Below are 54,737 nucleotides of genomic sequence, written 5' to 3' on the forward strand. Positions count from 1 at the left end.
ATTCACCCGGACACCCGTCTCTGCCTAGGCTGTGCCCGCTCGATCGAGGAAATCGGCCGCTGGTCCTCGATGTCTGTGGAAGAGCGCCGCGCCATCATGGCCGATCTGCCGAACCGTCAGCCCGCCCCCACCAAACGCCGTGGTGGACGAGCCGCGCGACTGAAATCCGGCCTGAAACGTCAGGAGTGAGTATTTTTACAGCACAGGAGACGGGTTTCCTTTGTGCTCAAAATACTCCAAACCTTAGCCCATCAGCGCCTTGCGCAGCATGTTGAGCGCCACGAGGATCAGGAAGCCGCCGAACACGCGTTTCAGCGGTTTCGGGTCCATGGCATGCGCGATCTTCGCCCCCAGAGGCGCGGTGATCAGGGTCATGCAGATCACCAGAAGGAAAGCCGCGATATTGACCGCGCCCACGGTGAAGGGCGGTGTCACCTCGGGCGGCAGATCGACAAAGAGAAAGCCGATGACCGACGGAATGGCGATGATTGCGCCAAAGCCTGCGGCGGTGGCGACTGCGCGGTGGATCGGCACGCCGTAGAGCGTCATGGTCGGCACCCCGAAAGAGCCGCCGCCGATGCCCATAAGCACCGACAGGAACCCGATCAGCGGAGAGACCACGGCGCGCATGATCCCCTTGGGCATTTCGGAGCCAAGACGCCATGCGGAATTTCCGAAGGCCATGTAAAGCCCGATGAAAATCGCGATGACGCCGAAGATCATCTGCAACGTGCCCGAACGTAGGGAGGAGGCGACCAGTACTCCGACAATGGCGCCGATCACGATGCCCGGCGCGAAGCTTTTGAGGATCGGCCATTCCACGGCGCCCTTCTTGTGATGCGACATCACCGAGCGGATCGAGGTGACGATGATCGTCGCGAGCGAGGTGGCGAGACAGATCTGCATGAGCTGCGGGCTGTCATAGCCCAATCCTGCGAAGGCATAGTAGAAGGCAGGGACGAGGACGATGCCGCCCCCCACGCCCAGAAGACCGGCAAGAATGCCCGCGAAAGCGCCGATGACGGCGATCAGGGCGGCGAAGGGGAGAAGCGTTGCGATATCCATGACGCAAAGCGTTAACGACAAAACGCGCCCCTGAGAAGAGCGCGTTTTTCAAAGTTGCCGTGTGCTCTTATGCGCAGAGATCGACCAGCACCCGACCCTTCACCCCGCCTTTGAGGATCGCCGCCCCGAGCGCAGGCAGGTCTTCGAGCGCGGCAGGCTGCACCATCTCTTCGAGTTTTTTCATCGGCAAATCGGTTGCGATGCGGTTCCAGCAGCGGATGCGGTTCTCCTTCGGCTGCATCACGGAATCGATGCCCAGAAGGTTTACCCCCCTCAGCAGGAAGGGAATGACCGAGGCCGGCAGATCCGCTCCGCCCGCCAGCCCAACGGCGGCGACCGAACCACCGTGTTTCATCTGGCCAAGGATGCGCGCCAGCATCGCGCCGCCGACCGCATCGACGCATCCCGCCCAGGTCTCGGCTTCGAGCGGGCGTTTGACCGTCTCGTTGATCTCCTCCCGCGCCACAATACGTGTCGCCCCCAGCGACTTGAGATATCCCGCCCCCTCGGGGCGCCCGGTGACGGCGGCGACCTCATAGCCAAGATGGGCAAGAATGGCGGTGGCGACCGATCCGACGCCGCCTGAGGCGCCAGTGACCAGAACCGGCCCCTTTTCGGGCGTCAGCCCGTGGTCCTCCAGCGCCATCACCGCCAGCATGGCCGTGAACCCCGCCGTGCCGACCGCCATGGCCTGACGCATCGAAAGCCCCTCGGGCAGCGGCACGAGCCAATCGGATTTTACCCGCGCCTTCTCGGCATAACCGCCCCAATGCACCTCACCCACGCGCCAGCCGGTGAGCACCACCTTGTCTCCGGGCCTGAATTCCGGGCTCTCGGAGATCTCCACCGTCCCCGCAAAGTCAATCCCCGGTACATGCGGATAGGTCCGCACCAGTCCGCCGCCCTTCGGCGAGAGGCACAGCCCGTCCTTGTAATTGAGCGTGGAATACTCAACTTTCACAGTGACATCGCCTTCGGGCAGGCTGTCCTCCGGAATGTCCTTGATATGCGGCTGCGCCAGCCCTTCGGCGTCCTGTTCCATGACCAGAGCTTTCATGCGGTCCTCCTTGCCAAGCTGTATGGGATTTGCCATAAATGTCTGACAAATGAAACCGAGATGCAAGCAAATGTCTGACAAATGGGTCGGGCCATGATTTAAATGTCAGACAATAAAGAAAAACAACGCATACCCAAGGATTTGTCAACAGTGATCGCGGATGCGATCCGAGCGGACATTGTCTCGGGCAGGTTGGCGGCAGAGCAACGCCTGCCCTCGGAAGCGGAACTGGCCGAGACCCACGGCGTGTCGCGGGCGACCGTACGGGAGGCGCTCAAACGGCTGGCCGCACAGAGCCTGATCCGCACGAGGCGCGGCGCAACCGGTGGGGCTTTTGTGCATCGGCAAAGCTTCGAAGAGGCCTATGCCGATATGGCCTCCAAAGCCACGCTTCTGATCGGGCTGAACGAGATCGACCTCGCCACCGCCTGCGAAGCGCGCTTTGCTTTGGAACGCGGGTGTATGAGGCTGGCTGCAAAACACCGCGAGTCAGAGCACCTTGAGATCATGCGCCGCGAGATTACCCGGCAGAAAGACCCGGAACTGAGCGACGAGGCGTTCTGTGCCTCCGATGTGGCCTTTCACCGCGCATTGGTGGATGCGGCGGGTAATCCGGTGTTGTCCTGGCAATTGGCGGCGGCGGTCGAGGGGATCGAGCCGCTGATGAACATGATCACCTATCGCCAACGGGACCGCGATGCGGTGATCAGCCTGCATGAGGCCATCGTCGATGCGCTTGAGGCACGGGTTGGATCGAAGCTTGAAATCCTGATCGACTATCTGCGCGATCAGACCCTGCGCACCGCCCATGCGGCGCGCGACAGCCGTGACGCCGCGCGTCGGGATATTCCGGCCCGGACACTTTGAAACAATAAATTTGATCAAATTTACGGCAAACTCCCTAAAAATCATCCCCCGCCATAACGCGCCCCTTGCGCGGGGCAAAACCCGTGTTAGCGTCGTCTTCCAGAACTGGTCCACTTTCAGGGAGACGACCTTCATGAACACTTTTAAAACCCTTCTGGGCAGCGCAGCACTCACCGTCGTCGCGGGCGCCGCTTTCGCGGAAGATCCCGAGCTTCTGGTATTCGATTACTCCGGCTTCGAAGACCCCGCGTTCCACACCAAATATGCTGAGAAAAACGGGGATCAGCCGTCTTTCGCCTTCTTCGGCGAGGAAGATGAAGCGCTGCAGAAACTGGTCTCCGGGTTCAAGGCCGATGTCAGCCACGTCTGCGCCGGCTCTGTGATGAAATGGGAGGAAAGCGGCATTCTGGAGCCGTGGGACACTTCGAAAATCACCGACTTTGCCAAGCTCGACAGCAATCTCGTCGGCAAGGATGTCGCGGCGGCCAGCGCCTATTTCATCCCGACCGATTTCGGCTCCACCGCCATTGCCTATAACACCGAGGAAGTGCCCGCCGAGGACGTTGCCTCTCTCGAAGTATTCAAGAACCCGAAATACGAAGGCCGCATGACCCTGCCGGACAATGTCGACGATGCCTATGCGCTGGCCTATCTCGCCACCGGCACCACAGACTGGACCACCGCCACGGACGAGCAGTTCGAAGCGGCCTCCGCTTGGTTGCGTGAGGTGCACCCCTACCTGCGTACCTACTGGACCGACCCGGCGGAACTGGCGCAGCTGATGGCGACCGGCGAGGTTCTGATCGCCTGGGCCTGGAACGAAACCTACCCGACCCTCGTGGATGAAGGCTTCCCGGTGGGCTTCCAGCGCGAAGCGAAAGAGGGCTCCTCGCTCTGGCTTTGCGGCTATGTCAACCTGAAGGACGGCCCTGGCTCCGAGGACAAGGCCTATGACTTCATCAACGGCTTCCTCGACGCCTCCAACGCCGAGGTGTTGATGGATGCGGGCTATGGTATCTCGAACACCGAGGGCCTCGCGACACTTGGCGAAGAGGCACTCGAAGCCGGTGGCCTCGCCCCGATCGACGCGCCGATCCTCGCTCAGTTGCCGATGTCGGTCGAACTGCGCGAAAAGCAGTCGGAAGAGTTCGAGAAGATCAAGGCAGGCTTCTAAGCCTCTCTTTATATTATCTTAAAACAGAATCGCCGCTCTGGATGACAGGGCGGCGTTTTCATATCTTCTCCTTCGTGGCCCCTCTTGAAACACCCGTGAGCATGCCTTAGATATGGGATGTCCCTTCGGGGACTATGGACATAAACGCGCTCGTAATAAGCGGATCGGACCCGGGGGCGGTACCCGGCGTCTCCACCAAAATACCCCTCTTCAGTCTTCGTTTGGGACTGGCAAGAGATTGGATCATGGGGACGAAATAGGATCGACGGACGTCTAAAGGGGTTTGCTTTGTCCCGGTGAGTTACCACCGTTATCGGTACACCTAAGCTAGTTGCAAACGACAACAAAGCTCCGATGGCTCTCGCAGCGTAAGCTGTGCGAAATATCGAAATCTAAGCCCTTGGGCCTAGCAGCTTAAGGCGGGGTTCGCAGGTACCTGGCAACAGAAACCTGCATCTTCCCATACAGTTACAAGACAAAATCAAGGCATCACATGAAACCGTAGTCTTGGCGCGACCGAACGAATTCTCCTGTGCACTCCTGCCATTCTCACACTGGTAATTTTGCAATCTGCAACGGCTGACGTAACGTCCACACAGATATTTGCTGTTTTGCATCGCTTTTAGCGCCGCCGGAAAGGTTTCGTTCAGACTTTTTGCGCAAAATCTCCCGTGACGCGAACATCAAGGGAGATCGTCTCATGACAGGCATGAACCTTCTGAAAGCCTGGTATGACAAGGTATGGGTACAGGGCGATCTGAACGCCGTGGCCGAGTTCTTCGACACCGAGGCGCTGGCCTCCGGGCTGATGAGCGATTTCGCCGCACAGCTTGAGGATTTCCAGACCCTTGTCCCGGCTGTGCGTCATGCGCTGCGCAATATCACGATTTCCGTAGAGGATTCGATGGAAATGGGCGACAAGGTCTGGGCTCGCATGACGCTGCACGCCCAAAAGGCCGAGGATATGACCCCGATCCACATCTCCGGTCAGGTCATGGTGCGGCTCAAGGATAGCAAGATCATCGAGGCGCACAACAATTACGATTTCGTCAGCTATTTCGAACAGATGGGCAATCTGCCGAAGGATTCGGTCGCGCTCATGCTTGCGGGGGAAACGCTGGCCTGACACGAGCCGCGCACGGTTTTTCTTGCTTTTGAATGGCTTTGTCTGACTGTGAAACGGACGAGCCTGTGCGACGACTCGCGCGCACAGCACCGCCCGTTTTCATACCCTATTTTCTCTGGCAGGTGATCCATGAAACCCACTGACCTGACACTGTCCTCCGCAGTCCTGTTCATTGCCCTCGCCCAGCCGGGCCTCGCACAGAACGCCCCCCTGCCGAAACTCGGCCCTAATGCCATTCCCGTCACGCAGGCGACGGAGTATCTGCGCAGCGCGCCCGCGCCGGATTACTGGGCCTTTGCCGAATTCGTGAAGCCGCAATTCACCACCTCCGCCTGCGGCGTCGCCTCCGTCACCGCCGCCATCAACGGGCTTGCGGGGCTTCCGGCCAATGCCGAGGACACCGTGATGACCCAACCCGACCTGCTTGAGGCCGTGGGCGATGCACATTGGTCGGAAATTTCCGCCGAGGGCGGCGACGGGGTCATGTTCGACGAGCTTGTGACCTATGCAACCGAAGCCCTGCCCGTCGCCGGTCTTGAGGGCTACGCGGTCAGTATCTTTAAGCCGACGGATAACAGTGCCGAGAGCCTTGCCACCTTGCGCCATTGGCTCGCACTCAATGAAGAAAGCGCGGATGACGCGATGCTGGTCTATTTCAATCAGGGCGTCGTGACCGGCGATTGGGACGGACCGCATGTTTCCGTGATCGGAGCCTATGACGCCGCCAAGGATGCGGTGCTGATCCTTGAGGTCGATCAGGAGTGGTACATCCCCTACTGGACTCCGGCGCCGGTGCTGCTTGAGGCGATGCTGAAACCGACGTCCGATGAGCATGGCGTGCTTGAGGGGCAGACTGGCGGCTTTGTCCGCCTTGCGCCTGCAAACTGAGTGACTTGATCGGCCGGGGCGGCTACCAAGGGCGAAACGGATTTTCAGCTACGAGCGCCGCATGACGCCCCAGCCACACCAGTCTCCGCCCCTTAACCCGCCTCTCCCCGCCTTTCTCAGGAGTTTCGCACGCATCGGCATTCTGTCCTTTGGCGGCCCCGCCGCACAGATCGCCGTGATGCACCGCGAACTGGTCGAGGAACGGCGCTGGATGGAAGAGGGCGGGTTTCTCTCCGCGCTCTCGTTCTGCATGATGCTGCCCGGCCCCGAGGCGATGCAGCTTGCGACCTATTGCGGCTGGCGGCTCAAAGGCGTGCCCGGCGGGATCGTGGCCGGGCTGTTTTTCGTTCTGCCCGGCGCGCTCGTGATGCTGGCGCTGTCCGTGCTCTATGCCGGTTACGGCCATCTGCCCGCCTCCGAGGCGCTGTTTCTCGGCGTCAAGGCAACTGTGGTGATCGTCGTGATACAAGCGCTTCTGCGGCTCGCACGCAAGGCGCTCGGAACACCGGCACGAAAAACACTGGCCGTTGCGTCCTTTGTCCTGATCGCGGGGTTTGCCACACCTTTCCCGCTCATCGTGTTCGGCGCGGCGCTGATCGGCGCAGTTACAAGCCGCACGACACCAGAGCCTGTCACCGCCCCGAAGGCGACCCACTTGCCCCGCACGCTTGCCATATGGGGTACGCTTTGGATGGCACCTCTGGCGCTTTTGTGGGCGACGGGTCAGGAGCGGCTTCTGGCCATCGGTGTCTTTTTCTCGAAACTCGCGGTGGTGACCTTCGGCGGCGCTTACGCGGTGCTCGCCTATATGTCGCAAGAGGTGGTCACGGCAAAGGGCTGGCTCGCCCCCGAGGCGATGCTCGACGGGCTGGGTCTGGCTGAGACCACGCCCGGTCCGCTGATCCTCGTGACCGAATTCGTCGGCTACATGGCCGCCACACCTCTGGGGGCATTCGGTGGCCTCGCGGGTGCGCTTGTGACGCTTTGGGTCACCTTTATCCCCTGTTTTCTCTGGATTTTCGCAGGCGCGCCCTACATCGACTGGATCGCCAGCCGGCCTAGGCTCGATGCCGCATTGAAATCCGTAACGGCGGCTGTCGTGGGCGTCATCGCCTCGCTGTCGTGGTGGTTCGCGCTGCATGTGTTCTTCGCGCGCATTTCCGAGCCCCGCTTCGGCCCCTTGCGACTCACCCTGCCCGATCCGGCCAGTTTCGAGCCGCGCGCGGCCCTTCTTGCGGCCCTCGCCGCTCTGCTGCTTTTCGGGTTGAAACGCTCGCTCATGCTCACCATCGCCCTTGTGGCCTTGGCCGGGTTGGGGCTCGGCCAGACTGCCGGTCTCAGCATACGGTGACCCCTTTCCTTGGCCGCAGAATCCCGTATGCTGCGAGACAGGATGAAAGAAAGGACCCAAGGATGGCCAAAACCATCGACTACGGCAACCTGATGCATGACGCCATGCGCGGTCTGATCCGCAAGGTGCTTGAAGGCGTGGCCCGTGACGGCCTGCCGGGGGAACATCATTTCTTCATCACTTTCGACACGATGCACCCGGATGTGGAACTGGCTGACTGGCTGTCGGACCGCTATCCCGAGGAAATGACCATCGTCATTCAGCACTGGTTCGACAATCTCGAAGTTTCCGAGGACGGGTTCGCGATCACGCTGAATTTCGGCGACAGCCCGGAACCGCTCTACATCCCCTATGACGCGATTCGAACTTTCGTTGACCCTTCTGTCGAATTCGGCTTGCGTTTCGAGACGCAGGAATACGATGTCGAGGAAATGGACGAGGACGAGATTCCGCACGATGCCGAAGTGACCTCTTTCGAACCGAAGGAAGAAAACGGCAAAAGTGCCGGACCGAAAGAGGCGGAAATCGTCTCCCTCGACAAGTTCCGCAAGTAAACTTCCGCAGGCGAAACCGGCTTTCTGACGGGTTTGAAACAGGCCTGTGAATTTTCCGCAACAATGCCGTGTCCCCACTTGTTTTGAGAGGTCGCTCCGCGCACCTCTGTGACAAACAGGAGGATGCCATGCCCCGCGATTTTGCCGTGTTTCTCGGAGAGATGATCCGCAACCCTGACGAGGTGCGCGCCATTGCCCCCTCTTCCTCCGGAGCGGCGCGCCTGATGACAGCGGGGGTCGAAGACGTCTCAGGCCCTGTCGTCGAAATCGGTCCGGGCACAGGGGCCTTCACCAAAGCGATCCTCGCCCGTGGCGTGGCCCCCGAGCGGCTGACGCTTCTGGAACTGAACCCACGGTTTTGCGACGAGTTGCGCGAGAAATTTCCCGGCGTAACCGTGCTCAACCGCTCTGCGGAAGACATCCGCGAGATCGGGCTTGCCGGTGTCGGTGCGGTGATCTCCGGCGTGCCGGTTCTGGCGAAACCGGAGCTGCAACGCGCCGTCGTGGGCCGCGCCTTTGAGGTTATGGGACCGGACGCGTTCTTTACCCAGATCACCTATGCCAACAGCTCACCGGTGACACCCGCAATGCAGGCGGAACTGGGGCTTTCTTCGGTGAAACGCGGCACGGTCTGGGCCAATCTGCCGCCCGCAAGGGTGTTCGAATACCGCCGCCAGCCGGGTTGACGCGCGTCGCTTGGGATTTTAGCGCAAACAACGACCATGTATGCCTCGGTATACATTGCAAGCGCCGGGGCGAGGCTCTATAGCCATGGCGAACGATTTCAGAGCCAGGGAGATCCCCCGATGACCACCACCCGTACCGAAACCGACAGCTTCGGCCCGCTGGAAGTTCCCTCCGACAAATACTGGGGCGCACAGACGCAGCGTTCCATCATGAACTTCCCGATCGGCTGGGAAAAGCAACCGGTTCCGATCATCCGCGCCTTGGGCGTGGTGAAGAAAGCCTGTGCGATTGAGAACATGGCGCAGGGCAAGCTGGCGAAAGAACTGGGCGACGCGATTGTTGCCTCCGCCACCGAGGTGATCGAAGGCAAATTCGACGACAACTTCCCGCTCGTCGTCTGGCAGACCGGCTCCGGCACCCAGTCGAACATGAACGCCAACGAGGTGATCTCCAACCGCGCAATCGAAATGCTCGGCGGCGAGATGGGGTCGAAAGATCCGGTGCACCCGAACGATCACTGCAACATGGGTCAGTCCTCGAACGACACCTTCCCGACCGCGATGCATGTCGCCATCGGGATGCAGGCGCGTGACGTGCTTTTGCCCGGCCTGACGAAACTTGCCGAAGCACTGGAAGCCAAATCCGAGGCCTTCAAGGACATCATCAAGATCGGCCGCACCCACACCCAGGACGCGACGCCGCTGACGCTCGGTCAGGAATTCTCCGGCTATGCGCATCAGGTCCGCATGGGCATCAAACGTGTCGAAATGTGCCTGCCGGCGATTTACGAGCTGGCGCAGGGCGGCACCGCCGTCGGCACCGGGCTGAACACCACCAAAGGCTGGGCGGAAGCCGTTGCGAAGAACATGGCCGAAATCACCGGCCTGCCGTTTGTGACTGCGCCGAACAAATTCGAAGCGCTCGCCGCCCATGACGCCATGGTGATGTTCTCCGGCGCGCTGAAAACCGTGGCTGCTTCGCTGTTCAAAGTGGCCAACGACCTGCGCCTTCTGGGTTCCGGCCCGCGTTGCGGTCTGGGCGAGCTGATCCTGCCGGAAAACGAGCCGGGCTCCTCGATCATGCCCGGCAAGGTGAACCCGACCCAGGCCGAAGCCCTGACCATGGTTTGCGCCCATGTCATGGGCAACGATGCGGCAATCGGTTTCGCGGGCTCGCAGGGTCACTTCGAACTGAACGTCTACAATCCGATGATGTCCTACAACGTGCTGCAATCCATGCAGCTTCTGGGCGACAGCGCCTCCGCCTTCACCGACAACATGGTCGTGGGCATTCAGGCCAACGAGCCGCGTATCGAGAAGCTGCTGCATGAATCCCTCATGCTGGTGACCGCTCTGGCCCCGACCATCGGGTACGACAACGCGACCAAAGTGGCGAAAACCGCGCACAAGAACGGCACGACCCTCAAGGAAGAGGCGATCAAACTGGGCTTCGTGGATGAAGCGACCTTCGACGCTGTGGTCCGTCCGGAACAGATGATCGGCCCGAAAGACTGAGCCTCTCCGGTATAACAGAGATGTGAAGGCGGCCTCCGGGCCGCCTTTTCTTTTACGCGACAGAAATGCAGGGAGGCCGCGTTTCATACTCATCAAGTTTTGAGGAAAGACACATGAAACACCTGCTCACCGCCCTGCCCCTGATCGCCCTGACCGCTGGCATGGCCTTCGCCCAAGCTGGCCCGGCTAGTCCCCAAATACCCACGGCGGAGATCGCCAAGGACCTCGGCGTGACCGAAACACAGCTCACCAGTTGCTTCGGGGCCAATCGTCCTCAACCGGGCGAACGTAAAGCGCCACCGAAAGAGGCCACTTCAGGTCAGCGCCCCGAGGACCGCGGCCTGCCGACGGAGATTCTGAGCTGTCTGCAAAAGGCCAATCCGAAGCTCACAACGGAGCGCGTACAGAGTGTGATGCAGGCACATCGTCCGCAACCGCTGCAACAGAACTGATGCGAACGAGCGCCCCGGGACAGTCCCGGGGCGTTTTGAGTATTTGCGCCAAGAAGAAGACAGGGTAATATTCCACCCCATGAACGTCACCAATCTCAACCAGTTCCGCAAACAGAAAGCCCGTGCCCAGAAACGGACGCAGGGCGATGCGAATGCCGTGAAATTTGGTCGGACCAAGGCACAGAAGACGTTGGAAGAGGCCGAACGCGCCAAGGCAAAGGCGGAGCTGGACGCGCACAAGAGAGATAAGGAATGAGCGGACGCCCGGTCAAACGCTCGCTGACGCTACATGGCCACCGCACGTCGGTGTCGCTGGAAGAACCGTTCTGGAAGGCGTTTCGCAACATCGCGAAGGAGCGGAATATGCCGATCAATGTGCTGGCGGCGGAGATTGACGAAACCCGCGGCGTCGAAAGCGGTCTCGCCTCGGCCATCCGGGTTTACGTTCTGGAACATGCTCAAAAAAAGGCCCAGCTCGGCGACTGAGAGATCAGCGCGAGGCGCAGGGATTTGCGCAGCGGCCCCTGCCCCAGACGGCCTTCGATCACGGCCTGCGGATTGCGGGCGGCCTGCTTGAGCACAGGCAGGTGCATCACCGCGTCGATCATCGGCGCGCGGGCGATTTTCGACAGTTTCGAGAGGTTCTGTGCCTCCCAGCGGCCCTGCTCAAGCGCCTCTTTCGCCATTTGCGCCACCGCCTCCGGACGACCGTCGACCAGCGGCACGCGTCCCTGTGCCTCAAGCGCGGGAATGGCAAGGAAATAGCGCGCCAGAGCGCCCGCAAAGCCGAGCCGGTTGAGGGCTTTCGACGCGTCCTCCGGCGCACCGAGGCGGCGGGCGGCGACATGAAGCGGGATCACGTAGGATGTGTGAAGATAGCCGTGCAGCGCCGCCACATCCTCATGCGGATCACGGTAAATGTCCCATTGCCGGGCAGTCACCGCCGCGTCCAGCGCCTGTGCCGAAGCCACATCGAGAACGGCGTGCAGAGGGGCGGCCACCTCATGAGCGCGGGGCGGTTTGCCCTCCGCCCGTTCGCTCAGGATGTCCCGCCAGAATTGCAGCCGCATTTCCGCGATCATCGCCTCTTTCGTGACCCAGGGCGCTTTAGCGACCTCAAGGCAGAAGGCATGGATCGGAAAGAGCACCTCGCGCGCCGCCACGGGCGCGGCCATGGTGGCGCGAAAGCGATCTTCGTCACCCTTCTGGACGATCTCTGCGCAGGCCTGAACCGACATTATTCCGCCCCCTTCATTCTGCTCCGAGCGCCTTGGCGCCGTCGCGCAGGAGTTTCCACAGAACCGCATCCAGAAGCGCCTCGAACGACGCATCTATGATGTTCGAAGACACGCCCACCGTGGACCAGCGCCGTCCGAGACTGTCCTCATGGTCGATGATGACTCGGGTGCGCGCCTCGGTACCACCATTTGTGATCCGCACCTTGAAATCGACGAGTTCCATATCGGTGATCAGGTCCGAGTAAGGGCCGAGATCCTTCACCAGCGCCTTGGAAAGCGCGTTGACCGGCCCGCCGTCATTGCCGTCAGCCATGATGCCCTCAGAAACGGACAGGTGGCGTTCACCGGCGATGTTGACCACCACCGTGACCTCGGAAAGGTGAACCTCGCGCCCCTTGGCGTCGCGTCGGCGCTCGACCGTGGCGCGGTAGCGCTCGACCTCGAAAAACGCAGGCATCAGGCCCAGTTCGCGCCGCGCTTCCAGCTCGAAGGAGGCCTGCGCCGTGTCGTAGGAATAGCCCTCCGCCTCGCGCTGTTTGATCCGGTCGAGGATGCGCCCGAGATCGGCCTTTTCCGAGACCTCCAGCCCCATGTCCAGAAGCCGTTTGCGCAAGTTCGATTGCCCGGCCTGATTGGACATCGGCACGATGCGCGCATTGCCGACGGTTTCGGGCGGAATGTGTTCGTAGGTGGTCGGGTCTTTGAGAATCGCGGACGCATGGAGCCCCGCCTTATGCGCAAAGGCCGAAGCACCGACATAAGGCGCGCTCCGCAACGGCACGCGGTTCAGGATGTCGTCGAGCATGCGCGAGGTCTTGACGAGGCTTTGCAGCGCCTCCTCGGTGACGCCTGTGTCGAGCGTCGATTTATACGGTTCCTTGAGCAGGAAGGTCGGGATCAGAGTCGTCAGATTGGCATTGCCACAGCGCTCGCCGAGACCGTTCAGCGTGCCCTGCACCTGCCGCGCACCGGCATTGACCGCAGCAAGCGAATTGGCGACGGCGTTGCCGGTGTCGTCATGAGTGTGGATGCCGAGGTGGGAACCCGGAATGCCCGCCGCAATGACCTTGCCGGTGATCTCGTAGACCTCGCCGGGCAGCGCACCTCCGTTGGTGTCGCAGAGCACGATCCAACGCGCACCTGCCGCATAGGCCGCCTTGCAACAGGCCAGCGCGTAGTCGGGATTGGCCTTGTAGCCGTCGAAGAAATGCTCTGCATCGAACAGCGCCTCACGCCCGATCGAGACCGTATAAGCGATGGATTTTTCGATGTTCTCAAGGTTTTCTTCGAGCGTGATGCCAAGCGCCGTGGTCACATGGAAATCATGGGTCTTGCCGACGAGACAGACGGAATTCGTCCCCGCATTGAGCACCCCCGCGAGCACCTCGTCATTCTCCGCCGAACGCCCCGCGCGTTTGGTCATGCCGAAGGCGGTGAATTTGGCCTTGGTCTGGGGCGCATCCGCGAAGAATTCGCTGTCGGTCGGATTCGCGCCGGGCCAGCCGCCCTCGATGTAATCGACGCCGAGATGGTCGAGCGCATCGGCGATCAGGTGCTTTTCCTCGGTGGAGAATTGCACGCCTTGGGTTTGCTGACCATCGCGAAGGGTCGTGTCGTAGAGGGTGAGGCGGTCTTTTATGCTTGCTGTGGTCATTGCTCGCTCCTCCTTCAGGACGTGACGCTTGCGTCACGGACAGCGCCCGTCCCGCCCCCCCACGGGGCGGGCGCTTTACGCCCTCCCCGCGCGGAACGGTCGCCGTCCTTATGTTTCACGGTCATCACAACAACCCCTCCAGCTTCGCCGCATCGAAATTCGGCCCCGGCTCAAGCTCGACCCCGGTTTTCGACATGCGCACCTCGACACCGGCCTCCAGAAGCGCGGTTTTCATCGCGTCAACGGCGGAGAAGTTTTTGGTTTCCATGGCGGATTGGCGGAGGGCGAAGAGGTGATCGGCGTAGGCGGTGAGGTCCACACCCGTTTCTTCCCAGCCACCAAGTTCTGGCGTCAGAAGGCCGAGAAGATTGGCGGAGGCGATAAACTTTGCCTCCAAGACACCGGGCTCAGGGCCATCATATTCAGAACCGAAACCAATAATTCTGTTGTAGACGTTCTGAATCTCGCTTTCTAAGCGATGAAGTTCAGTTAAGGCCTGAGCTGTGTTCAGATCATTTGCTACGGCATCTACGACAGCTTCGTCGGCTCTCCCATAGTCAACACCAGTTTCAATCTCCCCGACCATATTACGCCACCTGCGCAACGTCGCCTTCGCCTGCTCCGCCTTCTCCGCCGTCCAGTCCATCGGCTTGCGGTAATGCGTCGAGAGGAACACGAATCGGATCACCTCACCCGGCACGCCCGGCATGCCGTCATGACCGTCCAACAAATCCCGCACGGTGAAGAAATTGCCCAAGGACTTGGACATCTTCTTGCCCTCGACCTGCAACATCTCGTTGTGCAACCAATAGCGCGCAAAGCCACCTTTGGGATGGGAGCAGCAGCTCTGCGCGATCTCGTTTTCATGGTGCGGGAACATCAGGTCGTTGCCGCCGCCGTGAATGTCGAAACTCTCGCCCAAGAGTTCATAGGACATGGCCGAGCATTCGATGTGCCAGCCGGGACGACCGCGCCCCCAAGGGCTGTCCCAACCGGGAAGATCGTCCGAGGACGGCTTCCAGAGCACGAAATCCATCGGGTTGCGTTTGTAAGGGGCCACTTCAACCCGCGCACCCGCGATCATGTCGTCGATGGAGCGGCCCGAGAGTTTGCCGTAGTCCTTGTAGCTTTCCACGGAAAAGAGCACATGGCCTTCCGCTTCATAGGCGTGCCCGCCCGCGATCAGCCCCTCGATCATCGTGATCATCGCGCCGATGAACTCGGTCGCCCGCGGCATTTGATCGGGGTCCAGTGCCCCCACCGCGCGCATGTCGTCGAGATACCACTGCGTGGTCTCGTCGGTGATCTCCTTGATGGAGCGGCCCGTGTCCTGCGCCTTCTTGTTGATCTTGTCGTCCACGTCGGTGAAGTTGCGCACATAGGTGACGTGCTCCGCTCCGTACACATGCCGCAGCAGCCGATACAGAACATCGAACACGATCACAGGCCGCGCATTGCCGATATGAGCGCGGTCATAAACCGTCGGGCCACAGACATACATCCGCACGTTATTGGGGTCGATCGGCTCGAAAACCTCTTTCTTACGGGTCTTCGAATTGGTGAGTTTGATCACGGTCATAGCTTGTCCCTCAGGGCAGTCCCCGCGGGCTTATCAGCTTCCATTTCAGGTGAAAAGAGACCGGACCCGCGCGACGATGTCAGCGGATAATGCAGCAGCCAATAATGATGGTGGCACGGTTGGTCATGCGCCTCTTGTAACGCGAGTTTTCGTCCTTGCAAAGCCCTCTTGTCGGGTTCAGGTTGACCGCATGACACAGGATCCCATTCACGACGTGCCCGAGGGCATCGAACAGCTTCTCGAAATCATGCGCCGGCTGCGTGACCCGGAGGGCGGCTGTCCCTGGGATATCGAACAGGATTTCGCGACGATTTCTCCCTACACGATCGAAGAGGCCTACGAGGTCGACGACGCCATCGCGCGCGGCGATATGGAAGACCTGAAATCCGAATTGGGCGATCTTCTGTTCCAATCCGTATTTCAGGCACAGATCGCCGCCGACAAGGGCCTCTTCGACTTTCACGACGTCGCACAATCCATTGCCACCAAAATGATTTCCCGTCATCCGCATGTGTTCGGTGCCGAGAGCAATCAGAAATCGCCGGAGCAGCAGACGAAAGACTGGGAGGTCGAAAAGGCCAAGGAGCGCGCCCGACGCGGTGAACATCGGGTACTCGACGGGGTGGCTATGGGCCTGCCCGCCCTGATGCGGGCGCAGAAGCTGCAAAAACGTGCCGCGCGGGTGGGATTCGACTGGCCGGATACCTCGCATGTGTTGGACAAAATCCGCGAGGAGGCCGCTGAGCTGGAAGAGGCGCGTGACAGGCTCACCCAAGAGGAGGTGTTCGAGGAGTTTGGCGATCTTCTCTTCGTGGTGGTCAATCTCGGGCGACATCTTGGCGTCGATGCCGAAGAGGCCCTGCGCGCCTGCAACGCAAAATTCACTCGCCGTTTCAATGCGATCGAGGACCGTCTTACTGAGCTCGGCAAGACCCCGGCGGACAGCGATCTGGCCGAGATGGATGCGCTTTGGGATGCGATCAAGGCGGAGGAGAAGGCCGCGAAGCCTTCCGGCACCTCCTGACCTTCACAAAGAGCGGAAGTCTGACAAACTCCGATTGACCTGAGCGTTTTGCTCGGATTTAACGGGCGCAAACCGACGGAGACCCTCATGCAAAAGCCCCTCAGCTTCGCCCTGCCCCTCATGCTCGCCGCCGCCCCGGCACTTGCCGATGTGAACGTCTATTCCTATCGTCAGCCAGAGCTGATCCAGCCGCTGGTCGACGCCTTCACCGAGGAAACCGGCATTCAGGTCAACGTCGCCTTCCTCGAAAGCGGTCTGGTCGAGCGTCTCAAGGCCGAGGGCGACCGCTCCCCCGCCGACGTGATCCTGACCGTCGACATCGCGCGACTGACCGAGGCGGTAGATGCGGGCGTAACCCAGCCGCTGATCACCGAGACTCTGGAGAAGAACATCCCGGCGGAATTCCACGACCCGGAGGGGCAATGGTGGGGCATGACCACCCGCGCCCGCATCGTCTACGCTTCGAAAGACCGCGTGGCGCCGGGCGATGTGACCACTTACGAAGACCTTGCCGATCCGAAATGGAAGGGCCGCATCTGCACCCGCTCCGGCATGCACACCTACATGATCGCGCTGACCTCGGCCTACATCGCGCATCACGGCGAAGAGGAGGCGAAGGTCTGGCTTCAGGGCCTCAAGGACAATCTCGCCCGCCGTCCGCAAGGCGACGACCGTGCCCAGGTCAAGGCGATCTGGGCCGGGGAATGCGACATTTCGCTGGGCAACACCTATTACATGGGCGAAATGCTGGCCGATGAGGAACAGCGCGTCTGGGCCGACAGTGTGCGGCTCGATTTCCCCGTGTTCGATGTCGAAGGCGGCGGCACCCATGTGAACATCTCCGGCGTGGCACTCACCAAGGCCGCGAAGAACAAGGATGAAGCCGTTCAGTTCATTGAGTTTCTGTCCTCTCATGAGGCACAGGAAATCTATGCGGAAGCGAATTCCGAATACCCTGTGGTTCCCGGCACAGACCCGTCCGAACTGGTGGCAAGCTGGGGCAGTTTCACGCCGGACAACCTGAGCCTTCTTGAAATCGCCAACCAACGCGCCGCCGCGCTGCGCCTCACCGAAGAAGTGGATTATGATGGGTGAATTTCCGAACCTGACCTATGGTCAGGCAAACGCTCCGGTGGAGCGTTTGGGAAATTCACGGGCGGAGCCCCGGTTTATAAGCGTGTTCATCGCAACAGATATTCAGTGCCCGCCCACCAAAGGCCGAAAATGTGTCCAAGGTCGCTCATCGTGCTTGGTAACAGATTTCTGAGCGCTCGACCGCGCTCAGAACATTCCTTCAACATCCCTAAACTAGAAAATTCTCAACAATGTCACCAGTGTCACGTTCGTTATAAATCTTTTACCGAATATTCAAATCGAGCAGATTGACAGCCCCTGCTTCGCCCCCCATATGAGCCACACGGATTTCCCCCACGGGAAGTCATGAAAATTTATCCCGGCGATAAGCGGACCTTAACCTTTTGGGGCTTTCTTCTCTTCGGGAGACCGCATCGTATTCGAATATCGCAACCGCCAACGCAGACCCATCGTTATGTCCCGTCAGACGCCCCTCGCCGTGAAAGGCGCCACACCTGCCCTGACCATCCGCGCTGCGGAGGGCCGCGACGTCCCGCGTCTCATGGACATGATCAACGATCTGAAACCGCTGACGGAGGACAGGCTGAACCTTGATGAGGCCAGCGTGATCGACCTCATCCACGCGCCGAAACCCTGGGTTCGCCTGCTCGTTGCCGAGCAGGACGGCGAACTGATCGGCTATGCCGCACTGGTCGGCGGGCTGCAACTTAGCGCGCAGGATCGCGCCATGGAAATGCATCACATCTATGTCGAGCCCGCGCATCGCGGTCAGGGCATTGGGCGCGCTCTGTCGGACGCGGCTATGACGACGGCGCGTATGCTTGGCTGCGAAACCCTTACCGTCGCGATCTCCCGCACCAGCGCCATGGCCAAGGCCGCCTACCGCGCCTTCGGATTCGAGCGTCCGAGCCTGCGCGCGCCGCGCTATGTCATGCCGGTCTGAGGCAGCCCTCTCACGGGCATTTCCCTGTTGACACGGTCCCCGGTCTGCCGCACTTTCACGCCATGACACACGCAACCGCTATGACCGTTTTTTATTGGACCGAGCTGACATAGAGCGCGGTCCGACAGTCATGGAACATTGAAAGGCCGCCGCAGGGCGGTTTTTTTAATGGTTGAACTCCCCTGTGGCGGCACACAGGAGAGACAGATGACCCTCATGCAACCCATTCAGGCCAAGACACAGGCGACCAACCCCCTTCACATCCGCCCCGCCCGCTGGAGCGACAAGGACGCGCTTCTGGAAATGGTCCATGCGCTTGCGCATCATCATGGTGACGATCCAGAACTCGATCTGACGGCGCTCATCGACCTGCTGAACGCCGATCTGCCGTGGATTCGCATCCTCGTGGCCGAACGTGATAGTGCGCTTCTGGGCTATGCCGCGCTCGTCGCTGGTGTCCAGTTGCAGCATGGCAAAAAGGTCATGGACCTGCATCACCTGTTCATCCGCGATCACGCACGCGGAGAAGGTGTCGGGCGGCGTCTCATTGAGGCCAGCCGAAATCTTGCGGAAAGCCTTGGCTGCGTGCGCCTCACGGTATCGACCCAGGATCACAACACCCGGGCACAGGCCGTCTATCGCGCCTGCGGTTTCGCGTCCCACCCGTTCAGCGGGGCGCGATTTGCAATGGAACTGGCGTGAGCACAGCCGTCAGAGGGCGATCACATCGACCCTCTGACCTTTCACCGCAAGCCCGATCTCGCCCTTGCAGAGCCTCAGCGCATCGTCACCGAACACCTCGGCCCGCCAGCCCCTGAACACCGGCAGATCGCGCTCTCCTGCGGCGATCAGATCGAGATCGGCAGCGGAGGCGATCATCTTCGCGGCCACATCGAAGCGGTCGGATTTCGCCTTGAGCAACACCCGCAGCATATCGGCCAGCGCTGGGTTGACCTGAATCTTGTCGCGCGACTGGTCCAGTTTCGGCATCTCGGCAGCGGTATAATTCGACGCCTTTTCAATTGCCTGCAAAATGCCGTCGGCAATCTCGCCTTTGCGCGCCTCGCGCAGCAGAAGCCGCGAGCGCGACAGGTCCTGTGGGGTTTTCGGCTTCGTGGAGGCAAGTTCCAGAAGCGCGTCATCCTTGAACACCCGGTTGCGCGGGATGTCACGGCTCTGGGCGTAAAACTCGCGGAAGGCCGCCAGTTCCTTGACCGCGGCGAGGAATTTCCCGGAACTCGTACGGGTTTTCACCCGTTGCCAGGCCTCATCCGGCGCGATGACATAGGTCGCGGGCGTGGTCAGAACCTCAAGCTCTTCAGCCACCCATTTTTCCCGCCCCTGCCGGGCGATCTCCTTCGCAAGATACTCGTAAATCACCCGCAGATGCGTCACATCGGCCAGCGCATAATTTTCCTGCGCAGGCGTCAACGGGCGGCGCGACCAGTCGGTGAAACGCGAGGTCTTGTCGAGGCTTTGCTTGGCGATCTTGCGCACCAGAGTCTCGTAGCCCACCTGCTCGCCAAAGCCGCAGACCATGGCAGCGACCTGGGTGTCGAACAGCGGCTTGGGGATCACCCCGCCCTGAATGAAGAAAATTTCCAGATCCTGCCGCGCGGCGTGGAACACCTTGACCACATTCTCGTTGCGAAACAGCGCGTAAAGCGGCGCAAGATCGAGGCCCTTGACCAGCGGATCGAGCAACACCGCGTCCTCTTCGGCCTCACCCGGAAGCGCGAGCTGCACGAGGCAGAGTTTCGAATAATAGGTCCGTTCGCGGAGGAATTCGGTGTCGACCGTGACGTAAGGGCGATCCTTGGCGCGGTCACAGAAGGCCTGAAGACCTTCAGTCGTGGTGATGGTGATCATATGTTTTTCTTACCTGCGGCGCGGGGTCATCCCACCGGTTCGATCTTGATACGCAGGTTTTCGCCGAAAGAAAAGAACAAAGGGGGCGCAGGTCCGCAGCCCCCTTCGCAATTTGCGAATGTGCGCCCTCAGGTGATCGGCATCGTGCCTTTCGCCGCCATCATCAGTTCGACCACTTCGGGCGCGGTGATGATTTCATAAGCGGGGTCCATCTCTTCGGCGGTGAACCCGTTGTGGATCATGCAGGCGCCGCAAATGCCGATGCGCCCACCGGCGGCCCGGTAGTCCTTCACAAGATTGGCCACGGGCTCAAAAGGTTTACCGATGTCCATGCCTTCGGTGGCGCCGGGTTTCCCCAATTCCACACCTTCGACCATCAAGAGAACAATGGAGCTATGACCCATCTTCTGTGCATTCAGCGCCATGGTGAAGGCGACGGTCACCTTGCCGGGGTTGGAATGGCCATCGAAAACGGTGGCGACGAAATCAGCGGTTTTCATGAGATATCCTTTCGCGAAATGCGGGTCCCGAGGTGGGACTCACTTACATTCTATATCGCGAATGTATTTTTCCCGGCCCGAATTTCACCTTTGCAATCGTTCACGCCTGCGCGATATCCGATTTGATAACCGGGTTCAGAGGATCAGAGGTTCTGTTTCACCCTCAAGGAACCGCCTGAGCACCGCCGGATAAAGCCGATGCTCCTGCACCAGTACACGCGCGGCAAGGTCGTCCGGCGTATCGCCTGGCAGGATCGGCACTCGCGCCTGACCGAGTATCGGGCCATCATCGAGTTCGGCTGTCACCTCATGCACGGAACATCCGCCCTCCGCATCGCCCGCCTCGATCGCACGTTGATGGGTATGCAGCCCCTTGTATTTCGGCAGGAGCGACGGATGGATGTTAAGCATCCGTCCGGCATAATGCGTGATGAATTTCGGCGTCAGGATGCGCATGAAGCCAGCTAGCGCGATAGCATCCGGCGCATAGGCGTCGATCACGGAAATCAGTTCTTCTTCAAAAACTTCACGATCACCCTTGAAGCTACGATGATCCACCACGGCGGTCGGGATGCCCATATCGGCGGCCTTTTGCAGCCCGCCTGCCGTGGGCAGGTTCGACAGCACGAGACAGGGCCGTCCGGGATGATCCCCCACCATGGATTTCGCCAGCGACACCATGTTGGAGCCGCCGCCGGAAATCAGGATCGCAACCTTCTTGTGCAGGTCGCTCACTTGAGCTCACCCTCATAGGTCACGCCATTGCCAGTCGTGACCTGACCGATGCGGTACACCGTCTCGCCCTCGCCTTCGAGCAGCGCGGTGAGCGCTCCGGCCTGATCGGCGGCGCAAACCACCACCATACCGATCCCGGCGTTGTAGGTTTTCAGCAGCTCATGCTGGCTCAGCCCCGCCGTATCCACCAGCCAGCGGAACACCGGCGCCAGTGTCCAGCTCGTGAGGTCGATATCCGCGCCCATGCCGGTGGGCAGAACCCGCGGCAAGTTCTCGGTCAGACCACCGCCGGTGATATGCGCCAGCGCATGCACACCGCCCGCCCGGATCGCCTTGAGCACAGGCTTGACGTAAAGCCGCGTCGGCGTCAGAAGCTCTGCGCCCAGCGTATTGTCGGAGAAGGGCGCGATGTCGGACCATTTGAAGCTGGAAATCTCGACCGTCTTGCGCACCAGCGAATAACCGTTCGAATGCACCCCGTTGGAGGCAAGGCCCAGAAGCACGTCTCCTTCACGCACGCCCGCAGGCAGATCGGCACCGCGCTCCATCGCGCCCACGGCAAAACCCGCCAGATCGAAATCGCCGTCCTCATACATGCCCGGCATCTCGGCGGTCTCACCGCCGATCAGCGCACAGCCACTCTCGGCACAGCCCTGCGCAATGCCCTCGATCACCGCAGCGGCATTGTCGAGTTTGAGCTTGCCCGTGGCAAAATAGTCGAGGAAGAACAACGGCTCCGCCCCCTGACACACGAGATCGTTGACACACATGGCGACAAGGTCGATGCCCACGGTCGCCACGTTGTCCGTGTCGATCGCGATGCGCAGCTTGGTGCCCACCCCATCGGTCGCCGCCACGAGGATCGGGTCCTCATAGCCCGCCGCCTTGAGATCGAACAACGCGCCGAAGCCACCCAGACCGGCCATCACACCCGGACGCGCTGTCTTTTTCGCCGCCGGTTTGATCCGTTCGACAAGCTCATTACCCGCGTCGATATCGACACCCGCATCGGCGTAAGTGAGACCGTTCTTTCCCTGCGTCATGGCAAAGGCTCCCCGCGAAACTGACGTTTCGGCCCGTTTACGCGGTTTACCCCGGCTTGAAAAGGCCTGCGTGTGCCCCTTGACCCCGATCTCTCGCCACAATAATCAGAGCGTCAGGCGGGCCTGTAGCTCAATTGGTTAGAGCAGAGCGCTCATAACGCTTTGGTTGCGGGTTCGAGTCCTGCCGGGCCTACCAAATATCTTCCTGCCGAATACCTCAGCTTCCACCCTCCTGCGGCTCAGACTTTCTGTTGGGTTTCAAGGATTGCGCAGACCGGGCGAGACCTGAGGTTTGGCCGGGCTCAGCGCGCAAGCACCAGATCCGCTTTCAATCCTCCCAAGGTCTCGCTTTTACCCAGACGTAAAGTGCCCCCATGCCGCCGGGCGACGTCATGGGCGATGGCGAGCCCCAGCCCGACACCGGAGCCGCGATTCTGGTTGCGGGCGGCATCGAGGCGCACGAAAGGTTGCAGCGCGCGGTCCCGTGCCTCGGGCGCGATCCCTGGCCCGTCATCCTCGACCGAGATCACCGCGGCGCGTTCGAACAGAGTCAGGCTGAGCCGGGTCCGCGTGCCGTAGCGCCGCGCGTTGGACAGCAGATTGTCGAGCGCACGGGCCAGAGCGGCGGGACGTCCGGTCAGCACCACCTCACCTTCGGGCATTTCCACAGTCCCGATCACCGATCCCGCCCGTTCGGCACGGCTCACCGCATCGCTCAGAAGCGCCTTGAGATCGAGGCGCTTCGGCTCCTCTGTGGCATCGGCGCGGGCGAAATCGAGGAACGTGTCGATCAGCTTTTCCATCTCGTCGAGATCGGCCTGCATCGCCTTGATTTCCACCGCATCGTCCTCGGACACGTCCAGCATCGACAGCCCCAGCCGGATACGCGTCAGCGGGGTACGCAGGTCGTGCGAGACGCCCGAAAGCATCAGAGTACGCTGTTCGATCTGACGCTCGATCCGGGCGCGCATATTGAGAAAGGCCGCCCCGGCAGAACGGACTTCCAGCGCGCCAGCCGGACGATAGGGCCGATTTTCACCCCGCCCGAAGGCCTCGGCCGCGCGCGCAAGATGGCGAATCGGTCGCAATTGATTACGCAGGAAAATGAAGGCGATGAGGGTCATCAAGCCGCCGGTCAGGGCCGTCAGCACAAGAAGCTGATGCGGGTTCGTGGCCGAGGCACGCCGACGCGGCAGCTCGATCGTCAGGCGCCCGACCCCGGTGAGGATCGACACCTGTACCAGCCGCGTGTCACTGGCGACGTCGACCCCCTCGACCCCGTCGAGCCCGTCTTTCAGATCGGCGGCGATGACCCGTCCCGAGATGTCATACCAGAACCGGTTGTCGGTCACCGGGGCGGGATCGCCGAAGCGCGAGATGAACCGGAGCCGGTCGTCCAGCTCGCTCAGCACCGGCAGAATCTGATCTTCGGGCACGCTCTCGATGGCGGCGACATAGAGACCGATTTCGGCCACCACCCCTTGCGTCAATTGCCGGGTGACATCCTGAAAATAGCGCTGGGTAAAGGCGACCGTCACGACGATCTGGATCACCACGACCGGCACCAGCAGGATCAGCGCAGCCCGACCATAGAGCCCGCGTGGCAGATATCTTTTGAGCCAGTCGAAGAACATGGGCTATTGGTAGCCTTGCAAGACCCCTGATGGAAAGAGAAATCGCGTGTCGACCCGCCCCGAAACGATCACCGAGCTGACCCCCGGCCTCCTGCGCATTCTGGCGCCGAACCCCTCGCCGATGACCTGGTGGGGTACGAACACCTATGTGCTTGGCGAGGGAACCGAACGCGTGCTGATCGACCCAGGTCCCGATCTGCCTGCGCATCGCGACGCGGTCCTCTCCGCCCTGCCCTGCGGGACGCGGATCAGCCACATCCTCGTCACCCATGCGCATCTCGACCATTCGGGCGGCGCACGCGCCCTCGCGGACGCCACAGATGCACCGATTCTGGCCTTTGGCGATGCGCTCGCCGGGCGCAGCCCCCATATGGCCGCGCTCGCAGAGACGCTCGGCGGTGGCGAAGGGGTGGACAAGACCTTCAGTCCCGACATCGCCCTGCCCCATGCCGCCGTGCTCGACACGCCCGCAGGTCCGATCGAAGCGCTTCACACCCCCGGCCATATGGGCAATCACCTGTGTTTTGCCTGGCGCGGCGCGGTGTTTTCCGGCGATCTGATCATGGGCTGGTCCTCTTCGCTGATCTCCCCGCCCGACGGCGATGCCAGCGCCTTCCGCGACAGCTGCACCCTGTTGCTGAACAGTGCCCCCGCCCGGCTCCACCCCGGCCACGGCGACCCTGTCGAAGCCCCTCTGGAGCGGATCCATTTTCTGCTGTCGCACCGCGCCGAACGGGAAACCCAGATCCTTTCAGCCCTCGCACAGGGGCCCATGGACCTGTTTTCCCTCACCCGCACCGTCTACACCGATCTGCCCGAAACCCACCTGCCCGCCGCAGCGCGCAACACGCTCGCCCACCTCATCGACCTGAGCCGCCAAAACCGCCTGAAAGCCACCCCGGAAATCGGCGTAAGTGCCGTGTTTTCAGTGCCTTGAGAGGAAAAGGAGCAAAAATGCATTTTTTGTCACAAAACCCTCTTGCACCCCCGAAACCACATAGCTATACACCGCCCCATGTTCCGGCGTAGCTCAGCGGTAGAGCAGTTGACTGTTAATCAATTGGTCGTAGGTTCGATCCCTACCGCCGGAGCCATAAAAAGCCCTTAAGTCTCTGACTTGAGGGCTTTTTTGGTAGTCAAAACTCGTGTTTCACCTTTTGCTCTCAGGTTCATTGAACCCGACTGGCATCTATCGACAAAACATAAAGTATCTCGCCGACACTACTGCTCAACGTCACTTCCTCCGTGTCGTCGATCACAAAAAGCGTGGTTTCGCCGATGAACTTTCCATAGATGTAAAGCATTTTCGGAGACTTGATCTCGATATCGGCCACTTCGGAATGGGCCAGAAAACCGTCTCGGCCAGAATGTCGAGCTTGATCAGTTTTCCCTGCCCCGCAAACAGGTTGATCGTCCGGTTCCGGATTTCCATCAGGGTTTGCTCCTGCACGGCGCCAACCGCAAGTGAAAACAAGACCATAATGAGAAAAGGCCGCAGAATCGGGAGCGTTCTTTCCGTAAAATCAGGACGGTCTTCTGGTGCCATAATCAATCTGTCGCGCTTAAGGGAACGGAGACGATAGCCGCCTGTGTGGCTGTCGTGAGATCGTCAATGTCGGTTTCTGTGACCACATCATCGCCTGGGAGTTGTTCCTCCGCAGCAAACACATCCACCCGGCTTTTCGCACCGCGCACGATGGACGCGCTGCGGTTGGCCACCTGTGGCAATGGTTCTGGCTTCGCCGTCTGACCGGAAATCTGGGTGGCAAAAATCGGCGAGTCCTCTGCGTTCACCGGACCGTCCGCTTCGTTTTCCTCGCCCAAAACCAACATGATGTCGCCCATCTGTTGCGCCAGAGCCAGAACCTTTGCCCCGTCCGGTGTCAATTCGAAGGTCACGATTTTCGGCGGTGTTTTCGGTTCCGCCTGAGCGTCTTCCGCCGGGGGCTGCGTGGTTTGATCCGTCGCGATGATGCGGACATTGCGCAGCACGGTGCGGACCGCCAGATGCCCTTCGCCGTCTTGTAGGACAAAAGGATATCGACCCGGTCGCCAAGGTCGAGCAACCCGGCCACCGCCGTTTCCGCCTTGATCGGCAAGGCAATCGCCCGCATCCCCTCCGAAAGGTTCAGCCGGTTCCGCGTCGGGTCGGAGTCCTGTGCAACAACCGGGGCCGCGAGATCTGAGGCCACAAAGGGCGTGCCCCCCGGAATGGTCCGGGACGCGATCATCTCCGCCAACGCGACGTGACAAGAATGCGCGTCGTCTGTGCCGTGACGCTGGCTACTTGGAGCGTGGGCTGTGTAGTGAGTTGGTCTTTCGGACGAAACACCCCCAACACCACAGCACCGGCCACCACAGCCGACGTGGCCAAAACCAAGGTCGCGCACCCGGAAAAACCGAAGCGTGAAAACATGGTTATTCGATGGCTGTTGCCCCGTCTTCTTTGCGCGCAAAGCGACGCATAAGGCTTTTCGCATTTTGAATGAATTTCATGGTGTATTCCCCCAAAGATTTGCCTCACGCCACCCACACCTACGTGAGATCAAGCATTTCGCGATACATTCGATCTAAAGTTGCCTTCACAGCGGATATATATTCTTTAGAGAAAACGATGAGACAGCAGGCAGTATAAAAATCTATAAATTTATGGGTAAGTGTATAATATTGTTTAATATTTACAAAAAACACATAAATATTGCTCAGATCAAAGGTGATCATCCGGTGATTCTGAGCAATGCGGGCGAACCAGCCCTCTCTCTTCATCACCGCCATCCCAGTAATCCGATTTAGGCCCCTCTGAAAACCAGCCGGGCTGTCCAGCCTCTGTGCTTCCTGGAAGAACACCCCGCGCCCACCTTATCTCTCGAAACGGCGCATTCTCGCCCTGTCATTCTGTGACCAAAGCTCCGGTCAATTTCACGCAGTCCTTCCAGCGGTTTTCCATCGTCTCCAACGGTTATGCGGGTCGCAACAAAAACGATATTATTCGATACCCAAACCTTTCTCGACTTGTGGTGCCGCAGCGCACAGTCTTGCGGGAAGGCAGATGTCTCGAACGGGTTCAAACCCGTCGGCAGGGGCCAAACGCACAACACAAGGCGCGCCACGATGACCGCGCTAGGCCCGGACCCGGGGAGGGGTTCGGACACACAGGGAGGAAATATCATGAAAACCACCATCCTGGCGGCCCTCGGGTTCGCCACAGCTCTCAGCATGCCCGCGTCTGCGGAGGAGATCAAAGTCGGGCTCTTGCTGCCCTACTCCGGCGTCTATGCCGCGCTTAGCAATGACATCGAAGCCGGTTTCGAGTTGGCACTTGAGGAATACGGGGCCGAGACCGAGGCCACCTTTGCCCTCCTGCGCGAGGACACAGAAGTGAAGCCGCCGGTCGCGCTCGCCAAGGCCAAGAAGCTCATCCTTCAGGACAAGGTCGATGTCATGGCGGGTATCGTCAGTTCCGGTGTTCTAGGCGCGGTGCGCGATCTCGTCCATGGCGCGGGCGTGCCGCTGATTGTCGCCAACGCGGGCAATGACGAAGCCACCGGGGCGCAATGCTCGCCCTTTATCACCCGCATGTCGTTTTCCAACGGTCAGGTGAACCGCCCGATGGGGCCGTGGATGGTCGAGCAAGGCATCACCAAGGTCTTCACGCTGGCCCCCGACTATGCCGCAGGCCGTCAGATGATCGACAGCTTCACCGAGACCTTCACAGCCGCGGGCGGCGAAATCGTCGGGCAAGAGTTCACCCCCTTCCAGAAGACGCAGGATTTCGGACCGTTCCTCGCCAAGGCCAAGGCCAGCGGCGCGCAGGCGGTCTATGTGTTCTACGCGGGCGGAGAGGCGATTTCTTTCGTCAAGCAGTACGACAGCTTTGGCCTCAAAGCCGATCTGCCGCTCTACGGCTCCGGCTTCCTGACCTCCTCACTTTATGTGAATGCCGAAGGCCCCGCCGCCGAGGGCGTAATCACCGCACTTCACTATGTACCAACCATCGACAATCCGGAAAACGCCGCCTTCGTCACCGCCTTCGAGGCCAAAACCGGTCGCATTCCCTCGGAATACGCGGTGCAGGGCTTTGACGCCGCCCGCGCCCTGATCGAGGCCACCAAGACGGGTGCCACGGATCGCGAAAGCCTCGCCAATGCCCTGCGTCAGGTGCATTTCGAAGGCCCGCGCGGCACGCTATCGATCGACCCGGCCACGAACAACATCGTTCAGCCGATCTATGTCTATGAGACCATCGCGGGCGAAGGCGGCCTGACCCAGAAGGTTCTGGCCGAGCTGCCCGCCACCGCCGATCCGCTCAACGGCTGTACCATGGCGCCCGTCTCGAACTGAGCCCGTCTCCAACGGACCTCCCTGCCCGGTCGGCCCACTGCGTCACCGGCCGGGCCTTTGTCAAAGGACCTCTGTCATGCCTCTCGACCCCGGCTTTTGGGCGTTGCAGGCGCTGAACGCGCTTCAACTCTCCATGCTCCTGTTCCTCCTTTCCATTGGCCTCACCGTGATTTTCGGACTGATGCATTTCGTCAACCTTGCCCATGGTTCGCTCTATGCTCTGGGGGCCTATGTCGCCGCCGCACTCGCCACCGTGGGTGGGTACTGGACCGGGTTCTTTCTCGCCCCCGTTGCAGTCGCGGGCATGGGTATTCTGCTCTACAGCGGGTTGATCCGGCGGATGCGCAAGAGCGGACCGATGGCACAAGTGCTCGTGACCTTCGGGCTGATCTTTGCCCTTCTGGATCTCACCCGGATCATCTGGGGCGACATCGCACTTGCCATCGAGGTACCCTCGCTGCTCGCGGGCCGCGTGTCGCTTTTCGGCATCGACTACCCGGTCTATCGTCTCTTCATCATCGCGCTGGGTTTTGCGATTTTCGCGGCCCTTGCGCTGGTGCTTAAACGCACCCAGATCGGCGCGATGATCCGCGCGGGCGTCGACAATGACGCCATGGCCGCCTGTCTCGGCATCAATGTCGAACGCCTGTTCTTCATCGTCTTCTGTGTCGGTTGCGCGCTTGCGGGCCTTGCGGGGGCAGTTGCAGCACCGCTGCTGAGCGTTACCCCGGACATGGGGCTTCAGATCCTGATCCCAACGCTCATCGTCATCGTCATCGGCGGGCTTGGCTCTCTGCAAGGCGCCATCGCAGGCTCACTCATATTCGGCTTTGTCCAGACCTTCGGCGCGGTATTGGCCCCACAGCTCGCCTCTGTTCTCATCTACGCGCTCCTCGCGGCGGTCCTCGTGATCCGTCCCATGGGCCTCTTCCCGGCGAAAGGCTGATCCGATGTTTCAACACACCGCTTTACGCTACACCGCCCTCATCCTTCTGGCCGTGGGCGCCTTCACGCAGGCCGTCACCGCTGGCTATTTCGGCCTCGAAATCCTGACCGAAATCCTGCTTCTGGCCATGCTGGTCCTCGCCCTCGACATGGTCGCTGGCTTTGGTGGCATGGTGTCGCTCTGCCACGGCGCGCTGATGGGTGTCGGCGCTTACGCCTACGCAATCCTCACCACAAAAGCGGGCATCGCACCGCCCGTGGCACTCGGCGGGGCAATCGCCATCACCGGAGCCGCTGCCTGGGTGATCGGCGCGATCGGCGCGCGCTCCCACGGCATCTATTTCATCATGGCAACGCTCGCCTTCGGGCAAATGGCCTATTCTTATGTGTTCGAGGCACCCTTCTTCGGCGGTGACGACGGCATGGGCGGCATTCCCCGGATCGACCTGTCGCTTCTGGGCATTGACCTCAATGACAGCCGCAGCTTCGCGCTGTTCTGCCTCGTCCTTCTGGGCGCGACCTACGGGGCCGCCGTGCTGATCCTGCGCTCCGGTCTGGGTCGGTCTCTCACCGGCGTCATGCACAACGAACAGCGTATGCGTGCGTTGGGCCTCACCGTCTGGCGGGTAAAGGCCGATGTCTTTGGCCTTTCCGGCATGATCGCAGGGTTTGCGGGCGCGCTGTCGGCCCAGCACGTCATGTATATCTCCCCCGGCCTTCTGGGCTGGACCGTCTCCGGCGAGGCTTTGGTCGTCGTCATTCTAGGCGGGCTTGGCACGCTGGTGGGTCCGATGATCGGGGCAGCCGCCTTCGTCATCCTGAAACATGAGGTCAGCAACGTGACCAGCTACTGGCACCTCGTCGTCGGCGTCCTGCTGATCGCCGTCGTGATGAGCCGTGCCAACGGGATTTTCGGCTGGATCGAAGCCCGCTGGGGCGCGCGACTGGAGCGCCGCCTCTCCGACCTGACCCGCAAAACCGACGCAGAGGAGATCACCACCGATGCTTGAGACCCGCAACCTCGACAAAAGCTTTGGCGCCGTTCACGTCACCCGGAATGTCTCGCTGAAACTCGAACGCGGCGAACGCCGTGTCATCCTCGGCCCCAATGGTGCGGGCAAAACCACCTTATTCAACCTTCTGGTGGGCGAACTGACCCCCAACAGCGGCTCGGTGCTTTTGGCGGGCGAAGACGTCACAGCGCTTCCGGTCGCCAAACGCGCCCGCAGGGGCCTGTCGCGCAGCTATCAGAAAAACACGCTGTTCGACGGGCTGACGGTCGAGGAAAACCTCGGCCTTGCCGCCGCGATCCACACCGGCGCGGGGACACGGCTCTGGGGCGACAGCCTCGCCACGCCTGAGGTCCGAGAGATCGTTGCGGAGGTCGCCGAACAGGTGCGCCTCATGCCTTATCTGCACGCAAAAGTCTCCGAGGTGAGCTATGGTGTGCGGCGACAGTTCGAGGTGGGCGTTGCTCTGGCCACCCGGCCCCTCGTGTTGCTGATGGACGAACCGACAAGCGGCGTGGGGCCGGAAATGGCCAAGGGGTTTCACGATCTGCTCAATGACCTGCCGCGCGATCTGACGCTTTTGATCATCGAGCATGACATGGATCTGGCCTTTGACGTCGCCGACACGATCACCGTGTTGAACTACGGCGAGGTGGTGTTCGACGGGCTGCCCGAAGAGGCGCGCGGCTCGACACTTTTGAAAGAGATTTATCTGGGGAGCTGGGAAGATGCTTGATCTCACATCCGTCGCCTCTGGCTATGGCGAAACGCAGGTGTTGCACGGGCTGTCCTTGCGCGCCGAACAGGGCCGGGTTCTGGCCGTTCTGGGCCGCAACGGCGCGGGGAAATCCACCACGCTCAAGACCATCATGGGGCTTTTACCCACCCGTGACGGCACGATCACATTGGACGGCCAGCCGATGGGCAAGACGCCCTATGACATCGCCCGCATGGGTATCGCCTATGTGCCGGAAACCCGCGATATCTTCCCATCCTTGAGCGTGCGCGAAAACCTTGAGATCACCGCGAGACGCTTTGGTGACAAGGACAGCCCATGGACCATGGCCCGCGTGCTCGATCTCTTCCCGCGCTTGGGCGAGCGTATGGACAATGGCGGCACGCAGTTGTCTGGCGGCGAACAGCAGATGCTCGCCATCGCCCGCGCGCTTTTGATGAACCCGCGGCTTCTGATCCTCGATGAACCGACCGAAGGGCTCGCCCCGATCATCGTCAAGCTGATCCACGACAAGCTCATGGACCTGAAACGCGAAGGCCTGTCGATGATCCTCGTCGAACAGAATTTCGGTTTCGCCACCTCGCTCGCCGACGATGTGGTCGTCGTCAGCAAGGGACAGGTGGTCTGGACCGGCAGCGCCGACGCGATCCGCGCAGACGAAGACGCCCAACACAAATGGCTGGGTGTGTAAGGCGATGGGTGGCGCGTCAGCCAGCCTTGCGCGCCACCATCTGTGCGATGCGTTTGAAATTGCAGACATGTACCCCCTGCTCGTCGATCCGCGCATTCAGCGCCAGTGTCGTCACCCCGAGCGGTTTGCGGATGGTCCGGAACCGCACACCATTGCGCTGGGCTGTGCCGACCGAAGCTGGCACGATGCAAATCCCCTCGCCGATGGCCACCAGGCTGAGCGCGGTCTGGATGTCCATCGTCCAGACCCGGCGCGAGGTGTCGAGTCCCTGCGCCTCGCAACAGTCGAGCACCAGATCGGCATAGCTCGGGCGCGGGTATTCCGGGTAGAGAATGTAATTCGGCCGATCCAGCGTCGCCAGATCGACACTGCGTCCACCGCTGTCGAGCGTGTCGGGCACCGCCACGATCAGGTCCTCTTCCGTCAGATTGCGTGTGGCAATGTCATTGTCGACAAGCGCCGGGCGGGTGAAGGCGATGTCGATCTCGCGCGTCACCAGCGCCCGGTGCAATTTGGCATTGTTCATCGGAATAAGGCTCAGATTCACATCCGGATAGGTCGCACGGTAGGATTTCAGGATATTGGGCAAGATGCCGAAGGTGGCCGAGCCGACGAACCCCACGCGCAGCCGCCCCTCCGCCCCCTGCCCGAGCCGCTTGACCTCAAGCCTGGTGTCGTTGAGTTGCTCCATGATCGACTGGGCGCGCTCCAGAAGCCGCTCCCCCGCCTGCGTCAGGCTGGTCGCATTGCGGCAACGGTTGATCAGAACCGCCCCAAGGCTCTCTTCGAGCAGCTTGATCTGACGGCTGAGCGGCGGTTGCGCCATGTCGAGCCGTTCCGCCGCACGTCCGAAATGCAGTTCCTCGGCGACGGCAATGAAATAGGTGAGTTGCTTGAAGTTCATGCGGGCCTCCCTCCCGGTGAACGTATCTGGCAACCGGCCCATCGGGCCGGTGAGGATGTCATGGGACGGCAAAACCCCCGCCTCCGGTCGCCCGGAAGCAGGAAAAATCCGCGTGCCCTGCGCGCCTAGCCGGTATCGCCACCCGCCACCACAAGGGTAGAGGCCGTGATATACCCCGCCTCTTCCGAGGCCAGAAACAGGATCGGCGCGACCTGTTCCTCAATCGTGCCGTAGCGCTTCATCATCGTGGAACCGACGACCTGATCGACCGCTTCGGCCATCCAGGCTTTCTCGGCCTCATTGTCACCATCCGCATTGCGCGGCACCCGGCGTGGTGGGGCTTCGGTCCCCCCCGGCGCGGTGGCAACGACACGGATGTTTTCTTCTGCAAGCTCCATGGCAAGTGAGGCGGTCAGTGCGTTCACGCCTCCCTTCGCCGCCGAGTATGGCACCCGGTGGATACCGCGCGTGGCGTTCGAGGAGACGTTGACAATCACCCCTCCGCCACGGCTCCGCAAAGCGGGCAGCACCGCGTGACAGACCCAGAGCGTCGGCATCAGCGAGCGTTGGATTTCCGCCGCGATCTGATCCGGTTCGAACGCCCCGTAAGGCCGCATACGGATCGCACCGCCGACACAGGTGATCAGGATGTCGATACCGCCAAAGGCCTCTTGCGCCGCATTCATTACGGCCATGGCCCCTTCATAGGTCTCAAGATCGGCCACCACGGAGGTGGCGCGCCCCGGCCCAGAAGCGGCAATCTCCCCGGCCACCTCGGAAACGAACTCCGCCCGGTCGGCCAGCACCACATCCGCTCCCTCGGCACAGGCCCGGGCGGCAACGCCCCGACCGATGCCTTGAGCCGCGCCCGTGATGACCATGACCTTGCCCGCGAACCGTTCGGGACAGATCATGCCGACGCCTCCGCCTCGTTCGGGGTGAATTTCTCGTAATGGAAACTGGCGGGCACCACGCCCTTGTCCTTGAGAAATCCGCGCACCGCCTCGACCATCGGCGGCGGGCCGCAGAGGTAGAGGTCGATCTCGCCCGCGTTGAGCTGCGCGTCACTCAGATGCTGCGTGACATAGCCCTTGAGCGGATGCGCGCTGGCCGCGTCCGCCACGGTCGCCGCCCATGTCAGGTTCGGCAGACGGGCCGCCAGGGCCTCGATCCGATCAGTTTCCACCAGATCGGTGTCCGTGGTCACACCATAGATCAGATGCACCGGCGTGTCGGTCTCGCCCTTCGCGGCCATGACCTCCAGCATCGACAGCATGGGCGCAAGCCCCGTGCCGCCCGCCAGCATCACCACGGGCCGCTTGCGTTCACGCAGGAAGAAACTGCCGAACGACCCGGTGAACTCCAGCGTATCGCAGGGTTTCGCCACCTCGGTCAGGTAACGGCTCATCACGCCTCCGGGCACGTTGCGAATGAGGAACATTGCCTCATCCGCCCCCGGTGCGGAGCTGAAGGAATAGGAGCGCGTCACACCCAGCCCCGGTACGGCGATATTGACGTACTGACCCGGCAGGAAGTCGAGCGCTTCCGGGTTCGGCAGCGTCACCCCCAGCACGATCGTGCTGGGAGAGACCTGTTCAAGCGTGGTGATCTCACCGGAAAAGACCGACGGACCGAGTTTGCAACTCGAAGACGGCACCGGCACGGAGATCACGCAATCCCCTTCCGGCACCATCTGGCACGACAGCACCAGCCCTTCGGCGGCCTCTTCTTCCGACAAGGCCTCCTCAAGATAGTCGTCGCCGAGGTCGTAATCGCCTTCCTCGCAGCGGCATTTGCAGGTGCCACAGACTCCGTCGGAGCAATCCACCGGCAGGTTGACCTTTTGCCGATAGGCCGCATCCATCACGGTCTCCATCGGGTTGCAGTCGATCACACGAGTTACCCCGTCCTCGAAATTGAGGGCAATGCGATAGCTCATCCTGCCCTCCTCAGACGTGGTAGACGTCGATGACCTGATGGATGTAGTCATCCTTCAGCACCACCTTCTTGGCCGTGATCTTCGGCGCGTCACCCGACAGATCAAGCGTGTAGAACGAAGTGCCGAAAAAGCTCATTGTGGTCTGGTAGCGGTGGCTGAGCGTGTGCCAGTTGAAGCGCAGATCGAGGTCCTGTTCGCGCCGCTCCACAATCTCGATATTCGTGATCATGTGACAGGTACGCGGCTCCGGCATGGTCGCCCCGGAGCGCTCGGTCTTGATGCGGAACACGCGATCCTCAAGCCCCTGGCGGTTCGGATAGTAGATCAGCGAGACCTGAGACTGCGGGTCCTCGACAAGCTGATCGTCATCGTCCCATGTCGGCATCCAGAACGTGGCCTCGGGCGCATAGCATTCCAGCCACTCATCCCATTCGCGGTCATCGAGAAGGCGTGCTTCGCGATAGAGAAAGGCGGCGATCTGTTCCAGATCGGATTTCACGAACGCGTTCATGCCATCACCTCCTCACCGGCGGAGACCGGAGTTTGCGCGGCTTCCTTGTCGAGCGCCTCAAGCAGCAGTTCGGACCAGTATTCATGCTGGCGCACGAAGAGACCTTCGTCCTCGGAGCGCTCGGCACTCAGGATCGGAGTCATCCCCATGGCTTTGGCGTTGTCATCCGGCCCGTCGATCCAGCGCGTTGCGCCGCGGCTCAGATCGTTCCACACCCCGTCGGCGGCGGCATAAGCCGTCTGGCAGGCGCGGAACTCTTCGAGATCGTCAGGCGTGCCCATGCCGGAGACATTGAAGAAATCCTCATACTGGCGCAGGCGCGTCGCACGCTCTTCCGGGGCCTCGCCCACCGGAGCGAAACAGTAGATGGTGATTTCCGTCTTATCGACGCTGATCGGGCGCACCACGCGGATTTGCGTCGAGAACTGGTCCATCAGATAGACATTCGGATAAAGCGCGAGGTTGCGGGTCTGGCTGACGATGAACTCGGTCTTGTCCTTGCCGAGACGCGCTTCCAGTTCTTCTTTATGGTTCCAGATCGGGCGCACCTCGGGGTTCAGCGTCCGGGTCCACAGAAGGATATGCCCGCGCTCGAACCCGTAGACCCCGCCCACGCTTTTCGACCAGCCGTTCGCATCAACCGCCTTGGTGCCTTCTTCCTTGCGGTGGCCCATGGTGGCGGCGTAGTTCCAATGCACGGAGCTGACGTGATAACCGTCCGCGCCGTTCTCCATCTGAAGCTTCCAGTTGCCATCGAAGGTATAGCTCGAATTGCCGCGCAGCACTTCGAGACCGTTCGGGGCCTGATCGACGATCTGGTCGATGATCACTTTCGTCTCGCCCAGATGCTCATCGAGCGTCGGCACATCGGCGTTCAGGCTACCGAAGAGAAAGCCCTTGTAGCTCTCGAACCTGGCGACATGTTTGAGGTTGTGCGCGCCGTCCTTGTTGAAGCCTTCCGGATAGCCGCCGGTCTTGCCGTCCTTCACCTTCAACAGTTTGCCGGTGTTCGAAAACGTCCAGCCGTGGAACTGGCAGGTGAAGCTCGATTTCGTGCCGTGCTTGCGGCGGCAGAGCATTGCGCCCCGGTGCGCACAGGCGTTGATCACCGCGTGCAGCTCACCCTCTTTGTCGCGGGTGATGACGATCGGCACCCGACCGATCCAGGTGGTAAAATAGTCGTTCGGCTCCGGAATCTGGCTTTCATGCGCCAGATAAACCCAGCCATTCTCGAAGATGTGCTTCATCTCCAGATCGAAAATCTGTTCGTCGGTAAAAATGTCCCGGCGGCAGCGGTGGATGCCGTTTTCGTCTTCCTCGACAGCGCCCGCAATGCGGTCTTTGAGCGTATTGGTCATGCGTGCTCCTCCATTTTGGCTGACCTGTGCCCTGATGACACGGCCTTTGCTTTCTCGTTCGGATCGGCAGGAAGAGGTTCCCGGTCGCACGTCCCTCTGACGGGAGCATGCAAAAATCCGGCCCCCGAAAAGGGGGAGAAGAGGCTCAGTCATGCCTCTTGAGACCTTTATGGTATCAACTGATACCTCCCTGTCGGCCGCTCCTCCAGCCGCCGCATCCAAACAAGATTGGACCACTGTGCGGTGCATGGTCTAGAAAATCCAAGACCAAGTTCATCTGTTTCTATACTGGGAGGGTATAGTATGGAGATGCGCCAGCTCCGCTACTTCGTGGCGGTCGCCAGCGAGCGGAATTTTTCCCGCGCCGCCGAGAAACTGCACATGGCCCAGCCGCCGCTCAGCCGCCAGATTCAGATGCTGGAGGCGGAAATGGGCACCGAGTTGATTGACCGCACGGTGCGGCCTCTGAAACTCACCGCGCCGGGGCGGCTCTTTCTCAAACAGGCGGAGCAAATTCTGGCCCATGCCGAAGCCGCAAAGAAGATGATCGAGCGCTCAGCCCATTCCGGCAAGCAAAGCGTCGTCTTCGGCTTTGTCGCCTCGACCATGTACGGGCGGTTTCCAGCACTCATTCGCGGTTTTCGCAAGGTGGCGCAGGATGTGGAGATCAACCTGATCGAAATGAGCAGCCTTGAACAAATCCCGGCCCTGAAAGAGGGTCGGATCGACGCGGGATTCGGCACGCAACGCTTCGAGGACCCCGCGATCACCCGTGTGCTCTTGCGCGAGGAGGACATGCTGGTCGCCATGCCCGAAACCCATCCGCTGGCGCAGGAAAACGGCCCTCTGCCCCTGTCGCGCATCGCTCAGGAGCCGCAGATCCTCTACCCGAGCCTGCCGCGCCCGAGCTTTGCCGATCAGGTGCTCGCGGTGTTCCACGATCACGGCATCTCCCCCAACATCGCTCATGAGGCGCGCGAATTGCACATCGCCATCGGCCTCGTGGCAGCGGAGGAAGGCATTGCCATGGTACCCGAAGCGGTTCGGCGCTCGCGCATGGACGGGCTGTGCTTTCGCCCCATCGTGGAAAACCCCACCTCCCCGATCTTTATGAGCTTTCGACGTGACGACAACTCGCGCCCGATCCGCCAGATGATGGAGGTGATCTGCGATATGTATCCCGGCTGGGGCTATGCCAAGCCGGAGGGGCTGCGCAAGGAGTTGGAGAAACGCGACGCACTCAGCCGGGCGTGAAACTTACCCGCCGACCGCCCCGATGTCGGAAGAGGCGACGGAGACCGTCTTGACGATGGCATGGACTGCGACGCCGGTAGCCAGTTCAAGCGCCTGCGCCGAGCGCAAGGTGATCCGCGCCAGCACCCGCCCCGCGCCTGTGTCGATGGCCACGATCACCGCGCCCTCCCCCCTGTGCACCTGATGCACCACGCCCGACAGGATGTTGAGTGCCGACAGCCCCTCGGGTCGGCTGCGCGACAGGATCACGTCATGGGCCGCGATGCGCACCCGCACCCTGTGCCCCGGCCCCTGTGCGATCTGCGGCAGGAACAGCGGCTCACCGCCCGCGTCCAACTCCGTCAGCCCGTCGGCGTGATGCGTTTTTACCGTGACGGTCAGCACCGCCCCCGCTTCCCGCGCGCCCATCGGCAGCACATCCGGATCGCCCAGAATCTCCGCCGCCGCCCCCTGCCGCACCACCTTACCGTCCTCCATCACGACGACGGTGGTGGCGAGGCGTGCCACTTCGCTGGCGGAATGACTGACATAGAGGATCGGCAGGTCCACCTCGTCCCGGAGCCGCTCGAAATAGGGCAGAATCTCCGCCTTTCGGGTCTCATCGAGCGCCGACAAAGGTTCATCGGCAAGGATCAGCCTCGGCGCGGACAAAAGCGCTCGCCCGATGGCCACCCGTTGTTTCTCTCCGCCCGACAGCGCACCGGGACGCCGTTCCAGCAAGGGTCCGATGCCCAAAAGCTCGACCACCCGCCCCATATCCTCGCGCGGGGCATCTTTGGGCGCAAACCACGCACCGTATTTCAGGTTCTGTTTCACGCTCAGATGCGGGAAAAGCCGCGCTTCCTGAAAGATATAGCCCAGCCGCCGCCGATGCGGTTTGAGCCGCACGCCTCGCCCGGTATCCAGAAGCATCCAATCCCCCACCGCGATCCGGCCCCGGTCGGGCATGAGAAGCCCCGCCACCGCGTTGATCACCGTGGTTTTGCCCGAACCCGATGCCCCGAACAGCACGGTCAGCCCCGGCGGCGCCTCAAACTGGGCATCCAGCGTAAAGCCAGAAAACGCGTGGTGCAGATCGACCGACAGCATCACTTGCCCCCCACCCGATCCGCCACGCGCCGGGCGAGGATTTCCGAGATCAGTAGCGCCGCCATGGCAACGGTGACCGAAACCAGCACCAGTTTCAACGCCGAGCTTTCCCCGCCCGGCACCTGTAAAAAGGCATAGATCGCCGAGGGGATGGTGCGGGTCTGGCCGGGGATGTTTGAGACGAAAGTGATGGTCGCACCGAACTCCCCCATGGCCTTGGCAAAGGCCAGAATAGCCCCTGCCACGATGCCCGGCAGCGTCATCGGCAGGGTCACGGTCAGAAACACCCAAAGCGGTGAGGCCCCCAAAGTGGCCCCTGCCTGTTCGAGTTTTACATCCACCGCCTCGATCGACAGCCGGATCGCCCGGACCATGAGCGGAAAGGCCATGACCCCGGCGGCGAGCGCCGCACCGGTCCAGCGAAAGGCAAACACGATCCCGATCTCATTCAGCAATCCGCCGACAGGCCCTTTCACCCCGAAGGTCAGAAGCAGCATATAACCCGTGACCACAGGCGGCAGGATCAGCGGCAAATGCACGATACCGTTCAGGAGTTGCTTGCCCGGAAAGGACCAGCGCGCCAGAGCATATGCCGTGAAAATGCCCAGAGGCAGACTCGCCGCCACGGCCCAGAAGGCCACGCGCAGAGACAGGGCCACCGCCGCCCATTCCTCCGGTCCCAACCAGTCCAGCAAAAGCGTCCCCTTCAGTTCGCGACCACCACGAAGCCCTGACGCTCGAAGGCCGCGCGCGCCTCGTCTCCCTTGAGATAGTCGAGGAACTCGGCCTCGGCGGGCACGTCGCGGTTCGCCAGATCGGCGGCAGGGTAAACGATTGGCGGGTGACTGTCAGCCAGGAAGGTGCCGACCACCGTCACGCCCTCTTCCGCGGCTGCGTCAGTCGCGTAGACAATACCATAGGGGGCCTCTCCTGTGGCGACCAGCGCCAGCGCCGCGCGCACGTTGTCGGCCTGCGCCACCTGAGCCTCCACATCATCCCAAAGCCCGAGGGTTTCGAGCGAGGCCTTGCCGTAAATCCCGGCGGGCACCGCATCGACCAGCGCCATGGCGAGACGCCCCTCACCCAGAAGTGCCGCCAGATCGAGATCGGGGGTGATCTCCACCGGATCGGCATCTCCGGCGGCGATCAGTACGATGGAATTGTTCAGAAGGTCGAACCGTGTGCCCGGCTCCAAAAGCCCCTCTTGCTCCAGCGTGTCCATCCAGCCCGGATTGGCAGAAATGAAAATATCGGCGGGCGCGCCTTGTTGGATTTGCCGCGCAAGCGCGGAGGACCCCGCGAGCGAAATCGCGAGGCTGTGCCCGGTTTCCGCTTCGAAATTCTCTTCGATCTCGGCCAGCGCGTTGGTCATGCTGGCGGCGGCGAAGACGGTGATTTCATCGGCATGGGCGGCGATGGGGGCGAGAACGGCGGCCAGCGCCAAAGCGTGGCGCGCAAAGGAAAAGGACATGGAAGCTCCGTGAATTTGGATATGTTTCCCAAAACATATCGCAACAGCCCTCACGCAAGGCAAGCGTTATTTTCCTTTGGACATATCGCTAGTCGACTCGACAAGCATGCCCCGGATCGCAGCAATCCGCGCTTTTGTCGCCACCTCGGTCTCCGCCACAATCGCCCGGTATTGCGCCAGAACCGCCTCGCCGGTCTCCGTCAGATGCGCTCCGCCGCCCTTGGTGCCGCCCCGCGCGGAAGCCACCAACGGCTCCCTGAAGGCCGCGTTCATGTCCTCGACCAGAGACCAGGCGCGTTTGTAGCTCATCGACATCGCCCGCCCGGCGGCGGCAATCGAGCCGGTGTCGCGAATGCCTTCAAGCAAATCCGCCTTGCCCGGACCAAGCATCAGCCGGTCGCCGAAATGAATGCGCAGCCGCAGCCGCGTGTCGTCGCCCAAGGGGGGCACATCAAGGGGTGTCGCATCGCTCATACTCCCGTTGTGCCTCAGCCCGCACCACCGCGCAAGATCGGAGCATCCAGACGACACACGACTGTCTGGCGTCCGACAAGACGGTTATGCATACGAAAGCCCCCGCAGGTTATCCAGCGGGGGCCTGGGCGTCGCATCATTGGGAGGAGCGTGCGACGCAGGAAAGAATTCTGTCAGACCAGCCGCCCGGCTTCGCGGGCGATGTCCCGGATCACATGGCGCGAAATACCGATGTCCGACAATTCACGATCCGTCATCAGGGACAATTCGCGATAGACCTGATCGGCTTCGGCACGCTGGGCACGGCGATGTGCAATCGTGGTGCGCAACGCATCCAGACGGTCGTGAAGGCGTGCAAAAAGCGGTTGGGCGATGCCGGAAGTATGAGTAAGTGTGGCCATATCCTGTACTCCTGTATGAGCCTGCGTAGGATCGGAGAGCCAATCACAGCGCTTTGAGATCATTTCATGCGATAAATATATTCCTGTTAGCGCAAAATGAGAAACGCCATACGGCGAATCCCGCCATGCACTGAACGCATAGGCTGCGCAAAACCAACATACTTGCACCCTGCCCCCGCTTCATGGGATAGGAGGCCAGATTTGTTCCAAAGGAGCCCGTCATGAGCACGCAGCCCGCCAAGACCGTCGCCATCGGAAACGTGACCTTTTCCAATGCCCATCCCTTCGGGCTGATTGCGGGCCCTTGCCAGCTCGAAAGCCTCGATCACGCCCGGATGCTGGCCGAAAAAATCGCCGAGGCCTGCGCGCCCACCGGCACGGGCTTTGTATTCAAAGGCTCCTATGACAAGGCCAACCGCAGCTCTCTCTCGGGCAAACGTGGCCTGGGTGCCGAGAAAGGCCTCACCATCCTGTCGAAGATCCGCGAGGAATTTGGCTGCCCGGTAATCACCGACGTGCATGAGCCCGCACATTGCGCCATGGCCGCCGAAGCGGTCGATGTGCTGCAAATCCCGGCGTTTCTCTGCCGCCAGACCGATCTCCTTCTCGCGGCTGGCGAGACGGGCAAGGCGATCAACGTCAAGAAGGGGCAGTTCCTCGCCCCCTGGGACATGGACAATGTCGCCGCCAAGCTCGCCTCCACCGGCAACGAGCGGATCATGCTCTGCGAACGCGGCACCTCCTTTGGCTATAATACGCTCGTGAGCGATTTCCGCGGCCTGCCGCGCATGGCCGAAACCGGCTATCCGGTGATCATGGATGCGACGCACTCGGTGCAACAGCCGGGCGGTCAAGGCACCTCGACCGGCGGCGACCGGACCATGGTGCCGGTGCTCGCACGCGCCGCCGTGGCCGTGGGCGTCGCGGGCCTCTTCATCGAGACCCATGAAGACCCGGATAACGCGCCCTCGGACGGGCCGAACATGCTCCGGATCGAAGACCTCGGTCCGCTTCTGGCGACATTGCACGCGCTCGACAGCGTTGTGAAACCGGGCGTGATCTGAGCCAGGCTGTCGGGACCACTTGACCTGAACCATGCGCTGCGGAACAGTTGCGGATACCGCCAATTACCCCGCAGAAAGCTCATGTCCTCGCCTGTCTCTTCGATCCGCAACCTCGGTCCCGCCTCGGACGCAAGTTTCGCACGGGCCGGGATCACTTCCGCCGAGGAACTCCGAAAAATGGGGCCGGACGCAGCGTACCGGCGTTTGCTCGCAAATGGCAGCCGTCCCCATTTCATCGGCTATTACTGCATCGTCATGGGGCTTCAGGGCCGCCCGTGGAACGATTGCAGAGGCAAGGAAAAGGACGATCTGCGCGCCCGGTTCGACGCCATCGTCGCCTCGGTTCAGGCAGATGACAGCGCCGTGTCGCTGGGCATCGAGGCCGTGCTCAACGAGATCGGCACAGGGCTGAGGCGATAGATTCCGGGCATCCGCACGGAACTTTCCCCACCACCCTCACGTTTCTCTTCAAAGCAATTGCATAGGATAGGAGAGAGACATGGACCTCATCCGCATCATCGCCGCCGTGATCCTGCCGCCCTTGGGCGTGTTCCTTCAGGTGGGCTTTGGAAAACACTTCTGGCTCAACATTCTGCTGACGCTTCTGGGCTATATCCCGGGCATCGTTCACGCCGTCTGGATCATCGCCCGTACACCCGAAGAAAGGAGGGTCTGACGCCAGAGACGCTCCGTCTTCTTCTTGGCGCAAATACTCAAGGGAAAAGGCCGCCCCGAAGAACGGCCTTTTCGGAAACTCAAATGCGATGAAACGCTTAGCCGACCAGTTCGATGCCGGAGAAGAAGAAGGCGATCTCTTCGGCGGCGGTTTCCGGGGCATCGGAGCCGTGCACGGAGTTTTCCCCCACGGAGAGAGCGAATTCCTTGCGGATGGTGCCTTCGGCGGCGTCGGCCGGGTTGGTGGCGCCCATGACTTCGCGGTTTTTTGCGATGGCGTTTTCACCTTCGAGGACCTGCACCACGACCGGCTCGGAGATCATGTATTCGCAAAGCTCATCATAGAACGGACGCTCCTTGTGCACGGCGTAGAACGCCTGAGCCTGAGCCAGCGACAGTTGAATGCGCTTGGACGCCACGACGCGCAGGCCGGCCTCTTCGAACTTGGCGATGATCTTGCCGGTCAGGTTGCGCTTGGTGGCGTCGGGTTTGATGATGGAGAAGGTACGCTGGATCGCCATGGGAAAAGCCTCTTGGATCTCGATTTGCAATGGAAACAGGCGCGCATTTTCGCCACGCCCGAAGATTGCGCGCCGGATAACACGGGCAAAGCGGTTTGAAAAGCGGTGATTGACCTTGCCCGCGCGCTCAGGCATGGGAGCGGCATGTTGAAAATCCGCGATATCACCTATTCCGTCGAAGGCCGCACCCTCATCGAGGAAGCGTCCGTCACCATCCCCACCGGCCACAAGGTCGGCATCGTGGGCCGCAACGGCGCGGGCAAGACCACGCTGTTCCGGCTTATCAGGGGCGATCTGGTCCTTGAAGGCGGGTCCATCGAAATCCCGACGCGGGCCCGCATCGGCGGCGTGGCGCAGGAGGTGCCGGGCAATGAGGTCTCCTTGCTCGACACGGTGCTCGCGGAGGACAAGGAACGCGCGAGCCTGATGGCCGAATCCGAGACCGCCACCGACCCGCACCGGATCGCGGAAATCCAGACCCGTCTCGCGGACATCGACGCATGGTCCGCCGAGGGGCGCGCTTCCTCGATCCTCAAGGGGCTTGGCTTCAACGACGAAGAAATCCTGATGCCCTGCTCGGCCTTCTCCGGCGGCTGGCGGATGCGGGTGGCTCTGGCGGGCGTGCTGTTTTCGCAGCCCGATTTCCTTTTGCTCGATGAGCCGACCAACTATCTCGACCTCGAAGGCGCTTTGTGGCTTGAGACCTATCTCGCCAAATATCCGCACACGGTTCTGCTGATTTCCCACGACCGCGCGCTTCTGAACCGCGCCGTCGGCGCGATCCTGCATCTCGAAGGCAAGAAGCTCACGCTTTACACCGGTGGCTATGACGATTTCGCCCGCACTCGCGCCGCCCAACGTGCGGTTCAGGCGGCGACCGCGAAGAAACAGGAGGCCCACCGCGCCCACCTGCAAAGCTTCGTGGACCGGTTCAAGGCGAAAGCCTCGAAAGCGAAACAGGCGCAGTCCCGCGTCAAGATGCTTGAAAAAATGGAAACCATCACAGCACCCGAAGACGCCGCGCGCATGGTGTTCACTTTCCCGACGCCCGAGGAGCTTTCCCCACCGATCCTGCGGATCGAGGGCGGTTCCGTGGGCTATGACGGCAAGGCGATTTTGCAACGGCTCGATCTGCGCATCGACCAGGATGACCGCATCGCTTTGCTCGGTCGCAACGGCGAGGGCAAATCGACGCTCTCCAAACTGTTGTCCGACCGCCTCCCTGCCATGGGTGGCGATATCACCCGACACAAGAAACTCCGCGTCGGCTTCTTCGCCCAGCATCAGGTGGACGAGTTGCATCTCGACGAGACGCCGCTTCAGCACCTGCGCCGGGCCTTGCCGAACCTTGAGCCCACGAAACTGCGCGCCCGCCTCGCGGGCTTCGGCCTTGGCGCGGATCAGGCGGAGACCGAGGTCGGGCGGCTTTCGGGCGGCCAGAAAGCCCGCCTGTCGCTGCTCTTGGCCACGCTCGATGCGCCGCACCTCTTGATCCTCGACGAACCCACCAACCACCTCGACATCGAAAGCCGCGAGGCGCTGGTCGAGGCGCTGACCGAATACACTGGCGCGGTGGTCCTTGTGTCGCACGACATGCACCTTCTTTCGCTCGTGGCCGACCGGCTCTGGCTTGTGAAAGACGGTCGCGTGACACCCTATGAGGAAGACCTCGAAGCCTATCGCCGCTTCCTGATCCAGGGCGATGAGAAGCCGAAAGAGGCCAAGGCAAAACCCGCGCCGAAGGTGAAAAAAGCCACCCGCGAAGAGCTGATGGCGTTGCGCTCCGAGGTTCGCAAATGCGAAGATCGGGTGGAAAAACTCACCGAGATGAGCGAGAAATTACAGGTCAAACTCGCCAATCCCGATCTCTACGAGGACAAACAGGCCGCCGTCGTCTGGCAAAAGAAATATGCCGAGGTCTCGGAGGCGATGGACCGCGCGGAGGCGCTCTGGATGGCCGCGCTCGAAAAGCTCGAATCCGCCGGAGGCAAAGGATAAGCCATGGAGCTTCAGGTTCTGATCACCGCCTTCATGACGCTCTTCGTCATCATCGACCCGATCGGTCTTGCGCCCCTGTTCGTGGCGCTGACCCAAGGTGCGAGCGCGCAACACCGTCGTGCCATAGGGCTGCGTGCGGTGCTGATCGCCTTCGGCATCCTGACGCTCTTCGGGCTGTTCGGCGATCATGTGCTCACCTTCGTGGGCATTTCCATGCCCGCCTTCCGCATCGCGGGCGGGCTTCTATTGTTCCTTACAGCGCTCGAAATGCTCTTCGAGAAACGCAGCAAGCGCCGCGAGGAACACGCCCAGCACCCGGAACATCAGCCGGTCGAGGACCCGTCTGTCTTCCCGCTCGCCACGCCCCTGCTCGCCGGACCCGGTGCGATCACCTCGATGATCCTGCTCATTGATCAGGCGGAGGGCGTCCCCGGGGTGCTCATGATGCTCGGCGTGCTGATCGCGGTTCTGGCTGTCTGCCTCATGTTCTTCGCCCTCTCGAACGTCATGGAGCGCGTGCTCGGCGCGACCGGCATCAATGTGGTGACCCGTCTCATGGGCATGCTGCTGGCCGCTTTGTCGGTGCAATTCGTGGCCGACGGCATCAAAGCGCTGTTCTTTGCGGCCTGAAACGCAATTTGTCCCACTGACAAACCACGCGGGCGATCCTATCTATATCCAATGGATCAGATGGACACTGCCCGCATTCTCTATCTCTCGCTGCTCCTCGGAGCGGTCGGGTTCTATTACGTCGTCGCCAATCGCAAGCGCATGGGCCAGATGGTGCGGCATGCCGTGCTCTGGGCGCTGATCTTTATCGGCGCGCTGGCTGCGGTGGGGCTTTGGCAGGACGTTCGTCCGAGGCTTGCCCCCGCGCAAATGAGCATGGGCGACGGCATGGTCACCGTCGACCGCGATCATTCCGGGCATTTCTCCGTCATGGCCGAGGTGAACGGTGCGCCGGTCGAATTCCTTGTGGATACGGGGGCCTCGAACGTAGTGCTCTCGATGGAGGACGCCAAACGCGCCGGTATCGACGTGGACGATCTCGCCTTCACCGGCCGGGCGCAGACCGCCAACGGATCGGTGCGCACGGCGGCGGTGAGGATCGACACGCTGGAGATCGAGGGCATCACCGACGGCCGCGTGCGGGCCTATGTCACCGATGGCGAGCTGTTCGGCTCGCTTTTGGGCATGGATTACCTGCAACGTTACGAACGCATCGAGATCAGGCAGAACAAGCTGATTTTGACGCGGTAAAGGGGCTTTGCCCCTCTTGGCTGGCGCCAATTCACCCCAGGATATTTGGGGACAAAAGAAGGCGGGTCAGCCCTTCTTGCTCTCCGCCTTCTTCTCCCACCGGCCGCTTTCTTCGGACCAGTATTGCGCCTCAGTTCCCGCGTCGGTGAGGGTTTTCCACTGCACCCGCGCGTGTTGCACCGCTTCCGCATCGTGCCCGTCGAAAAGGATACAGGCGCGATCAAGTGCCGCGATTTCCCCGGCGCTCAAATCGGCCCCGCCGACGCTCATCACACAGGCGGGTGAATTGCCGCCCGCCCCGGTGGTCAACAGCACGGGCTGATCCGCGTCATGCGGCCCGCCCGCCATGCCATGCGGCAGGAACCCCTCGCGCAGCCAGAGCGCCTGATCGAGCGCCCGAAGCATCTCGTCGGAGCGTCCGCGCACCTCCACGCGCCAGCCTGCGGAAAGGGATTTCTCCGAAAGCGTGGCCAGCGTTTCCGCCAGAGGCGCGCGGGTCAGGTGGTAGAAATAGACTGCGCCCATAAGGCCTTAGTCCTTCATGTTCATTTCGTCGATCATCCGGTTGAGCGCCAGAACGCCCCAGCCGGTCGCACCTTTCGGTGCCAGAGCCGTGCCGGAGGCGACCGAGGCCACACCCGCGATGTCGAGGTGAATCCAGGGCGTCTCATCCTTCACAAAACGTTTGAGGAATTGTGCCGCCGTGATCGCCCCGCCCCAGCGCGTGCCGACGTTTTTCATGTCGGCCACGTTGGATTTCAGAAGATCGTCATAGCCCTGCCCCATCGGCAGACGCCACGCGCCCTCGCCCTCGGTTTCGGCGGCTTTCAGGAAGGTGTTGCAGAAACCATCGTCATTGGAGAACACACCGGCGTTTTCCTGCCCCAGAGCCACCATGCAGGCGCCCGTAAGCGTGGCGAGATCGACCATGGCCGTCGGCGCGAAACGATCCTGCGCGTACCAGAGTACATCGGCCAGCACCAGACGCCCCTCGGCATCGGTGTTGATGATCTCGACCGTGTCGCCCTTCATGGATTTCACCACATCGCCCGGACGCGTCGCCTGACCGTCGGGCATGTTCTCGACCAGCCCGACGAGACCAACGACATTCACCGGAGCCTTGCGCAGGGCAAGCGATTTCATCACGCCCGACACAGTGGCAGCCCCGCCCATGTCCATGGTCATGTCTTCCATCCCGGCGGCGGGTTTCAGGGAAATCCCGCCGGTGTCGAACACCACACCCTTGCCGACAAGCGCCAAAGGCGGCTCCTCGCCACCGGCCTGCCATTGCATCACCACCATCTTGGTCGGCGTCACCGATCCCTGTCCGACCGAGAGCAACAGGTTCATGCCCAGCTCGGCCAAACGGTCTTCCTCGAAAACCTCGACTTTGACACCAAGCTTTTCCAATTCGATCAGGCGCGCGGCGAATTCCGTGGTGCTCAGCACGTTCGAGGGCTCGGAGACCAGATCGCGGGCAAAAAACACCCCCTCGGCCAGTGCCGTCACCGTCCCAAGATCCACTGTTTCGGGTTTCGCCACCGCCAGCGTCACCTCCGGGGTCACCGGGGCGTCTTCCAGGGTTTTGTGCGCGGTGAAACTGTAGTTCCGAAGCATCAGCCCGAGCGCCAGTTCCTCCACACGTTTGAGACTGCCCGGCAGAACCAGAGCGCCGTCCTTATCCAGCGCCGCGCCGATGGCGGCCCCGGCCTTGCGACAAAGTTCCACAGAGGCCTGATGACCGAGTTTCACCACCTGTACGGCAGAGGCCGCCATGCCCACCGGATAAGCGAGGTCTTTCGCCTCAGATTCTTTCAGCTTTTCGAAGGCCGGGCTTTCGACGAACCGCGCCAAAGCGCCCTTCGTGAGCCGGTTGATCCGCCGCGCCGCCGGGCTCATTTTGCCATCGGGCGTCACCATTACAGCCACCCGTCCAGGGGCGGTGGCAATGGCCTCGACGTCGATGTCTGTCACGGTGATCTGGGCAAGCGCGGTCATGGCAATTCCTTTGTTCAACTCGGGTTCCCTCATAGGTAGCGGCCCCGTCCCGGACTGACCAGTGCGAGATTACGCCTTTCGCACGGGTTTTCGGCTTTCTCCCCGCGCGCGCTGCGGATAAAGTCCGCCCGAACATAAACGCCAGTATCGGGACCAGTGGTTTGGGGAGATTCGACAAATACATGCTTCAGCAACTGCTGATGCTGTTCGGATTCTTTTCGTTGCTTTTGGCGCTGGTGTTCTGGGTAAACAAGGCGGTGGGGCTTCTCGACTGGCTGATGGGCGACGGGCAATCCGCCTCGACCTTTCTGCGCCTCACGCTTCTGTCTCTACCGACGATTCTCGTGAACCTCCTGCCAATCGCCGCCTTTGCCGCCGTCGTCTATGTCACCAACAGGCTGTCGTCGGAATCGGAACTGGTGGTGGTGCAGGCCGCCGGATATTCGCCCTATCGTCTGGCCCGCCCTGTCCTGATCTTCGGCATCATCGTCGGACTGATGGTCGCGGTTCTGGCGCATTTTCTGGTGCCGATGTCGCAGCGCGAACTGGACCTGCGTCGCGCCGAGATCGCTCAGGACATCACCGCGCGGCTTTTGACCGAGGGCTCCTTCGTCCACCCGGTCAAGGGCATCACCTTCTACGTGCGCAACATCACCGCGGCGGGCGAGCTTGAGGACGTCTATCTCTCCAACAGCCGCGAAAAAAACCAGCGCCAGAGCTTCATGGCCTCGCGCGCCCTGATCGTCAAAGACGACACCGGGCCGATGCTTCTGATGTTCGACGGCATGAGTCAGACCTACGAGATCGCCGAACAGCGCCTCTCCGTCACCCGCTTTGACACCTTCACCTATAGTCTCGCCGGTCTTCTTGGAGATACGCAAACACAACCGCGCTCGATCCGCTCCACCGACAGCCTCACCCTGCTCATGGCCTCGCCCGCGCTAGAGGCGGAACTCAACCGCAGTCCGATGCAGATCGTCGCCGAGGTGACCCAACGGATGAACAAGGCCGTGCAGGGCGTCGTCATCTGTCTCGTGGGCTTTGCGGCCTTGCTGATCGGCGGGTTCTCGCGCTTCGGGCTCTGGCGGCAGATCCTTCTCGCCATCGTGTTGCTGGTCATCGTGAAATCCCTCGACAACAGTTTTGGCGGCGCGATCGACCGCAATCCCGGACTCTGGCCGTTGCGCTATCTCGCCTCCATGCTGGCTGTGATCATGGCGCTCGGGCTGATGTGGAAGGCTGGCCACCCACGCCTGCGCCGCCGCAAGGACCGCGCCGCCGGGGAGATGCCGACATGAGGCTCGATCTCTATTTCGCCCGGCGTTTCCTGCGGGCGCTTCTCATGGTGCTGGCGATGTTCGCCGGGCTGATCCTCATGGTCGAAAGCCTCGATCAACTGCGTGATCTCGCCGATCTCAATGTTGGCGGAACGGCAGTGCTGCACATGGCGCTTCTACGGGTGCCGCGCACGCTTTATGAAATCCTGTCGATTATCGTGATGATCGCAACATTGGTGCTGTTTCTCGGCCTCGCGCGTTCCTCGGAACTGGTTGTCGCCCGCGCAGCGGGGCGCTCCGCCATGCGCTCGCTCGTGCCGCCGATCACCGTGGCCTTCCTGTTCGGTGCACTCAGCGTCGCCGTGTTCAACCCGATCGCCGCCACCACCGAACGCGCCTACGAGCGTCAGCAAACCGTCATGAGCAAAGGCGAGGCTCAAGTGTTTTCCGTCTCCGACGAAGGGCTCTGGCTGCGCGAAGGCACGCCGAGCGGCCAGATGGTGGTCCGCGCCACGCGCTCCAATCTCGACGGCTCGCAATTGCAGGACGTGAGCTTCGTCGGATTCGCACCGGATGGCACCCCGCTCTACCGAATCGAAGCGCAAAGCGCCGAGATCGAGAACGGGCAATGGCTTTTGACCGGAGCCAAACGCTGGCCGCTGGAAGGGGCCGCCAACCCTGAGGCGGCCGCCACCGTGCACGACCAACTCACGCTTACCACCTCGCTTACGCCTGAGGAAATCCGCGACCGTTTCGGCGCCCCCGAATCCGTGCCTTTCTGGGAGCTGACCAGCTATATCGACAAGCTCGAAGTCGCCGGCTTTTCCGCTCGCTCCTATCGCATGTGGCTGCAAAGCGAGCTGGCCCTGCCGTTTACCTTTGTCGCCATGGTGCTGATCGCCGCTGGCTTCACCATGCGCCACACACGGCTCGGCAACACCTCCTCGCGGGTCGTCATCGCGCTGCTGCTGGCCTTCGGCTTCTATTTCCTGCGCTCCTTTGCCATCGTCATGGGACAGAACGGCTTGCTGCCGATTTCTCTGGCCGCCTGGGCACCGCCGCTTGCCGTGATCTTCGCTTCTCTTGCCCTTCTGTTGCATTTGGAGGATGGATAGGGACATGACCGCAGCCTGCCCGGCCCCTCTTTTCCGCTTCGCGCGCCCGTTGCGCGCCCCGCTTACGGCCTTCGCCCTGAGCGCCGCTCTGGTCGTGGGTGGCCCGGCAATGACGCAGAGCAATTCCGAGCCGCCATCCGCCCTCATGGCCGACAGTGTCAGCTTCGACGGTACGTTTCTGATCGCGACCGGCGCGGTCGAGGTGCTGCGCGGTGACACAAGGCTGACCGCGACACGCATCACCTACAATCAGGAAACCGGCGCACTCACCATAGACGGCCCGATCCGCCTGACCGAATCGGGCGGAGAGACCGAGATTCTCGCCTCCTCGGCGGAGATCGACACCGAACTGAAAAACGGTCTTCTGATGTCCGCGCGCATGGTGATCGACCGCCAGATGCAACTGGCCGCGGCCCGGCTCGATGTGGTCGAAGGACGCTATACCCGGCTCGAAAAAACCGTGGCCTCGACCTGCGAGGTCTGCGTCGGACGCCCGGTGCCGCTGTGGGAAATCCGTGCCAGCGAAGTGATCCACGACAACGAGACCCGTCAGCTTTATTTCACCGACGCGCACCTGCGCATCGTCGATATTCCGGTGCTCTGGTTGCCCCGTTTCCGGGTCCCCGACCCGACGGTGGAACGCACCAACGGCTTTCTCATCCCGGAAATCCGCACCGATTCGACATTGGGTACCGGCATCGAGATTCCCTATTTCATCACTTTGGGAGATCACCGCGACCTTACCGTCTCGCCCTATCTCGCGACCCACACCACAACACTGAACCTGCGCTATCGTCAGGCTTTTGTGCACGGCGATCTCGAACTGAACGGTGCGATCAGCTCGGACGACACCCGCAACGGGCTGCGCGCCTATCTCTTTGCCGAAGGCAACTGGCGGCTCGACAACGGGCTGAACCTCGGCTTCGATCTGCGCGCCACGTCCGACATCGCCTATCTGCTCGATTACGGCTATTACGACGGCGATTACCTGCCCTCCAAGGTCACGGTCAGCCGCTATCGCGAGGACGAGGCGATCGGCGGGCAATTCGTCTATTCCCGCAGCCTGCGCGACGCCGATGTGGTGATAGAGGACACGCTGCCCTTCCTGCTGGGCGAGTTCAGCTATGAACATCTCTACCAGCCCGCACGCCTGCCCGGTCAACTCAGCTTCGGGCTCAGCGCCTCGACGTCCTACCGCGACTCAGAAGCCGATATCGAGGGCTATGACGTGCTGCGCCTTGGCGCCGAAGGGCGCTGGAGCGGCTCGGCGGTCTTCGGACCGGGGCTGAAACTCGAAAACGCCGCCGCCCTGTATGTCGATGGCTATGTGCAGCAGCAATATTCCGCCTATGAAAACCATGTTACGCAATTGACCGGCAGCGCAGAGACCCGGTTGAGCTGGCCGCTCACGCGGGTGACCGCCTCGGGCGCTTCCGAGCTTCTGGAACCGCTCCTGCAACTCGGCTGGGCCGATACCACCGGCGGCGATGTGCCCAATACGGATTCGCGTTTCGTCGAATTCGACGAGGGCAATCTGTTGACGCTTGCGCGCTTTCCCGGTGCCGACCGGCGCGAAACCGGACTGACCGCCGCCGCCGGCCTGCGCTTTTCCCATTACGGCGAACGCGCGGATTATGGGCTCACCCTCGGTCGTGTCCTCAACCTCGAAGACCATGACGCTTATTCCGTATCCTCCGGCCTTTCCGGTCAAAGCTCCGACTGGCTTCTGGGGGCGGGGCTGCGTTTTGCGAACGGCTTTGCCGCAAACACCCGCGCACTCGTCACCGAGGATGCCGAGATCACCAAATGGGAGACCCGTCTCGACCTGAGCCGTCCGCGCTACTCGATCGGATCGAGCTATGCCTATGTCATCGCCGACGCTTATGAAGACCGCGACACGGATCTCAACGAATTCGGCTTCGACGGATCGGTGAAACTCGCACAGAACTGGAGCGCCACGGCACAATATCTCTACGATTTCAACGAAGACGAAGCCACCCGTGCGGGTCTCGGGCTGCAATTCCAGAACGAATGCACGCGGCTCAAGCTCGAACTGACGCGGCGCTATTGGGACACCGATTCCCTCGATCCGACCACGCGTGTGGCGTTTTCCGTGGGTTTCGGCGCCTTTGGCACGGGGGCGCAAAAGACCGGCTCATGCGCCTTCTGAGCCGTGCCGTGCCCGAGTGCTGCGTTCACAATCGGGATATTCCCCCTGCACCTGCCGCCTGCGCACAAGCAATCCGCTTGGCCCGGACCGCGAAACCCCTTAGAAAGAAACCGACATCTGAACAAAGCCCCGAAACGGGGGCGAGGGGAAAGTGGGCATGGGAGTGAGCATGACACGCAAAATCGGGGCTGATCTTCTTGCCATGGCAAAAAACCGTCTGCTCAAATCGGCACAGGCCACCGGGCTCTGCGGCCATATGATCCGGGGCGGAATTCTCGGCCTGGCGCTCGCCCTCCCCGGGCTCGCTTCGGCCCAGAACCTTTTCGCGCCCGTCGCCTATGTCAACGACAAGGTCGTGACCGGCTACGAACTGGACCAGCGCATGCAGATGCTCTCGGTCCTGGGCGGTGCCAAAGGCCGCGCCGCCACGCTTGACGCGCTGATCGACGAGCGGCTGAGACAGGAAGCCGCCGATCGCGTGGGCTTCCAACTCACTGACGAACAGGTTGCCGCCGGGATTGCCGAATTCGCCGCCCGTGGTGATCTGAAACCGGAACAGTTTCTGTCCCTGATGGCCCGCAACGGTGTCGCCGCTCAGACCGTACGCGATTTCGTCGCTTCTGGCCTGGTCTGGCGCGAATACGCCCGCGCCCGTTTTGCCTCCAAGGCGCAGGTTTCCGAGGCCGAAATCGACAAGGCGTTGCAAAGCAATGGCCCTTCCGGCGGGCTGCGCGTGCTCCTGTCCGAACTTTTCCTGCCCGCCCGCACGCCCGAAGAAGCGGCGAAATCGGCCGAACTGGCGAAACAGATCGCCGCCAATCCCTCGATCCCGGCCTTTGCCGCGGCGGCTTCTCAATACTCCGTCGCCCCTTCGCGCGAGCAAGCCGGACGGATGGATTGGGTGTCCGTCGGCGATCTGCCGCCGCCGCTGCGCGCCGCCGTCATGGGGTTGAAACCCGGCGAAGTCAGCGCGCCCCTGTCCACTGGCAATGCCATCGGCATTTTCCAACTGCGTTCCGTTGCCGAAACCAATGCGCCGACACCGCAGGCCGATGCCATCGAATATGCCGCCTATTATATCGCGGGCGGACGTTCCGAGGCCGCGCTCAAACGCGCCGCCGAGGTGAAAGCCAGCGTCGACACTTGCGACGATCTTTATGGTATTGCCAAGGGACAGCCCGAAAGCGTGCTCGAAATCGACACCCTCCCGGTGAGCCAAATCCCCAACGATGTGGCTTTTGAGCTTGCGAAGCTCGATCCCGGTGAGGTCTCGACCGCACTGACCCGCACTGACGGGCAGACGCTTGTTTTCCTGATGATGTGCGGACGCTCTTATGCCGCGGCCGCCGATGCCGATCGCGACGCCGTGCGCACACAGTTGCAATCGCAGCGCATCGGGGCGCTCGCCGACAGTTTCCTTGCCGAGATGCGCGCCGACGCCAATATCGTGATCCCCTGAGAGCCACGCGAGACATCGACATGAGCC

The 54,737-nt window shown here is 61.5% G+C and carries 61 protein-coding genes, 2 tRNA genes and 1 other RNA gene (2 of these 64 cut by a window edge); 37 read left to right on the forward strand and 27 right to left on the reverse strand.

Features of this window, described 5'->3' with window-relative positions; genetic code table 11:
• Positions 1-189, forward strand: partial view of a DUF1289 domain-containing protein gene (locus C8N42_RS03535; RefSeq protein WP_107815169.1) — the 3' portion only. 60 nt of this gene lie to the left of the window's left edge; only the last 189 of its 249 coding nucleotides appear in the window; its start codon lies off the left edge, out of view; the stop codon is at positions 187-189.
• 54 nt (positions 190-243) lie between these two features.
• Here the strand turns inward: C8N42_RS03535 and C8N42_RS03540 are convergent, their stop codons facing one another.
• The gene (locus C8N42_RS03540; RefSeq protein WP_107815170.1) at positions 244-1,065 is read right to left on the reverse strand and encodes a sulfite exporter TauE/SafE family protein; all 822 of its coding nucleotides are present in this window, start codon (positions 1,063-1,065) and stop codon (positions 244-246) included.
• Positions 1,066-1,132: 67 nt separating this feature from the next.
• Positions 1,133-2,122 (reverse strand): MDR family oxidoreductase, encoded by a 990-nt coding sequence (locus C8N42_RS03545; RefSeq protein ID WP_107815171.1) that lies wholly within the window; start codon positions 2,120-2,122, stop codon positions 1,133-1,135.
• Between the two features lie 102 nt (positions 2,123-2,224).
• On the opposite strand from C8N42_RS03545, the gene C8N42_RS03550 reads away from it, so the two are divergent.
• The 12 genes from C8N42_RS03550 (at position 2,225) to C8N42_RS03605 (ending at position 11,221) form a co-directional block, all read left to right on the forward strand.
• Positions 2,225-2,989 carry a FadR/GntR family transcriptional regulator gene (locus tag C8N42_RS03550; protein ID WP_107815172.1) on the forward strand — a complete coding sequence of 255 codons (765 nt, stop codon included), beginning with the start codon at positions 2,225-2,227 and terminating at the stop codon, positions 2,987-2,989.
• Positions 2,990-3,122: 133 nt separating this feature from the next.
• Positions 3,123-4,163 carry an extracellular solute-binding protein gene (locus C8N42_RS03555; protein WP_107815173.1) on the forward strand — a complete coding sequence of 347 codons (1,041 nt, stop codon included), beginning with the start codon at positions 3,123-3,125 and terminating at the stop codon, positions 4,161-4,163.
• A gap of 80 nt (positions 4,164-4,243) precedes the next feature.
• Positions 4,244-4,620: a transfer-messenger RNA gene (gene ssrA, locus C8N42_RS03560) on the forward strand.
• Positions 4,621-4,863: 243 nt separating this feature from the next.
• Positions 4,864-5,289 (forward strand): ester cyclase, encoded by a 426-nt coding sequence (locus C8N42_RS03565; protein WP_146168237.1) that lies wholly within the window; start codon positions 4,864-4,866, stop codon positions 5,287-5,289.
• A gap of 129 nt (positions 5,290-5,418) precedes the next feature.
• On the forward strand, positions 5,419-6,177 hold the full coding sequence (locus C8N42_RS03570) for a phytochelatin synthase family protein (RefSeq protein WP_107815175.1): 759 nt from the start codon (positions 5,419-5,421) through the stop codon (positions 6,175-6,177).
• 61 nt (positions 6,178-6,238) lie between these two features.
• A complete protein-coding gene (gene chrA / locus C8N42_RS03575; RefSeq protein ID WP_107815176.1) occupies positions 6,239-7,528 on the forward strand; it encodes a chromate efflux transporter in 1,290 nt (429 codons plus the stop codon).
• A gap of 62 nt (positions 7,529-7,590) precedes the next feature.
• Positions 7,591-8,082 carry an SspB family protein gene (locus C8N42_RS03580; RefSeq protein WP_107815177.1) on the forward strand — a complete coding sequence of 164 codons (492 nt, stop codon included), beginning with the start codon at positions 7,591-7,593 and terminating at the stop codon, positions 8,080-8,082.
• A 128-nt stretch (positions 8,083-8,210) separates the two neighbouring features.
• Entirely contained in the window at positions 8,211-8,768 is a 558-nt protein-coding gene (locus C8N42_RS03585; protein WP_107815178.1) for a class I SAM-dependent methyltransferase, read from the forward strand.
• A 120-nt stretch (positions 8,769-8,888) separates the two neighbouring features.
• On the forward strand, positions 8,889-10,283 hold the full coding sequence (gene fumC / locus C8N42_RS03590; protein ID WP_107815179.1) for a class II fumarate hydratase: 1,395 nt from the start codon (positions 8,889-8,891) through the stop codon (positions 10,281-10,283).
• 113 nt (positions 10,284-10,396) lie between these two features.
• A complete protein-coding gene (locus C8N42_RS03595) occupies positions 10,397-10,735 on the forward strand; it encodes a hypothetical protein (protein WP_107815180.1) in 339 nt (112 codons plus the stop codon).
• Between the two features lie 79 nt (positions 10,736-10,814).
• On the forward strand, positions 10,815-10,991 hold the full coding sequence (locus C8N42_RS03600) for a DUF4169 family protein (RefSeq protein WP_107815181.1): 177 nt from the start codon (positions 10,815-10,817) through the stop codon (positions 10,989-10,991).
• Positions 10,988-11,221 (forward strand): ribbon-helix-helix domain-containing protein, encoded by a 234-nt coding sequence (locus C8N42_RS03605; protein WP_107815182.1) that lies wholly within the window; start codon positions 10,988-10,990, stop codon positions 11,219-11,221. The genes C8N42_RS03600 and C8N42_RS03605 overlap by 4 nt, the downstream gene beginning before the upstream one ends.
• Here C8N42_RS03605 and C8N42_RS03610 read toward each other — a convergent pair.
• From C8N42_RS03610 to cysS, 3 genes are all read right to left on the reverse strand, one after another.
• Positions 11,194-11,973 (reverse strand): squalene/phytoene synthase family protein, encoded by a 780-nt coding sequence (locus C8N42_RS03610; RefSeq protein ID WP_107815183.1) that lies wholly within the window; start codon positions 11,971-11,973, stop codon positions 11,194-11,196. The genes C8N42_RS03605 and C8N42_RS03610 overlap by 28 nt on opposite strands.
• 13 nt (positions 11,974-11,986) lie before the next feature.
• On the reverse strand, positions 11,987-13,627 hold the full coding sequence (gene cimA / locus C8N42_RS03615) for a citramalate synthase (RefSeq protein WP_107815184.1): 1,641 nt from the start codon (positions 13,625-13,627) through the stop codon (positions 11,987-11,989).
• Positions 13,628-13,751: 124 nt separating this feature from the next.
• The gene (gene cysS / locus C8N42_RS03620) at positions 13,752-15,206 is read right to left on the reverse strand and encodes a cysteine--tRNA ligase (protein WP_107815185.1); all 1,455 of its coding nucleotides are present in this window, start codon (positions 15,204-15,206) and stop codon (positions 13,752-13,754) included.
• A 190-nt stretch (positions 15,207-15,396) separates the two neighbouring features.
• Here cysS and mazG point away from each other — a divergent pair, with 190 nt between their 5' ends.
• From mazG to C8N42_RS03640, 4 genes are all read left to right on the forward strand, one after another.
• Positions 15,397-16,230, forward strand: coding sequence for a nucleoside triphosphate pyrophosphohydrolase (gene mazG, locus C8N42_RS03625; RefSeq protein ID WP_107815186.1), 834 nt, complete (start codon positions 15,397-15,399; stop codon positions 16,228-16,230).
• 87 nt (positions 16,231-16,317) lie between these two features.
• Positions 16,318-17,325 carry a Fe(3+) ABC transporter substrate-binding protein gene (locus tag C8N42_RS03630; RefSeq protein WP_107815187.1) on the forward strand — a complete coding sequence of 336 codons (1,008 nt, stop codon included), beginning with the start codon at positions 16,318-16,320 and terminating at the stop codon, positions 17,323-17,325.
• Positions 17,326-17,779: 454 nt separating this feature from the next.
• The gene (locus C8N42_RS03635) at positions 17,780-18,268 is read left to right on the forward strand and encodes a GNAT family N-acetyltransferase (RefSeq protein ID WP_107815188.1); all 489 of its coding nucleotides are present in this window, start codon (positions 17,780-17,782) and stop codon (positions 18,266-18,268) included.
• A 207-nt stretch (positions 18,269-18,475) separates the two neighbouring features.
• Positions 18,476-18,970 (forward strand): GNAT family N-acetyltransferase, encoded by a 495-nt coding sequence (locus C8N42_RS03640; RefSeq protein WP_170109183.1) that lies wholly within the window; start codon positions 18,476-18,478, stop codon positions 18,968-18,970.
• A 9-nt stretch (positions 18,971-18,979) separates the two neighbouring features.
• On the opposite strand, the gene rnd is transcribed toward C8N42_RS03640, so the two are convergent.
• From rnd to purM, 4 genes are all read right to left on the reverse strand, one after another.
• The gene (gene rnd / locus C8N42_RS03645; protein ID WP_107815190.1) at positions 18,980-20,137 is read right to left on the reverse strand and encodes a ribonuclease D; all 1,158 of its coding nucleotides are present in this window, start codon (positions 20,135-20,137) and stop codon (positions 18,980-18,982) included.
• 128 nt (positions 20,138-20,265) lie between these two features.
• Positions 20,266-20,637, reverse strand: coding sequence for a DsrE family protein (locus C8N42_RS03650; RefSeq protein ID WP_107815191.1), 372 nt, complete (start codon positions 20,635-20,637; stop codon positions 20,266-20,268).
• Between the two features lie 135 nt (positions 20,638-20,772).
• Positions 20,773-21,372 carry a phosphoribosylglycinamide formyltransferase gene (purN, locus tag C8N42_RS03655; protein ID WP_107815192.1) on the reverse strand — a complete coding sequence of 200 codons (600 nt, stop codon included), beginning with the start codon at positions 21,370-21,372 and terminating at the stop codon, positions 20,773-20,775.
• Positions 21,369-22,415 carry a phosphoribosylformylglycinamidine cyclo-ligase gene (purM, locus tag C8N42_RS03660; RefSeq protein ID WP_107815193.1) on the reverse strand — a complete coding sequence of 349 codons (1,047 nt, stop codon included), beginning with the start codon at positions 22,413-22,415 and terminating at the stop codon, positions 21,369-21,371. Before purM ends, purN begins: the two co-directional genes overlap by 4 nt.
• 119 nt (positions 22,416-22,534) lie before the next feature.
• Here purM and C8N42_RS03665 point away from each other — a divergent pair.
• Positions 22,535-22,611, forward strand: a tRNA-Ile gene (locus C8N42_RS03665).
• A 106-nt stretch (positions 22,612-22,717) separates the two neighbouring features.
• Here C8N42_RS03665 and C8N42_RS03670 read toward each other — a convergent pair.
• Entirely contained in the window at positions 22,718-24,049 is a 1,332-nt protein-coding gene (locus C8N42_RS03670) for an ATP-binding protein (RefSeq protein WP_107815194.1), read from the reverse strand.
• 46 nt (positions 24,050-24,095) lie between these two features.
• On the opposite strand from C8N42_RS03670, the gene C8N42_RS03675 reads away from it, so the two are divergent.
• Both C8N42_RS03675 and C8N42_RS03680 read left to right on the forward strand, forming a co-directional pair.
• A complete protein-coding gene (locus C8N42_RS03675; protein ID WP_245889954.1) occupies positions 24,096-24,986 on the forward strand; it encodes an MBL fold metallo-hydrolase in 891 nt (296 codons plus the stop codon).
• An 82-nt stretch (positions 24,987-25,068) separates the two neighbouring features.
• A tRNA-Asn gene (locus tag C8N42_RS03680) sits at positions 25,069-25,143 on the forward strand.
• A gap of 75 nt (positions 25,144-25,218) precedes the next feature.
• Here the strand turns inward: C8N42_RS03680 and C8N42_RS22150 are convergent.
• Genes C8N42_RS22150 through C8N42_RS22155 form a run of 4 tightly spaced genes read right to left on the reverse strand, consistent with a single transcriptional unit; the run spans position 25,219 to position 26,529 of the window.
• Positions 25,219-25,353 (reverse strand): hypothetical protein, encoded by a 135-nt coding sequence (locus C8N42_RS22150; protein WP_425430512.1) that lies wholly within the window; start codon positions 25,351-25,353, stop codon positions 25,219-25,221.
• Positions 25,305-25,595, reverse strand: a complete 291-nt coding sequence (locus C8N42_RS21525) for a hypothetical protein (RefSeq protein WP_170109177.1) — start codon at positions 25,593-25,595, stop codon at positions 25,305-25,307. The genes C8N42_RS22150 and C8N42_RS21525 overlap by 49 nt, the downstream gene beginning before the upstream one ends.
• Positions 25,596-25,597: 2 nt before the next feature.
• The gene (locus C8N42_RS21530; RefSeq protein ID WP_425430513.1) at positions 25,598-26,056 is read right to left on the reverse strand and encodes an RcpC/CpaB family pilus assembly protein; all 459 of its coding nucleotides are present in this window, start codon (positions 26,054-26,056) and stop codon (positions 25,598-25,600) included.
• A complete protein-coding gene (locus C8N42_RS22155; protein ID WP_425430511.1) occupies positions 25,945-26,529 on the reverse strand; it encodes an RcpC/CpaB family pilus assembly protein in 585 nt (194 codons plus the stop codon). The genes C8N42_RS21530 and C8N42_RS22155 overlap by 112 nt, the downstream gene beginning before the upstream one ends.
• A gap of 688 nt (positions 26,530-27,217) precedes the next feature.
• On the opposite strand from C8N42_RS22155, the gene C8N42_RS03705 reads away from it, so the two are divergent.
• From C8N42_RS03705 to C8N42_RS03725, 5 genes are all read left to right on the forward strand, one after another.
• A complete protein-coding gene (locus tag C8N42_RS03705; protein WP_107815198.1) occupies positions 27,218-28,390 on the forward strand; it encodes an ABC transporter substrate-binding protein in 1,173 nt (390 codons plus the stop codon).
• 76 nt (positions 28,391-28,466) lie between these two features.
• On the forward strand, positions 28,467-29,336 hold the full coding sequence (locus C8N42_RS03710; protein ID WP_107815199.1) for a branched-chain amino acid ABC transporter permease: 870 nt from the start codon (positions 28,467-28,469) through the stop codon (positions 29,334-29,336).
• 4 nt (positions 29,337-29,340) lie between these two features.
• Positions 29,341-30,345, forward strand: coding sequence for a branched-chain amino acid ABC transporter permease (locus tag C8N42_RS03715; RefSeq protein WP_107815200.1), 1,005 nt, complete (start codon positions 29,341-29,343; stop codon positions 30,343-30,345).
• Positions 30,338-31,081 (forward strand): ABC transporter ATP-binding protein, encoded by a 744-nt coding sequence (locus C8N42_RS03720; RefSeq protein WP_107815201.1) that lies wholly within the window; start codon positions 30,338-30,340, stop codon positions 31,079-31,081. Before C8N42_RS03715 ends, C8N42_RS03720 begins: the two co-directional genes overlap by 8 nt.
• On the forward strand, positions 31,074-31,772 hold the full coding sequence (locus C8N42_RS03725; RefSeq protein WP_107815202.1) for an ABC transporter ATP-binding protein: 699 nt from the start codon (positions 31,074-31,076) through the stop codon (positions 31,770-31,772). The genes C8N42_RS03720 and C8N42_RS03725 overlap by 8 nt, the downstream gene beginning before the upstream one ends.
• A gap of 16 nt (positions 31,773-31,788) precedes the next feature.
• Here the strand turns inward: C8N42_RS03725 and C8N42_RS03730 are convergent, their stop codons facing one another.
• The 5 genes from C8N42_RS03730 to C8N42_RS03750 all read right to left on the reverse strand — a co-directional run bounded on the left by C8N42_RS03730 (position 31,789) and on the right by C8N42_RS03750 (position 36,484).
• Positions 31,789-32,676, reverse strand: coding sequence for a LysR family transcriptional regulator (locus C8N42_RS03730; protein ID WP_107815203.1), 888 nt, complete (start codon positions 32,674-32,676; stop codon positions 31,789-31,791).
• A gap of 125 nt (positions 32,677-32,801) precedes the next feature.
• A complete protein-coding gene (benD, locus tag C8N42_RS03735; protein ID WP_107815204.1) occupies positions 32,802-33,590 on the reverse strand; it encodes a benzoate diol dehydrogenase BenD in 789 nt (262 codons plus the stop codon).
• A complete protein-coding gene (gene benC / locus C8N42_RS03740; RefSeq protein WP_107815205.1) occupies positions 33,587-34,615 on the reverse strand; it encodes a benzoate 1,2-dioxygenase electron transfer component BenC in 1,029 nt (342 codons plus the stop codon). The genes benD and benC overlap by 4 nt, the downstream gene beginning before the upstream one ends.
• Before the next feature lie 10 nt (positions 34,616-34,625).
• Positions 34,626-35,126, reverse strand: a complete 501-nt coding sequence (benB, locus tag C8N42_RS03745; protein WP_107815206.1) for a benzoate 1,2-dioxygenase small subunit — start codon at positions 35,124-35,126, stop codon at positions 34,626-34,628.
• Positions 35,123-36,484 (reverse strand): Rieske 2Fe-2S domain-containing protein, encoded by a 1,362-nt coding sequence (locus C8N42_RS03750; RefSeq protein WP_107815207.1) that lies wholly within the window; start codon positions 36,482-36,484, stop codon positions 35,123-35,125. The genes benB and C8N42_RS03750 overlap by 4 nt, the downstream gene beginning before the upstream one ends.
• Before the next feature lie 303 nt (positions 36,485-36,787).
• On the opposite strand from C8N42_RS03750, the gene C8N42_RS03755 reads away from it, so the two are divergent.
• Entirely contained in the window at positions 36,788-37,738 is a 951-nt protein-coding gene (locus tag C8N42_RS03755; RefSeq protein WP_107815208.1) for a LysR family transcriptional regulator, read from the forward strand.
• A 3-nt stretch (positions 37,739-37,741) separates the two neighbouring features.
• On the opposite strand, the gene modC is transcribed toward C8N42_RS03755, so the two are convergent.
• The 5 genes from modC to C8N42_RS03780 all read right to left on the reverse strand — a co-directional run bounded on the left by modC (position 37,742) and on the right by C8N42_RS03780 (position 41,173).
• A complete protein-coding gene (modC, locus tag C8N42_RS03760; protein ID WP_107815209.1) occupies positions 37,742-38,827 on the reverse strand; it encodes a molybdenum ABC transporter ATP-binding protein in 1,086 nt (361 codons plus the stop codon).
• A complete protein-coding gene (gene modB / locus C8N42_RS03765) occupies positions 38,827-39,519 on the reverse strand; it encodes a molybdate ABC transporter permease subunit (protein WP_107815378.1) in 693 nt (230 codons plus the stop codon). The genes modC and modB overlap by 1 nt, the downstream gene beginning before the upstream one ends.
• Before the next feature lie 14 nt (positions 39,520-39,533).
• Positions 39,534-40,298 (reverse strand): molybdate ABC transporter substrate-binding protein, encoded by a 765-nt coding sequence (gene modA / locus C8N42_RS03770; RefSeq protein WP_107815210.1) that lies wholly within the window; start codon positions 40,296-40,298, stop codon positions 39,534-39,536.
• A gap of 66 nt (positions 40,299-40,364) precedes the next feature.
• Positions 40,365-40,772, reverse strand: a complete 408-nt coding sequence (locus C8N42_RS03775; RefSeq protein WP_245889955.1) for a winged helix-turn-helix domain-containing protein — start codon at positions 40,770-40,772, stop codon at positions 40,365-40,367.
• A 173-nt stretch (positions 40,773-40,945) separates the two neighbouring features.
• Positions 40,946-41,173 (reverse strand): DUF1127 domain-containing protein, encoded by a 228-nt coding sequence (locus C8N42_RS03780; protein ID WP_170109187.1) that lies wholly within the window; start codon positions 41,171-41,173, stop codon positions 40,946-40,948.
• A 221-nt stretch (positions 41,174-41,394) separates the two neighbouring features.
• Between C8N42_RS03780 and kdsA the strand changes: the two genes are divergently transcribed.
• From kdsA to C8N42_RS03795, 3 genes are all read left to right on the forward strand, one after another.
• Complete coding sequence (gene kdsA / locus C8N42_RS03785; RefSeq protein WP_107815212.1) at positions 41,395-42,237, forward strand: 3-deoxy-8-phosphooctulonate synthase; 843 nt, start codon at positions 41,395-41,397, stop codon at positions 42,235-42,237.
• 81 nt (positions 42,238-42,318) lie between these two features.
• Positions 42,319-42,657 (forward strand): TfoX/Sxy family DNA transformation protein, encoded by a 339-nt coding sequence (locus C8N42_RS03790; protein ID WP_107815213.1) that lies wholly within the window; start codon positions 42,319-42,321, stop codon positions 42,655-42,657.
• A 79-nt stretch (positions 42,658-42,736) separates the two neighbouring features.
• On the forward strand, positions 42,737-42,913 hold the full coding sequence (locus C8N42_RS03795; protein ID WP_107815214.1) for a YqaE/Pmp3 family membrane protein: 177 nt from the start codon (positions 42,737-42,739) through the stop codon (positions 42,911-42,913).
• Between the two features lie 97 nt (positions 42,914-43,010).
• Here C8N42_RS03795 and ndk read toward each other — a convergent pair whose 3' ends face one another.
• Complete coding sequence (ndk, locus tag C8N42_RS03800; protein WP_107815380.1) at positions 43,011-43,433, reverse strand: nucleoside-diphosphate kinase; 423 nt, start codon at positions 43,431-43,433, stop codon at positions 43,011-43,013.
• 144 nt (positions 43,434-43,577) lie between these two features.
• Here ndk and C8N42_RS03805 point away from each other — a divergent pair, with 144 nt between their 5' ends.
• Genes C8N42_RS03805 through C8N42_RS03815 form a run of 3 tightly spaced genes read left to right on the forward strand, consistent with a single transcriptional unit; the run spans position 43,578 to position 46,691 of the window.
• Positions 43,578-45,431, forward strand: coding sequence for an ABC-F family ATP-binding cassette domain-containing protein (locus tag C8N42_RS03805; RefSeq protein ID WP_107815215.1), 1,854 nt, complete (start codon positions 43,578-43,580; stop codon positions 45,429-45,431).
• A gap of 3 nt (positions 45,432-45,434) precedes the next feature.
• Positions 45,435-46,061 carry a MarC family protein gene (locus C8N42_RS03810; protein WP_107815216.1) on the forward strand — a complete coding sequence of 209 codons (627 nt, stop codon included), beginning with the start codon at positions 45,435-45,437 and terminating at the stop codon, positions 46,059-46,061.
• Positions 46,062-46,121: 60 nt separating this feature from the next.
• Positions 46,122-46,691, forward strand: a complete 570-nt coding sequence (locus C8N42_RS03815; protein WP_342747962.1) for a retropepsin-like aspartic protease family protein — start codon at positions 46,122-46,124, stop codon at positions 46,689-46,691.
• Positions 46,692-46,757: 66 nt separating this feature from the next.
• Here C8N42_RS03815 and C8N42_RS03820 read toward each other — a convergent pair whose 3' ends face one another.
• Together C8N42_RS03820 and C8N42_RS03825 are read right to left on the reverse strand one after the other, a co-directional pair.
• The gene (locus tag C8N42_RS03820) at positions 46,758-47,216 is read right to left on the reverse strand and encodes a DNA polymerase III subunit chi (RefSeq protein ID WP_107815218.1); all 459 of its coding nucleotides are present in this window, start codon (positions 47,214-47,216) and stop codon (positions 46,758-46,760) included.
• Between the two features lie 6 nt (positions 47,217-47,222).
• A complete protein-coding gene (locus C8N42_RS03825) occupies positions 47,223-48,689 on the reverse strand; it encodes a leucyl aminopeptidase (protein ID WP_107815219.1) in 1,467 nt (488 codons plus the stop codon).
• Between the two features lie 182 nt (positions 48,690-48,871).
• Here C8N42_RS03825 and C8N42_RS03830 point away from each other — a divergent pair, with 182 nt between their 5' ends.
• The 5 genes from C8N42_RS03830 to pdxA all read left to right on the forward strand — a co-directional run.
• On the forward strand, positions 48,872-49,987 hold the full coding sequence (locus C8N42_RS03830; RefSeq protein WP_107815220.1) for an LptF/LptG family permease: 1,116 nt from the start codon (positions 48,872-48,874) through the stop codon (positions 49,985-49,987).
• The gene (gene lptG / locus C8N42_RS03835; protein WP_107815221.1) at positions 49,984-51,081 is read left to right on the forward strand and encodes an LPS export ABC transporter permease LptG; all 1,098 of its coding nucleotides are present in this window, start codon (positions 49,984-49,986) and stop codon (positions 51,079-51,081) included. Before C8N42_RS03830 ends, lptG begins: the two co-directional genes overlap by 4 nt.
• A 4-nt stretch (positions 51,082-51,085) precedes the next feature.
• Positions 51,086-53,251, forward strand: coding sequence for an LPS-assembly protein LptD (locus tag C8N42_RS03840; protein WP_170109188.1), 2,166 nt, complete (start codon positions 51,086-51,088; stop codon positions 53,249-53,251).
• Between the two features lie 169 nt (positions 53,252-53,420).
• Positions 53,421-54,710: a peptidylprolyl isomerase gene (locus tag C8N42_RS03845; RefSeq protein WP_245889956.1), complete on the forward strand. Its 1,290-nt coding sequence runs from the start codon at positions 53,421-53,423 to the stop codon at positions 54,708-54,710.
• 20 nt (positions 54,711-54,730) lie between these two features.
• Positions 54,731-54,737 carry the start of a 4-hydroxythreonine-4-phosphate dehydrogenase PdxA gene (gene pdxA / locus C8N42_RS03850; protein ID WP_107815223.1) on the forward strand. Its footprint extends 986 nt past the window's final position, so 7 of the gene's 993 nt are visible here — the first part of the coding sequence; its start codon is at positions 54,731-54,733; its stop codon lies off the right edge, out of view.

Source organism: Celeribacter persicus, from assembly GCF_003050785.1.
GTDB classification, from domain to species: domain Bacteria; phylum Pseudomonadota; class Alphaproteobacteria; order Rhodobacterales; family Rhodobacteraceae; genus Celeribacter; species Celeribacter persicus.

Coding starts and splice junctions, on each gene's coding strand:
- C8N42_RS03595 (WP_107815180.1), top strand. CDS start 10,397: ATGAAACACCTGCTCACCGCCCTGCCCCTGATCGCCCTGACCGCTGGC.
- modA (WP_107815210.1), bottom strand. CDS start 40,298: ATGTCCTTTTCCTTTGCGCGCCACGCTTTGGCGCTGGCCGCCGTTCTC.
- benC (WP_107815205.1), bottom strand. CDS start 34,615: ATGAGCTATCGCATTGCCCTCAATTTCGAGGACGGGGTAACTCGTGTG.
- C8N42_RS21525 (WP_170109177.1), bottom strand. CDS start 25,595: ATGGCACCAGAAGACCGTCCTGATTTTACGGAAAGAACGCTCCCGATT.
- C8N42_RS03600 (WP_107815181.1), top strand. CDS start 10,815: ATGAACGTCACCAATCTCAACCAGTTCCGCAAACAGAAAGCCCGTGCC.
- C8N42_RS03710 (WP_107815199.1), top strand. CDS start 28,467: ATGCCTCTCGACCCCGGCTTTTGGGCGTTGCAGGCGCTGAACGCGCTT.
- C8N42_RS03775 (WP_245889955.1), bottom strand. CDS start 40,772: ATGAGCGATGCGACACCCCTTGATGTGCCCCCCTTGGGCGACGACACG.
- C8N42_RS03780 (WP_170109187.1), bottom strand. CDS start 41,173: ATGGCCACACTTACTCATACTTCCGGCATCGCCCAACCGCTTTTTGCA.
- C8N42_RS03810 (WP_107815216.1), top strand. CDS start 45,435: ATGGAGCTTCAGGTTCTGATCACCGCCTTCATGACGCTCTTCGTCATC.
- C8N42_RS03555 (WP_107815173.1), top strand. CDS start 3,123: ATGAACACTTTTAAAACCCTTCTGGGCAGCGCAGCACTCACCGTCGTC.
- C8N42_RS03845 (WP_245889956.1), top strand. CDS start 53,421: ATGACACGCAAAATCGGGGCTGATCTTCTTGCCATGGCAAAAAACCGT.
- fumC (WP_107815179.1), top strand. CDS start 8,889: ATGACCACCACCCGTACCGAAACCGACAGCTTCGGCCCGCTGGAAGTT.
- benB (WP_107815206.1), bottom strand. CDS start 35,126: ATGAACGCGTTCGTGAAATCCGATCTGGAACAGATCGCCGCCTTTCTC.
- chrA (WP_107815176.1), top strand. CDS start 6,239: ATGACGCCCCAGCCACACCAGTCTCCGCCCCTTAACCCGCCTCTCCCC.
- C8N42_RS03570 (WP_107815175.1), top strand. CDS start 5,419: ATGAAACCCACTGACCTGACACTGTCCTCCGCAGTCCTGTTCATTGCC.
- rnd (WP_107815190.1), bottom strand. CDS start 20,137: ATGATCACCATCACCACGACTGAAGGTCTTCAGGCCTTCTGTGACCGC.
- C8N42_RS03840 (WP_170109188.1), top strand. CDS start 51,086: ATGACCGCAGCCTGCCCGGCCCCTCTTTTCCGCTTCGCGCGCCCGTTG.
- purM (WP_107815193.1), bottom strand. CDS start 22,415: ATGACGCAGGGAAAGAACGGTCTCACTTACGCCGATGCGGGTGTCGAT.
- kdsA (WP_107815212.1), top strand. CDS start 41,395: ATGAGCACGCAGCCCGCCAAGACCGTCGCCATCGGAAACGTGACCTTT.
- C8N42_RS03790 (WP_107815213.1), top strand. CDS start 42,319: ATGTCCTCGCCTGTCTCTTCGATCCGCAACCTCGGTCCCGCCTCGGAC.
- C8N42_RS03795 (WP_107815214.1), top strand. CDS start 42,737: ATGGACCTCATCCGCATCATCGCCGCCGTGATCCTGCCGCCCTTGGGC.
- modC (WP_107815209.1), bottom strand. CDS start 38,827: ATGCTGTCGGTCGATCTGCACCACGCGTTTTCTGGCTTTACGCTGGAT.
- C8N42_RS03805 (WP_107815215.1), top strand. CDS start 43,578: ATGTTGAAAATCCGCGATATCACCTATTCCGTCGAAGGCCGCACCCTC.
- C8N42_RS22155 (WP_425430511.1), bottom strand. CDS start 26,529: ATGCGAAAAGCCTTATGCGTCGCTTTGCGCGCAAAGAAGACGGGGCAA.
- C8N42_RS03705 (WP_107815198.1), top strand. CDS start 27,218: ATGAAAACCACCATCCTGGCGGCCCTCGGGTTCGCCACAGCTCTCAGC.
- C8N42_RS03725 (WP_107815202.1), top strand. CDS start 31,074: ATGCTTGATCTCACATCCGTCGCCTCTGGCTATGGCGAAACGCAGGTG.
- C8N42_RS03755 (WP_107815208.1), top strand. CDS start 36,788: ATGGAGATGCGCCAGCTCCGCTACTTCGTGGCGGTCGCCAGCGAGCGG.
- C8N42_RS03815 (WP_342747962.1), top strand. CDS start 46,122: ATGGACACTGCCCGCATTCTCTATCTCTCGCTGCTCCTCGGAGCGGTC.
- C8N42_RS03730 (WP_107815203.1), bottom strand. CDS start 32,676: ATGAACTTCAAGCAACTCACCTATTTCATTGCCGTCGCCGAGGAACTG.
- cysS (WP_107815185.1), bottom strand. CDS start 15,206: ATGACCGTGATCAAACTCACCAATTCGAAGACCCGTAAGAAAGAGGTT.
- C8N42_RS03545 (WP_107815171.1), bottom strand. CDS start 2,122: ATGAAAGCTCTGGTCATGGAACAGGACGCCGAAGGGCTGGCGCAGCCG.
- C8N42_RS03640 (WP_170109183.1), top strand. CDS start 18,476: ATGACCCTCATGCAACCCATTCAGGCCAAGACACAGGCGACCAACCCC.
- C8N42_RS03825 (WP_107815219.1), bottom strand. CDS start 48,689: ATGACCGCGCTTGCCCAGATCACCGTGACAGACATCGACGTCGAGGCC.
- C8N42_RS03820 (WP_107815218.1), bottom strand. CDS start 47,216: ATGGGCGCAGTCTATTTCTACCACCTGACCCGCGCGCCTCTGGCGGAA.
- C8N42_RS03720 (WP_107815201.1), top strand. CDS start 30,338: ATGCTTGAGACCCGCAACCTCGACAAAAGCTTTGGCGCCGTTCACGTC.
- ndk (WP_107815380.1), bottom strand. CDS start 43,433: ATGGCGATCCAGCGTACCTTCTCCATCATCAAACCCGACGCCACCAAG.
- C8N42_RS03540 (WP_107815170.1), bottom strand. CDS start 1,065: ATGGATATCGCAACGCTTCTCCCCTTCGCCGCCCTGATCGCCGTCATC.
- C8N42_RS03550 (WP_107815172.1), top strand. CDS start 2,225: ATGTCAGACAATAAAGAAAAACAACGCATACCCAAGGATTTGTCAACA.
- C8N42_RS03580 (WP_107815177.1), top strand. CDS start 7,591: ATGGCCAAAACCATCGACTACGGCAACCTGATGCATGACGCCATGCGC.
- C8N42_RS22150 (WP_425430512.1), bottom strand. CDS start 25,353: ATGCTTTACATCTATGGAAAGTTCATCGGCGAAACCACGCTTTTTGTG.
- C8N42_RS03565 (WP_146168237.1), top strand. CDS start 4,864: ATGACAGGCATGAACCTTCTGAAAGCCTGGTATGACAAGGTATGGGTA.
- cimA (WP_107815184.1), bottom strand. CDS start 13,627: ATGACCACAGCAAGCATAAAAGACCGCCTCACCCTCTACGACACGACC.
- mazG (WP_107815186.1), top strand. CDS start 15,397: ATGACACAGGATCCCATTCACGACGTGCCCGAGGGCATCGAACAGCTT.
- C8N42_RS03605 (WP_107815182.1), top strand. CDS start 10,988: ATGAGCGGACGCCCGGTCAAACGCTCGCTGACGCTACATGGCCACCGC.
- C8N42_RS03585 (WP_107815178.1), top strand. CDS start 8,211: ATGCCCCGCGATTTTGCCGTGTTTCTCGGAGAGATGATCCGCAACCCT.
- C8N42_RS03650 (WP_107815191.1), bottom strand. CDS start 20,637: ATGAAAACCGCTGATTTCGTCGCCACCGTTTTCGATGGCCATTCCAAC.
- lptG (WP_107815221.1), top strand. CDS start 49,984: ATGAGGCTCGATCTCTATTTCGCCCGGCGTTTCCTGCGGGCGCTTCTC.
- C8N42_RS03610 (WP_107815183.1), bottom strand. CDS start 11,973: ATGTCGGTTCAGGCCTGCGCAGAGATCGTCCAGAAGGGTGACGAAGAT.
- C8N42_RS03715 (WP_107815200.1), top strand. CDS start 29,341: ATGTTTCAACACACCGCTTTACGCTACACCGCCCTCATCCTTCTGGCC.
- C8N42_RS03830 (WP_107815220.1), top strand. CDS start 48,872: ATGCTTCAGCAACTGCTGATGCTGTTCGGATTCTTTTCGTTGCTTTTG.
- C8N42_RS03635 (WP_107815188.1), top strand. CDS start 17,780: ATGTCCCGTCAGACGCCCCTCGCCGTGAAAGGCGCCACACCTGCCCTG.
- C8N42_RS03630 (WP_107815187.1), top strand. CDS start 16,318: ATGCAAAAGCCCCTCAGCTTCGCCCTGCCCCTCATGCTCGCCGCCGCC.
- C8N42_RS03670 (WP_107815194.1), bottom strand. CDS start 24,049: ATGTTCTTCGACTGGCTCAAAAGATATCTGCCACGCGGGCTCTATGGT.
- benD (WP_107815204.1), bottom strand. CDS start 33,590: ATGATCTGTCCCGAACGGTTCGCGGGCAAGGTCATGGTCATCACGGGC.
- C8N42_RS03750 (WP_107815207.1), bottom strand. CDS start 36,484: ATGACCAATACGCTCAAAGACCGCATTGCGGGCGCTGTCGAGGAAGAC.